Origin of the sequence: Maribacter spongiae (assembly GCF_047345125.1) — a bacterium.
Taxonomy (GTDB): domain Bacteria; phylum Bacteroidota; class Bacteroidia; order Flavobacteriales; family Flavobacteriaceae; genus Maribacter.
On the sequence record NZ_JBLFEQ010000007.1, the window covers coordinates 173,015 to 215,322 of the forward strand.

General features: G+C 40.6%; 43 protein-coding genes, 1 pseudogene and 1 riboswitch (1 of these 45 cut by a window edge). Of the genes and pseudogenes, 19 read left to right on the forward strand and 25 right to left on the reverse strand.

Features of this window, described 5'->3' with window-relative positions:
- Nucleotides 1-945 carry the 5' portion of an RsmB/NOP family class I SAM-dependent RNA methyltransferase gene (locus tag ACKWB9_RS11525; protein WP_414003167.1) on the reverse strand. 267 nt of this gene lie to the left of the window's left edge, so only the first 945 of its 1,212 coding nucleotides appear in the window; it begins with the start codon at nt 943-945; its stop codon lies beyond the left edge, outside the window.
- Nucleotides 946-1,102: 157 nt separating this feature from the next.
- Between ACKWB9_RS11525 and ACKWB9_RS11530 the strand changes: the two genes are divergently transcribed.
- Nucleotides 1,103-2,131 carry a WD40/YVTN/BNR-like repeat-containing protein gene (locus ACKWB9_RS11530; protein WP_414003168.1) on the forward strand — a complete coding sequence of 343 codons (1,029 nt, stop codon included), beginning with the start codon at nt 1,103-1,105 and terminating at the stop codon, nt 2,129-2,131.
- A 73-nt stretch (nt 2,132-2,204) separates the two neighbouring features.
- On the opposite strand, the gene ACKWB9_RS11535 is transcribed toward ACKWB9_RS11530, so the two are convergent.
- The 8 genes from ACKWB9_RS11535 to ACKWB9_RS11570 form a co-directional block, all read right to left on the reverse strand.
- Nucleotides 2,205-2,555, reverse strand: a complete 351-nt coding sequence (locus tag ACKWB9_RS11535; protein WP_414003169.1) for a DUF6515 family protein — start codon at nt 2,553-2,555, stop codon at nt 2,205-2,207.
- A gap of 175 nt (nt 2,556-2,730) precedes the next feature.
- Nucleotides 2,731-3,168, reverse strand: a complete 438-nt coding sequence (locus tag ACKWB9_RS11540; protein WP_414003170.1) for a hypothetical protein — start codon at nt 3,166-3,168, stop codon at nt 2,731-2,733.
- The gene (locus ACKWB9_RS11545) at nt 3,161-3,673 is read right to left on the reverse strand and encodes a hypothetical protein (RefSeq protein ID WP_414003171.1); all 513 of its coding nucleotides are present in this window, start codon (nt 3,671-3,673) and stop codon (nt 3,161-3,163) included. Before ACKWB9_RS11545 ends, ACKWB9_RS11540 begins: the two co-directional genes overlap by 8 nt.
- Before the next feature lie 33 nt (nt 3,674-3,706).
- Nucleotides 3,707-4,249 carry an RNA polymerase sigma factor gene (locus tag ACKWB9_RS11550; RefSeq protein WP_414003172.1) on the reverse strand — a complete coding sequence of 181 codons (543 nt, stop codon included), beginning with the start codon at nt 4,247-4,249 and terminating at the stop codon, nt 3,707-3,709.
- 232 nt (nt 4,250-4,481) lie between these two features.
- Nucleotides 4,482-6,308, reverse strand: a complete 1,827-nt coding sequence (locus tag ACKWB9_RS11555) for an ABC transporter ATP-binding protein (protein ID WP_414003173.1) — start codon at nt 6,306-6,308, stop codon at nt 4,482-4,484.
- Entirely contained in the window at nt 6,308-8,017 is a 1,710-nt protein-coding gene (locus ACKWB9_RS11560) for a phospho-sugar mutase (protein WP_414003174.1), read from the reverse strand. Before ACKWB9_RS11560 ends, ACKWB9_RS11555 begins: the two co-directional genes overlap by 1 nt.
- Nucleotides 8,018-8,045: 28 nt before the next feature.
- Nucleotides 8,046-9,020 (reverse strand): glycosyltransferase family 2 protein, encoded by a 975-nt coding sequence (locus tag ACKWB9_RS11565; RefSeq protein WP_414003175.1) that lies wholly within the window; start codon nt 9,018-9,020, stop codon nt 8,046-8,048.
- Between the two features lie 34 nt (nt 9,021-9,054).
- Nucleotides 9,055-9,579 carry a DUF4199 domain-containing protein gene (locus tag ACKWB9_RS11570; protein WP_414003176.1) on the reverse strand — a complete coding sequence of 175 codons (525 nt, stop codon included), beginning with the start codon at nt 9,577-9,579 and terminating at the stop codon, nt 9,055-9,057.
- 181 nt (nt 9,580-9,760) lie between these two features.
- Here ACKWB9_RS11570 and ACKWB9_RS11575 point away from each other — a divergent pair, with 181 nt between their 5' ends.
- From ACKWB9_RS11575 to mtaB, 3 genes are all read left to right on the forward strand, one after another.
- On the forward strand, nt 9,761-10,036 hold the full coding sequence (locus tag ACKWB9_RS11575; RefSeq protein WP_414003177.1) for a type B 50S ribosomal protein L31: 276 nt from the start codon (nt 9,761-9,763) through the stop codon (nt 10,034-10,036).
- A 141-nt stretch (nt 10,037-10,177) separates the two neighbouring features.
- Nucleotides 10,178-11,353, forward strand: a complete 1,176-nt coding sequence (locus ACKWB9_RS11580; RefSeq protein WP_414003178.1) for a GlmU family protein — start codon at nt 10,178-10,180, stop codon at nt 11,351-11,353.
- Between the two features lie 200 nt (nt 11,354-11,553).
- Nucleotides 11,554-12,924, forward strand: coding sequence for a tRNA (N(6)-L-threonylcarbamoyladenosine(37)-C(2))-methylthiotransferase MtaB (mtaB, locus tag ACKWB9_RS11585; protein ID WP_414003179.1), 1,371 nt, complete (start codon nt 11,554-11,556; stop codon nt 12,922-12,924).
- 33 nt (nt 12,925-12,957) lie between these two features.
- On the opposite strand, the gene ACKWB9_RS11590 is transcribed toward mtaB, so the two are convergent.
- Complete coding sequence (locus ACKWB9_RS11590) at nt 12,958-13,251, reverse strand: GNAT family N-acetyltransferase (protein ID WP_414003180.1); 294 nt, start codon at nt 13,249-13,251, stop codon at nt 12,958-12,960.
- Between the two features lie 206 nt (nt 13,252-13,457).
- Between ACKWB9_RS11590 and ACKWB9_RS11595 the strand changes: the two genes are divergently transcribed.
- Together ACKWB9_RS11595 and ACKWB9_RS11600 are read left to right on the forward strand one after the other, a co-directional pair.
- The gene (locus ACKWB9_RS11595) at nt 13,458-14,090 is read left to right on the forward strand and encodes an alpha/beta hydrolase (RefSeq protein ID WP_414003211.1); all 633 of its coding nucleotides are present in this window, start codon (nt 13,458-13,460) and stop codon (nt 14,088-14,090) included.
- Between the two features lie 44 nt (nt 14,091-14,134).
- Nucleotides 14,135-15,091 (forward strand): lytic transglycosylase domain-containing protein, encoded by a 957-nt coding sequence (locus tag ACKWB9_RS11600; protein ID WP_414003181.1) that lies wholly within the window; start codon nt 14,135-14,137, stop codon nt 15,089-15,091.
- A 79-nt stretch (nt 15,092-15,170) separates the two neighbouring features.
- Here the strand turns inward: ACKWB9_RS11600 and ACKWB9_RS11605 are convergent, their stop codons facing one another.
- Complete coding sequence (locus tag ACKWB9_RS11605) at nt 15,171-15,686, reverse strand: DUF2892 domain-containing protein (RefSeq protein WP_414003182.1); 516 nt, start codon at nt 15,684-15,686, stop codon at nt 15,171-15,173.
- A gap of 255 nt (nt 15,687-15,941) precedes the next feature.
- Here ACKWB9_RS11605 and rpmH point away from each other — a divergent pair, with 255 nt between their 5' ends.
- Nucleotides 15,942-16,103 carry a 50S ribosomal protein L34 gene (gene rpmH / locus ACKWB9_RS11610; RefSeq protein ID WP_084696363.1) on the forward strand — a complete coding sequence of 54 codons (162 nt, stop codon included), beginning with the start codon at nt 15,942-15,944 and terminating at the stop codon, nt 16,101-16,103.
- Nucleotides 16,104-16,192: 89 nt separating this feature from the next.
- On the forward strand, nt 16,193-19,045 hold the full coding sequence (gene carB / locus ACKWB9_RS11615) for a carbamoyl-phosphate synthase large subunit (protein ID WP_414003183.1): 2,853 nt from the start codon (nt 16,193-16,195) through the stop codon (nt 19,043-19,045).
- A gap of 49 nt (nt 19,046-19,094) precedes the next feature.
- On the opposite strand, the gene ACKWB9_RS11620 is transcribed toward carB, so the two are convergent.
- Both ACKWB9_RS11620 and gndA read right to left on the reverse strand, forming a co-directional pair.
- Entirely contained in the window at nt 19,095-19,436 is a 342-nt protein-coding gene (locus ACKWB9_RS11620; protein ID WP_414003184.1) for a ribose-5-phosphate isomerase, read from the reverse strand.
- 37 nt (nt 19,437-19,473) lie between these two features.
- The gene (gndA, locus tag ACKWB9_RS11625) at nt 19,474-20,883 is read right to left on the reverse strand and encodes an NADP-dependent phosphogluconate dehydrogenase (protein WP_414003185.1); all 1,410 of its coding nucleotides are present in this window, start codon (nt 20,881-20,883) and stop codon (nt 19,474-19,476) included.
- A gap of 101 nt (nt 20,884-20,984) precedes the next feature.
- On the opposite strand from gndA, the gene zwf reads away from it, so the two are divergent.
- Both zwf and pgl read left to right on the forward strand, forming a co-directional pair.
- Entirely contained in the window at nt 20,985-22,517 is a 1,533-nt protein-coding gene (zwf, locus tag ACKWB9_RS11630) for a glucose-6-phosphate dehydrogenase (RefSeq protein WP_414003186.1), read from the forward strand.
- A 94-nt stretch (nt 22,518-22,611) separates the two neighbouring features.
- The gene (gene pgl / locus ACKWB9_RS11635) at nt 22,612-23,337 is read left to right on the forward strand and encodes a 6-phosphogluconolactonase (RefSeq protein WP_414003187.1); all 726 of its coding nucleotides are present in this window, start codon (nt 22,612-22,614) and stop codon (nt 23,335-23,337) included.
- On the opposite strand, the gene ACKWB9_RS11640 is transcribed toward pgl, so the two are convergent.
- From ACKWB9_RS11640 to ACKWB9_RS11665, 6 genes are all read right to left on the reverse strand, one after another.
- Nucleotides 23,318-23,863, reverse strand: coding sequence for an acyl-CoA thioesterase (locus ACKWB9_RS11640; RefSeq protein WP_414003188.1), 546 nt, complete (start codon nt 23,861-23,863; stop codon nt 23,318-23,320). The two genes, pgl and ACKWB9_RS11640, sit on opposite strands and share 20 nt — an antisense overlap.
- A 108-nt stretch (nt 23,864-23,971) precedes the next feature.
- A complete protein-coding gene (locus tag ACKWB9_RS11645; RefSeq protein WP_414003189.1) occupies nt 23,972-24,337 on the reverse strand; it encodes a 6-phosphogluconate dehydrogenase in 366 nt (121 codons plus the stop codon).
- A 1-nt stretch (nt 24,338) separates the two neighbouring features.
- The gene (locus ACKWB9_RS11650; RefSeq protein ID WP_414003190.1) at nt 24,339-25,688 is read right to left on the reverse strand and encodes a DNA recombination protein RmuC; all 1,350 of its coding nucleotides are present in this window, start codon (nt 25,686-25,688) and stop codon (nt 24,339-24,341) included.
- A gap of 33 nt (nt 25,689-25,721) precedes the next feature.
- The gene (locus tag ACKWB9_RS11655) at nt 25,722-26,555 is read right to left on the reverse strand and encodes an ABC transporter ATP-binding protein (RefSeq protein ID WP_414003212.1); all 834 of its coding nucleotides are present in this window, start codon (nt 26,553-26,555) and stop codon (nt 25,722-25,724) included.
- The gene (locus ACKWB9_RS11660) at nt 26,549-27,580 is read right to left on the reverse strand and encodes a FecCD family ABC transporter permease (RefSeq protein ID WP_414003191.1); all 1,032 of its coding nucleotides are present in this window, start codon (nt 27,578-27,580) and stop codon (nt 26,549-26,551) included. The genes ACKWB9_RS11655 and ACKWB9_RS11660 overlap by 7 nt, the downstream gene beginning before the upstream one ends.
- A complete protein-coding gene (locus ACKWB9_RS11665; protein WP_414003192.1) occupies nt 27,581-28,726 on the reverse strand; it encodes an ABC transporter substrate-binding protein in 1,146 nt (381 codons plus the stop codon).
- Between the two features lie 74 nt (nt 28,727-28,800).
- Nucleotides 28,801-29,007, forward strand: a riboswitch (cobalamin riboswitch).
- A 71-nt stretch (nt 29,008-29,078) separates the two neighbouring features.
- Here ACKWB9_RS11665 and ACKWB9_RS11670 point away from each other — a divergent pair.
- Together ACKWB9_RS11670 and ACKWB9_RS11675 are read left to right on the forward strand one after the other, a co-directional pair.
- On the forward strand, nt 29,079-30,938 hold the full coding sequence (locus tag ACKWB9_RS11670) for a TonB-dependent receptor plug domain-containing protein (RefSeq protein ID WP_414003193.1): 1,860 nt from the start codon (nt 29,079-29,081) through the stop codon (nt 30,936-30,938).
- A 13-nt stretch (nt 30,939-30,951) separates the two neighbouring features.
- The gene (locus tag ACKWB9_RS11675; protein ID WP_414003194.1) at nt 30,952-31,899 is read left to right on the forward strand and encodes an ABC transporter substrate-binding protein; all 948 of its coding nucleotides are present in this window, start codon (nt 30,952-30,954) and stop codon (nt 31,897-31,899) included.
- A gap of 46 nt (nt 31,900-31,945) precedes the next feature.
- On the opposite strand, the gene ACKWB9_RS11680 is transcribed toward ACKWB9_RS11675, so the two are convergent.
- Nucleotides 31,946-33,418 (reverse strand): S41 family peptidase, encoded by a 1,473-nt coding sequence (locus ACKWB9_RS11680; RefSeq protein ID WP_414003195.1) that lies wholly within the window; start codon nt 33,416-33,418, stop codon nt 31,946-31,948.
- A 30-nt stretch (nt 33,419-33,448) separates the two neighbouring features.
- On the reverse strand, nt 33,449-34,957 hold the full coding sequence (locus tag ACKWB9_RS11685; RefSeq protein ID WP_414003196.1) for a S41 family peptidase: 1,509 nt from the start codon (nt 34,955-34,957) through the stop codon (nt 33,449-33,451).
- Between the two features lie 218 nt (nt 34,958-35,175).
- On the opposite strand from ACKWB9_RS11685, the gene ACKWB9_RS11690 reads away from it, so the two are divergent.
- From ACKWB9_RS11690 to ACKWB9_RS11715, 6 genes are all read left to right on the forward strand, one after another.
- Entirely contained in the window at nt 35,176-35,685 is a 510-nt protein-coding gene (locus ACKWB9_RS11690) for an RNA polymerase sigma factor (protein WP_414003197.1), read from the forward strand.
- Entirely contained in the window at nt 35,672-36,118 is a 447-nt protein-coding gene (locus tag ACKWB9_RS11695; protein WP_414003198.1) for a hypothetical protein, read from the forward strand. Before ACKWB9_RS11690 ends, ACKWB9_RS11695 begins: the two co-directional genes overlap by 14 nt.
- A 10-nt stretch (nt 36,119-36,128) precedes the next feature.
- The gene (locus ACKWB9_RS11700) at nt 36,129-36,674 is read left to right on the forward strand and encodes a DUF4252 domain-containing protein (protein ID WP_414003199.1); all 546 of its coding nucleotides are present in this window, start codon (nt 36,129-36,131) and stop codon (nt 36,672-36,674) included.
- Between the two features lie 79 nt (nt 36,675-36,753).
- Nucleotides 36,754-37,305: a DUF4252 domain-containing protein gene (locus ACKWB9_RS11705; RefSeq protein ID WP_414003200.1), complete on the forward strand. Its 552-nt coding sequence runs from the start codon at nt 36,754-36,756 to the stop codon at nt 37,303-37,305.
- A gap of 97 nt (nt 37,306-37,402) precedes the next feature.
- A complete protein-coding gene (locus tag ACKWB9_RS11710; RefSeq protein ID WP_414003201.1) occupies nt 37,403-37,942 on the forward strand; it encodes a DUF4252 domain-containing protein in 540 nt (179 codons plus the stop codon).
- Nucleotides 37,943-38,126: 184 nt separating this feature from the next.
- On the forward strand, nt 38,127-38,930 hold the full coding sequence (locus ACKWB9_RS11715) for a mechanosensitive ion channel family protein (protein ID WP_414003202.1): 804 nt from the start codon (nt 38,127-38,129) through the stop codon (nt 38,928-38,930).
- 61 nt (nt 38,931-38,991) lie between these two features.
- On the opposite strand, the gene purB is transcribed toward ACKWB9_RS11715, so the two are convergent.
- Both purB and ACKWB9_RS11725 read right to left on the reverse strand, forming a co-directional pair.
- Complete coding sequence (gene purB / locus ACKWB9_RS11720; RefSeq protein ID WP_414003203.1) at nt 38,992-40,335, reverse strand: adenylosuccinate lyase; 1,344 nt, start codon at nt 40,333-40,335, stop codon at nt 38,992-38,994.
- Between the two features lie 76 nt (nt 40,336-40,411).
- Nucleotides 40,412-40,984 carry an adenylosuccinate lyase gene (locus ACKWB9_RS11725; protein ID WP_414003204.1) on the reverse strand — a complete coding sequence of 191 codons (573 nt, stop codon included), beginning with the start codon at nt 40,982-40,984 and terminating at the stop codon, nt 40,412-40,414.
- 35 nt (nt 40,985-41,019) lie between these two features.
- On the opposite strand from ACKWB9_RS11725, the gene ACKWB9_RS11730 reads away from it, so the two are divergent.
- Nucleotides 41,020-41,493 carry a heme-binding domain-containing protein gene (locus ACKWB9_RS11730; RefSeq protein WP_414003205.1) on the forward strand — a complete coding sequence of 158 codons (474 nt, stop codon included), beginning with the start codon at nt 41,020-41,022 and terminating at the stop codon, nt 41,491-41,493.
- Here the strand turns inward: ACKWB9_RS11730 and ACKWB9_RS11735 are convergent.
- Nucleotides 41,456-42,148: an SIR2 family NAD-dependent protein deacylase gene (locus ACKWB9_RS11735; RefSeq protein ID WP_414003206.1), complete on the reverse strand. Its 693-nt coding sequence runs from the start codon at nt 42,146-42,148 to the stop codon at nt 41,456-41,458. The two genes, ACKWB9_RS11730 and ACKWB9_RS11735, sit on opposite strands and share 38 nt — an antisense overlap.
- A 51-nt stretch (nt 42,149-42,199) precedes the next feature.
- Nucleotides 42,200-42,308: pseudogene (locus tag ACKWB9_RS11740) on the reverse strand (IS982 family transposase); the annotation flags it as partial.

Genomic DNA, 42,308 nt, shown 5'->3' on the forward strand with positions numbered 1-42,308 from the left:
ATCCGGATTTCTGCGGATAACACCAAGACCCGTACATGGAGCATCGATCAGTACACGATCTGCACTGCCATATAGTTTTTTTATGATTTTGGTGGAATCTATGACCCGTGGTTCAATATTATGTACCCCATTCCTTCGGGCCCTGCGTTTGAGTTCTTTCAGTTTACTTTCGTAAATGTCCATTGCGATCAATTGCCCCTTATTTTCCATAAGTCCTGCCAAATGGAGGGATTTGCCACCGGCTCCGGCACAGGTATCTACCACACGTTGCCCCGGTTGAACATCCAACAGTTCGGCGACCAATTGGGAGGAGGCGTCCTGTACCTCAAAGAGGCCATTTTTAAAGGCTTGGGTTACGAATACATTGGCACGTTCGGGTAGGCGTAAGGCTAGGGGATACCCTTTTATAGGCTCCGCTACGATACCTTCATCCAATAGGGTTTTTCGTAATTTTTCCTTGGTCGTCTTTAAGGTGTTGGTACGCAAGATAACTTCGGCAGGTTCGTTAAGTTTGGCAATTTCGGCCGTCCAGAGTTTTTCCCCCAAGCTTTTCACGCAAAGTTCATCTATCCAATCCGGTACCGCTTCCCGGTACTTTCGTATTTTGGTAAGTTCATCGAACTTTCCTTTTATGCGTCGCTCCGGTGTGGGTTCTATTTGTTTCCAATCAGGTAACCGTATTCCCTTTAAAACGGCCCAAACGGCCCACATACGGAACAGGTTTGATCGGCTAAAAGGAGCTTTTACATCGGCAATTTCAGTATACAACCTTTTGTACCGTACCATTTCATAGGTAGTCTCGGCAATAAAGCCTCGATCACGTGCTCCCCAACGTTTGTCAAACTTCAATACCTTTTGTACCACCTTGTCCGCATATTCCCCTTCGTTAAAAATAAGGTTCAAGGCATCTATAACGGCAAACACTAAGTTTCTATGTAGTTTCATTCTGGTATGGTTATGGGGTTATTAGCTCGCATATTGTTAAATCCGATTTCCAAGAATTTATACGCCCACATTATTTAATTGCTTATGGCCTTTAAAAAGGGTAGCAAAGGTATTGTTTTAGAAGTGATTTCGTTTATTTTTGAGGAACTTTGTAGCTATGCGATCATTCGTTCTTTTCTTGATGGCCTGCAGTTTGTTTTCCTGTACGGATAAACCTGTACGGAAGCCTTTTACCGCTGTTGAAATCGAGACCATTTATTCAGATTCCGTAAGCATCCGGGCCATTGAATTTTTGGATGGAAATACCCTAGCCTTTGCCGGAAACAAGGGAATCTATGGTACTATTGACCTACCTTCGGGTAAAGTGCGTACCAATACCATGAAATACCATACGGTTATCCCTGAATTCAGGGCCGTGACCCATACGCCGACCGATTTTTTTATGTTATCGGTAGCTAATCCGGCCCTATTGTACAAAACTGGTGACAGGGGTAGAATGGATTTGGTATATATGGAAGAGGACGAGGCCGTTTTTTATGATGCGATGCGTTTTTGGAACGATACGGAAGGTATTGCGATAGGTGATAATGTAAAAGGTTGCCTGAGCATACTAATAACCCGTGATGGTGGAAACACATGGAATAAATCACTGTGTTCCGATATTCCTGAATTTATTGAGGGCGAAGGTGCTTTTGCCGCCAGTAATACCAATATAGAGGTCTATGGTGACCATACATGGATCGCTACCACCAAGAGAATCTTATACTCATCGGATAAAGGCAAGACATGGGAAAGCTTTACAACGCCCGTTAAAACCGAAGAAGCTACCGAAGGTATATATTCCATCGATTTTTATGATACGGATTTGGGCGTAGCCATTGGTGGGGATTATACAAGACCTGATGGCAATGAAGCGAACAAGGCCATTACAAAGGATGGCGGGAAGACCTGGCAATTATTGGCGAATGGTATGGGCCCCGGTTACAAGAGTTGTGTTCAGTTTGTGCCCAATTCCAATGGTACGGGAATCGTAGCCACTGGTTTTACCGGAATTTCCTATTCCCAGGATATGGGCCGGACCTGGAACCAATTGTCCGATGAAGGTTTTTACACGCTTCTGTTTTTGAACGGGAACATTGCTTATGCCGCTGGGAAGAACCGTATTTCAAGGCTTGTTTTTAAGTAATATGTATTTTATGATACATTGAGTGGAATAGGGGTGTTTTTAATACCCTTATTCCACTAAGATGAGTTCTTGGTCAAACGTTGACCACAATATAACCCCGTCCTTTTTTCTTGTACCAAATACCTTTGTATTTGTATAATTTTCTGCCATTGATCACAACAACTTTATTGCCTCTGGGCAATTTTCGTATTTGGATGCCAATGGGTGCGGCACAAACTACATACTTTTTTCCCTTGGGTCTGTACCATATACCATTCGCATAATAATAGTTGTTATTTTTATATACGACTATTTTGGGTTTATGCACGGTAGTTACCAGCGTTCCATGTTTAGGGTATGTCTTTACTACCTTTCGTTGCGCATTGCCTGAAAATAAGGCACCCATTAATACCAGTACGGCCAAAACAATTTTTAAATCTCTCATAGTTTTACAATTTTTTTCCTGAAATTAATTCAGGATATGTTATACTACTTTGACTGGTATGAACGGACAAGGTTTAATGAAAAAAGGAACCTATTGGCTTCTTTTGTATGTAGTACATCGAATATTTTAATCGAAAGCATTTCTCTGGGGTAATCAGCTTTAAGAAATGTTCTATTTATCGAGGGACTCGCCGATTGTTTCTGTATTGTTTAATGAGGCGCCGTTTAAAATCATCTTCGGCTTTCATTAAAAGAATCGTTTTTTTAGAAGAAATGATTTTTTTTATTTCGGCAATAAAAGATTCCAGTTCTTTTTGTTTTTCTTTCTCTAGGGCAATGAACCTGTCCACCAAATCATCCGCCTGTTTATCGCTTAAGGTGGTTATGTTTCTCAAAGGTTCCCTTATCTCCTGTCGTTCCCGCCTAAAGGTTTCCATTTGCTCTTCATGGACATTATAAACGGGCCAGAAGATTTGGGCTTCTTTACTTGTAAGACCAAGTCGCTCCGTAATAAAGGCTACCTTAAGGGATTTTATCTTTTCCCTATAGGGTCTTTCCTGGGCAAAGCTTGCCATGGTAAAAGAAAATAGTATGTAAAATAATATTTTATTCATCTTCTTTAGTATTTAATTCTTCCAAATGGTCAATGGTTTCGTTCAGATATTCAAGTATGTTTTCTTCTTTGATTTGACTTTCCATAATATCCGTTATTTCCATTTCATCCATAGGAAGTACTTCGGCAATTTCGTAGGAAGACAGCCCCAAATCGTTATTTTCAAAGTAGGCTTCTAAATCCGCATTGGCCAAATCTTTAAACCGTATTTCCTTTTCCGTATTCCATGTAGCTACACCAAAAATAACTAAAACCACGGCCGCAATGGCAGCTGCTACCCTATAATGGTTGTGATACGGATTTAACCGAACGACCTTGGGCCTTTCTTGAAGCTTTTTATCGAGTTTACCTTCCAGTGTGTCAAAATAACCTTCCGGAAGTTTAAAACCATCACTTTTAGGAATAACCGGACTTTCTTGGGAAATCCGTTCCTTTAAAGTATCCTCAAAACCATCAAAATAGCCTTCTGGCACTTTAAACGGTTTTTTCTTAGGGTCTGTTTTCATGTTTCAATTTTGATTTTTGATTAGGAATTTGGGTTATGATTCCTTCAAAAGGCTTTCCACCTTTTTTACGGCAAGGTGATAGGATGCTTTTAACCCACCTACCGAAGTTTCCAATATTTCTGAAATTTCTTCATATTTCATCCCATCAAAATATTTCATAGTAAAGACCAACTTTTGTTTTTCCGGAAGCATGGCTATGGCCTTTTGCAATTTCATCTGAATTTCGTCTCCCTCAAAATAGACATCTGCTTCTAAATTAGCTAGCATTCTATCCTGATACTCCCCATCCGAAAGGCCTAATTTTTTTGACCTTTGGCTTAAATAGCTCAAAGCTTCGTTGGTGCCTATACGGTACATCCAGGAATACAGTTTGCTATCGCCCTTAAAACTTTCTATATTCCTGTATACTTTTATAAAGGTATTCTGCAATACATCATCGGCATCGTCATGGTTTAAAACGATCCGACGAATATGCCAATACAAACGTTCCTTATGGGTGCTTACCAACACCTCAAAGGCACGTGATTGCGTATCCTTGGACTTTAATTTCCGAACCAGGGTCTCCTCTGTTAGCAATCCGAATTGAATTTGGTTTACCTTTTGACCATAAAGTTAGAAAAAGGTTTAATTGCCTAAGACGGATTTATAAATTTTAATAGGATTTACACCATCTCTTTACCAGCGGGAAGTATGCGATATTCTCCTGTACCATAAGTTAAGATAGGAGATAATCTCCCATTTTATTTTGCTCAAGTTTATAGGGAAAGGACTTGGACTCTTTTAAGTAATCGATTTTAGATCTTATTTTTTACCCTAAGGACTGCATCGCAACCAATTTTTTGTAGGTGCCTTTCTTGGCCATAAGCTCGGTATGGGAACCTTGCTCAACGATTTCACCTTTTTGCAATACGATAATGTTATCCGCTTTTTGAATGGTTGAAAGACGGTGAGCAATAACAATTGAAGTTCTGTTTTGCATCATTTTCTCAAGAGCATCTTGTACCAAACGTTCACTTTCGGTATCCAAAGCTGATGTAGCCTCGTCCAAAATCATAATAGGAGGGTTTTTAAGTACGGCCCGTGCTATGGAAAGGCGTTGTTTTTGCCCTCCACTGAGCTTGTTTCCACCATCACCGATATTGGTGTCATATCCTTCCGGGAGCTCCATAATAAAATCGTGGGCGTTGGCAATTTTGGCGGCTTCTATGATTTCTTCCTGCGTGGCGTCTTTCTTGCCAAGACCAATATTGTTTTTGACCGTATCATTAAAAAGAATGGAATCTTGTGTAACCAGGCCCATAAGCCCGCGAAGCGATTCTTTTTTAAGGTCTTTGATGTTGGTGCCATCGATTTTAATCTCTCCTTCATTTACATCGTAAAACCGGGTGATCAGGTTGGCAATGGTGCTTTTTCCGCTTCCCGATTGCCCCACCAAGGCTATGGTGTTACCCTTGGGAACCGTTAAATCAAAGTTTTTGAGTACGTATTCGTCCTCATATTTAAAAGAAATGTTTTCTAGGGAAACATGATCTTCAAAAGTATCCTTTTCAACGGGGTCCGCAATTTCCGCAATCGGGTTTTCGGTCTCCAATATTTCCAGAACACGCTCTGCGGCCGCATTTCCCTTTTTAACACCATAGGAAGCCTTGCTTATGGCTTTTGCCGGGGTTAAAATTTGATAAGCCAGCCCCATATAGGTAATAAAGAGTTCCGGTTTCAGTGTTTTTTCTACCAGGACCATTTGACCACCATACCATAAAATGACACCTATAGCAGCTATTCCAAAGAATTCACTCGTGGGAGAAGCTAAATTTTGTCTATTGAGCAAGCTGTTGGAAAAATTATAGAATCGCCTTGTAGATTTTTTAAAAGTATCGTAAAACCGAGATTCGGCATTAAATGCCTTAATAACCCGCAACCCCCCTAAGGTCTCTTCTAAGATGGACAGAAAATATCCCTGTTCTTTTTGGACCTTATCGGATTTTCGTTTTAACGATTTACCGATTAGGGAAATTAAAAACCCTGAAACGGGAAGAAATAAAAAAACGAACAGGGTTAATTTAGGGCTGATGGACAGCATTGCTATAATCGTAAAAAGAATGGTCAAGGGTTCCCTGACCACAAGTTCTAGAATTGACAAAAAGGAATGTTGAATCTCCAGCACATCCGATGTAATACGGGCAATGGTATCTCCTTTTCTTTTTTCTGAATAGAAGGAAATGGGAAGAGTTATGGTCTTATGGTATAATTCATTTCTTAAATCCTTTAAAACACCATTTCGTAAAAACGTAATGAAATACATGGCTAAATAGCCAAATAGGTTTTTTAAAAAGAACATAGAGATTACGATTCCTACCATAAAAAGTAACGTATCCCCCGAACTGCCGGCCTCGCTTTTTTGCGTAACAAAATAGTTTAGGTATTCCATAATATATTCCTTTCCCTGTGCTAAACCTTGCCAAATGGGTTTTTGACAAACCGGTTTGGTCTGCTTAAAAAGGACCGCCAACATTGGAAATAAAGAAATCATAGCCAAAGTGGCAAAAAGGGCGTAGAAAATATTGGATACAATATTAAGAAAAGCATAAACCTTATAAGGCCTTGCAAAGCGAAGGATTTTTTTAAAATATTCCATTACCCTAAATTAAGCTCGCTAACAATGTTCCGTATTTTGGCATTCAGCTGTTCGGTTACCTTTTTATAGTTGTTGGCCGAATCCAAAGAAGTATTGGTGCTGATGTAAAATTTCACCTTTGGTTCCGTACCACTGGGCCTGGCGGCTATTCTGGTGCCATCTTCGGTCTCATAGATCAATACATTGGCTTTTGGAAGATCAATGGCTTTTTCTTCTCCCGTTAATACATTTTTGGCCATGGAGGTGTTGTAATCTTCTATCCATTTTATCTGGGAGCCGGCCACGGACGACACAGGATTTTCCTTAAAATCCTTCAGCATCTGTTTGATTTCCTCGGCTCCACTGATTCCCTTCTTGGTCAGGGAAATCAAATGTTCCTTGTAAAAACCATAATGTACATAACAATCGATCAGATCCTCATAAAAAGAACTGCCATTGGCTTTGGCCTGTGCCGCAATTTCGCATGCCAATAGGGTTGCTGTAACGGCATCTTTATCCCGTACAAAATCACCTACCATATATCCAAAACTTTCTTCACCACCACCAATGAATCGGGACTGGGGAAAATCCTTGATCATTTTTCCGATCCATTTAAAACCGGTCAACGCCGTTTTGAACTCAACACCATAAGCCTCTGCCATGACTTCCATCATGGGCGTGGATACTATGGTTGTGGCAATGAACTCATTTCCCTTAAAACCTTTTTCTTTTTGTTTTTCTAAAAGGAACCGTGTCATAAGGACCATGGCCTGATTTCCGTTTACGATTTCCATTTGCCCGTCCAGATTCCGTACGGCTATACCTAAACGATCGCTATCGGGATCCGTGCCCACCACCATATCGGCATCCAGTTCCTCCGCTTTTTTGATTGCCATGGACAAGGCTTCGGGCTCTTCCGGATTAGGGGATTTTACGGTAGGGAAATTACCGTCCGGTTCTGCCTGTTCGGCTATGACCGTCACATTTTTATAGCCTGCCCGCTTCAATACTTCGGGTATGACCGTAATGGAAGTACCGTGCAGGGATGTAAAAACAATTTTGAAATTGTCCTTCCCGGAGGCATTGAAATTGCCATTTTTCACGGATTCGTTAATAAATGCCTCGTCAACTGCGGAATCTATTAGTTCAATAAGACCGTCATTGACATTGAATTTGATATCCTCAAAGGACAGTGCATCGATTTCTGATATGATTTCCCCATCTTGGGGCGGCACTATTTGGCCACCATCCGTCCAATATACTTTATAACCGTTATATTCCGGTGGGTTATGGGATGCCGTCAACACAATGCCGGCATGACAATTTAGGTGCCTGACGGAAAATGAAAGTTGGGGGGTAGTCCGTAAACTGGAATATAGGTATACTTTTATGTTATTGGCAGATAAAACTTCCGCTACCGTTTTGGCCAACGTATCACTGTTATGCCTACAATCATAGGCGATCACTACTTTAATTTCTTCCCCGGAATAGGTCTTGTTCAGGTAATTGCTCAAGCCCTGGGTGCTTTTTCCCAAGGTATATTTGTTTATTCTATTGGTGCCAACTCCCATAATACCACGCATTCCCCCGGTACCGAACTCCATATTTTTATAGAATCGGTCTTTAAGTTCTTCGGTGTCATTATCGATTAAGGATTGTACTTCTTTTTTTACCTCGGGATCAAAAAAATCGGTTAGCCAGCTTTTAGCACTGTCAAGGACGTTATCCATTCTAAGTTGGTTTTTAGTATAAATTGGTTTATGAAGAATGTAGTTCTTCTTTTTTTTGGTTATTTGTTTGTTCAGAAACTATGTAACGGTTTTCTTCCCTTTTGGAACGGATCAATATTTCGCCCAGGAACCCCGCCAGAAAAAGTTGTGTTCCAATGACCATGGAGATCAAGGCAATATAAAATTGTGGCCTGTCCGTTATTAACCTTCCAAAAGGATGGATAAATAGCTTGTCTACGCCTAAATATAGGGCAAACCCAAAACCTATGATAAACATTAGTACCCCCAAGGCACCGAATAAATGCATGGGCCTTTTGCCGAATTTGGAGACGAACCAAATAGTGATCAAATCTAAAAACCCATTTATAAATCGTTCCATCCCAAATTTTGTTTTACCGTATTTACGTGACTGGTGCTGCACTACTTTTTCCCCAATTTTAGAAAACCCCGCATTTTTTGCCAATACCGGAATGTAACGGTGCATTTCACCGGAGACCTCGATCGTTTTTATTACGACACGGTCATACGCCTTGAGTCCACAATTAAAGTCGTGCAATTTAACACCCGATGTCCTTCTGGCCGCCCAGTTGAATAATTTGGAAGGGAGGTTTTTAAAGATTATGGAATCGTATCTTTTTTTCTTCCATCCGGAGACGAGTTGGTAATTTTCTTGGGCAATCATCTGGTACATCTCGGGGATTTCCTCCGGATTGTCCTGCAAATCGGCATCCATGGTGATGACCACGTTTCCCTTGGCCTTTTTAAAACCTGCATGCAGGGCCTGGGATTTTCCGAAATTCTGGAGAAACCGGATACCGCTAACATTTGGGCTGTTTTGTGAAAGTCTGGAAACAACATCCCAGGAATTGTCCGTGCTGCCATCGTCCACGAACAAGATTTCGTATAAAAAATGATGGGATCGCATTACGGATACGATCCAATCATGAAGCTCCTGTAACGATTCTTCTTCATTAAGTAAGGGAATTACAATGGATAGCTGCATATGTTGCTTCTGGAATTCCCGTCAAAAGTACAAATTAGTTCAGATTTTCTTGCCTTTTCAGGACCAATGCGGGAATTAAAGAAAAGATAAAACCAATGAACAGACTAAAAATGAGTCCAAAAAGAATTTGCATGGTAGGGGTGGAGAATTTTTTCCCCATTTCCAATTGTGCGTCGATTTGATCAGGCGTCAATGCCGTAGTCTGCATTAACTGGTCTTTTTGGTAGGCCAGGGCCTTTGCCATCATTTCCGGATCTATGACATTTGCCATTATCTGATTAAAGAAAATGCCTATGATGCCTCCGATCAAACACACACCAACACCTATTTTTAATCCTTCCGCAAAAGACATATAGCCATTATTGGCTTTTTTGAATTGGACCATAGCGATGATGATGGCCGCCAGGAACAGAATTAGACTTACGATCATTACCGGGATTCCTCTTTGATAGTGTATATCCATAGAAAATAACATGAGCGCAAAGATTACGCTTATCCCTCCTAGTATAAGACCATAGGTGAGTGCAAATTTTCCTGTTTTTGGTTGATTTTCTTCCATTTTCTATTGGTTTATAGGTTGATTCTTAATATGGGTATAAAAGAAGCGGTATTTGTTACATTAAATTTAAGATAAATTTACCATGTTTTTTTGAGTTGTAATTGTACATTCATGGAATTTGACTAAATTTGCAAACTTAAAATAAGTGCCTGTTGGAACGGGCATGTTAAATTTTACTAGAATGCAAAAAGGAATACACCCGGAAAATTATAGATTAGTAGCCTTTAAGGACATGTCCAACGAGGAAGTGTTTATTACAAAATCAACGGCGGATACCAAAGAAACATTAGAAGTGGATGGTGTTGAGTACCCATTGGTGAAGTTGGAGATTTCAAGAACCTCACATCCCTTTTATACAGGTAAGGCCAAATTTTTGGATACCGCTGGCCGTATCGATAAATTTAAGAACAAGTACAAGAAGTTTTCCAAGCCTGCCGCCAAGACGGAGGAGGAATAAGAAGATTTTGTTTTTTCAAATATATGCCCCCGATGTACATCGGGGGCTTTTTTTTTGAGTACACCCAATATTTTTGGGGATTATCTATTTATTGGTTTTAAGAACATATGGTTTATTTAATTTAGTATAAATTGTACACCTATGAACTATATACTTTTTGATGGTCCTGTACGGGATAATTTACTGCCCTTTACCTTTACACGGCCCGTTGCGGAGATACGGGTGGGGATTATGACCATTAAAGAAAAATGGGAAACTCATTTAAAAACGAAAATTTCATACCTCACGGAAGATTATTTGAGCCGAAAATTTCCTTTGGTGGAGGCTTCCAAAAATACCTTGATAAACGCTTCCGTTTTACCGGATGCCACATTGATTTCGGCCATTACCGCTTTGGAATCCAATCAAGTACTCATATCCCGGGACACCGTAATTGCATATCGATCTAATGAGGTCAAGAGAGCCCCTGATTGGGGGGGCTTCCAAAAAATCGATTATGACCAAAGTGTTTTTCAAATTGAGCATACCTGGGATATCTTTTCAAAAAACGCGGAAGCATTGCAAGCCGATTTTGATTTTTTGACAAAAGGCCGTAAAAGCCAACCGATTTCTGCCACCAACAATCTTGTTCATCCGGAACGTATATTTCTGGAGGAAGGTGCCAAAGTGGAGTACAGTATTTTAAACGCTACCGATGGCCCTATATATTTGGGAAAAAATGCCGAAATATGGGAAGGTAGCCTGGTGCGTGGTGGATTGGCCTTATGTGATCATGCCGTTGTGAAGATGGGCGGTAAACTCTATGGAGCCACGACCATTGGGCCACATAGCAAAGTTTGTGGAGAGGTGAGCAATGCCGTAATCTTCGGATATTCCAGTAAGGGGCACGAAGGTTATTTGGGAAATGCCGTTTTGGGGGAATGGTGCAATATTGGGGCGGATTCCAATAATTCCAACCTAAAAAATAATTATGCTAAAGTAAGGTTGTGGAACTACGCTACGGAGAAGTTTGAGCAGACCGGCCTACAGTTTTGCGGACTTATGATGGGGGACCATAGCAAAACGGCCATTAATACCATGTTCAATACGGGGACCGTAATCGGCGTGAATTCAAATATTTATGTACCGGGATTTCCCCGGAATTTTATTCCTAGCTTTAGTTGGGGAGGGGCTTCGGGCTTTTCCGCGTATATGCCAAAAAAAGCATTTGAAGCGGCCAGGGTAATGATGGCACGGAGAGGCGTGGAATTTAATGAGACAGAAGCGGATATTTTGAATCATGTGTTTGAATTGACTAAAAAGTGGAGGAATTATTAGTTTCAGTAAACAGTTAGCAGTGAACAATTAGCAGTGGGCAATGAACAGTTTTGTGAAAATTAATGTGCTGTTCGCTTATCCTATTTTTCCTGATAGATTTCTTTTTCCTCTATAAAATATTGTGTAACACCATATATGAATCGCCCCATGGCTTTTGTATATCTTTGTAGCCTCAATTTCGGAAATCAGAATCAGTTGTAATGCAAATTACTGAATTAAATAAAGGCCAAAACAAGCCCGGCACAAGGAAGAAAGTCGCTTTTTATACCTTGGGTTGCAAACTTAATTTTTCAGAAACTTCTACCATAGCCCGTGGCTTTATAAAAGAAGGCTTCGATCGGGTTGATTTTTCCGAAAAAGCCGATATGTATGTTATCAATACCTGTTCCGTAACCGAGAATGCGGACAAGAAATTCAAGACTATTGTAAAACAGGCCCAAAAATCCAATCCAGGGGCTTTTGTGGCCGCCGTAGGGTGTTATGCCCAATTAAAACCAGAGGAACTAGCCGCCGTTGACGGTGTAGATTTGGTATTGGGGGCGACGGAGAAGTTCAAGATTACGGATTATGTTGATGACCTTACTAAAAACGATTATGGGGAAGTGCATTCCTGCGAGATAGAAGAAGCGGATTTTTATGTGGGAAGTTATGCTGTTGGAGACCGAACAAGGGCTTTTTTAAAGGTTCAGGACGGCTGTGACTATAAATGCACCTATTGCACCATCCCCTTGGCCAGAGGGATTTCAAGAAGTGATACCCTTTCCAATGTGCTTAAAAATGCCGAGGAGATTTCTGCACAGGGCATTAAGGAAATTGTGCTTACCGGAGTAAATATCGGGGATTATGGTAAGGGGGAATTTGGAAATAAAAAGCACCAACATACATTTTTGGATCTGGTCAGGGCCCTGGATGAAGTAAAAGGGATTCACCGTCTGCGTATTTCGTCCATAGAGCCCAATCTTTTAAAGAATGAAACCATAGATTTTGTGGCCCAAAGTAAAACCTTTGTTCCGCATTTTCACATTCCATTGCAAAGTGGAAGTGATGATTTATTGAAATTAATGAAGCGTAGGTATCTCACGGATTTATACCGGGAGCGTGTCCGGAAAATCAAGCAAGTAATCCCGCACTGTTGTATAGGAGTGGACGTTATCGTAGGGTTCCCCGGGGAGACCGATGAACATTTTTTAGAAACCTATCATTTTTTGAATGAATTGGATATTTCGTACCTGCATGTTTTCACCTATTCCGAAAGGGATAATACCGAAGCTGCCGTTATGAAAGCCGTTGTTCCTAAGGAAATAAGGAACAAACGTAGTAGGATGCTACGGGGATTGTCCGTAAAAAAAAGGAGGGCCTTTTATGAGGGGCAGTTAGGAGCGGAGCGGAACATTCTTTTGGAAGGAGAGAATAAAGAGGGCTATATCCATGGATTTACCGAAAATTACATTAAGGTAAAGACACCCTGGAACCCGAAATTGGTGAATACGCTCCATAAGGCAAAACTCAAAGAGATTGCCGAAGACGGATCGGTCCGGTTTGATTTTGTAAAAACAGAAATTGAAATATGAAAAAACCTCTCGAGTGGAGAGGTTTTTCGAAATCTAGATTCTAATGCCTACGGGCAACATTTCTTTGTATTGTCTGTTTTTCCTTAGGAATCCTGCAATTTGAGGGCTTGTAGGAACAACACGTTGGTTTTGCTCTTGAATATGGTGAAGAACGGATTTGATAAAACCTTCCTTAAAACCTTCTTTGGTAATTTCTTCGGGAACCACGAGTTTGGTCAAGAAGACTTTCCTTTCTTGGGAAGAGTATTCGATTTTAGCCAAATGACCGTCTACTCTTGTTTCAAATTGACGCAAGAAAGCGTTGTCCTTGATAATTACATCGTTCATATAGTTGATTTTAGTGTTGATTTAAGACAAAAAAATTACGATGTTCTCAAATCGTAATTTCACAATACTAGAATCTGAAAGGGTCAAAATTGGATTTCTCCTAAAAATTTCCAAACAGAATACAAAATTAATAAAAAATTAGTTAATTTCCTAGTTTACTGTAGCCTGCCTTAGTGAAAACCAATGTCAAAACACCTGTCTATTTTATGCCCGGAATGGCTGCCGGTAAGGCTATATTCGACTATATAGAACTTTCCGGGGATGTTTTTGATATGTATTATTTGGAATGGAAGATGCCTGTGAACGGTAGTGGCCTAAAACAGTATGCCCGGGAAATGTGCAAGGAAATAATACATGAAGATTCTGTCCTGATCGGAGTTTCATTTGGTGGGATATTGGTCCAGGAAATGGCAAAATGCATAAATGTTCGTAAAGTAATCATTATTTCCAGTGTAAAGAGCAGATTTGAACTGCCAAAAAAAATGTTGTTTGCCCGCTACACCAAAGTTCATAAATTATTGCCCACGGGTTTGGTAAATAATGTGGAACTATTGGCAAAATACGCTTTTGGGGAGACCGTGACCAAACGACTGGAACTGTATGAGAAATACCTTTTCGTTAGGGATAAGGATTATATAGATTGGTGTATTGATCAAATGGTAAATTGGAAACAAAAAGAACCCTTAGGGAATCTAGTGCATATCCAAGGAGAGAAAGATGCGGTTTTTCCTTTGGAAAATATAGAAAACTGTAAAATTGTCAAGAATGGGACGCATACTATGATTATTCACAGGGCCAAATGGTTTAATGAACACCTTCCCGCAATTATTTTGGAATAAGAAAGTTCTATTGATACCTTTGATATTATCGCAAAACGATCAAAATGAAATTACTTAAGAATATATTGATGCTTTTGGGCATATTTTTTGTTATCGGCACCTTGATTTTTGGGATTCAAAGAAATAATTCTGTCCCGGAGGTAAAAAATGGAGTTGCCCTGGACAGTGTTGAGAAGCATGTGGCCAAGGAATACAATATATCGTCCATAGACATCCCAAAAAACTTGAATTTTGCGGGAGAGACGGTTCCGCAGAAAGACCCTGAGATCATGGAGCGTGTGGACAGGGAGTTTTTGGTGAATACCTATTGGCAGTCCAATGCCCTATTGCTGATGAAAAGGGCGCACAAATATTTTCCGGTGATCGAACCCATTCTTGCCAAAAATGGAATACCGGATGATTTTAAATATTTAGCGGTAGCGGAGAGCGGTCTTACTAATGTGGTCTCACATGCCGGTGCTACCGGATTTTGGCAAATAATGAAGGGAACGGGAAGAGAATATGGATTGGAGATAAATTCCAACGTCGATGAACGGTATCATCTGGAAAAATCCACCGAAGTAGCCTGTAGGTATTTGAATAAATGGAAAGACCGCTATGGGAGCTGGACCTTGACCGCTGCAGCGTATAATGCCGGACCCGGAGCTATCAATAAATTTATGGGAATCCAACAGGTAGATGATTATTACGACCTGTTATTGGGCGAGGAAACAGGTAGGTACGTTTTTAGGATCATGGCGATCAAAGAAATTTTGTCAAACCCTGAAAAATATGGATTTTATATAGAGAAAGAAGATTTGTACCAGGCGGTTCCCACCTTTAACGTAGAAATTGATGGGCCCATATCCAGTTTTGCGGATTTTGCCCAGGAATATGAAATCAACTATAAGATATTAAAACGTCATAATCCCTGGTTGCGGGAACCCCATTTGAACAATGCCTCAAGAAAAAAATATACGATCGAGATTCCCAATAAAGGATATTATAAGGAAGCGGGATAGTATAATGAAACTGTTTTCTGATGAAGGGGTGGGCCTAAATCAGGATTATCCGGTATGCTGAATACTGCGTTACAGTCGGCTATATTTTTTTCATCTGCTGTTGCATCATACGGATTTGTTCCGTAAGCATATTGTTCTTGTCCAATTTTTTAGCTTCCTGAAGTAGGGTAGTGGCTTCTCTTTTACGTCTTTTTTGCATGGCAATACCTGCTAGGCTTAATTTGGCCATGGCCACATCATAATCCATGGTAAGGCCAAGTTTAAGGGCCTTTTTAAAATACTTTTCCGCCGTGGTAAGGTTGGTCTGGGAAAAGATGATACCGTGTAGATAGTTGTAATAACCTTGTTGTTTCGTTGTTAAGGATGCTTCCGGATTTTTAATTTTGGACAACCATTTTTGGGTTCCCTCCATATCCTGTTTTCGCATTCTTAAAAAAGCAAGTAAAATAATTTCGTTTCTAAAATAAAGGAATATAAAAATAGAGGAGAGCAACAGTAAAGAAATGCCGTTTCCAATATACCCTTCAATGAATTGATATACGGCATAAGCAATAATTAAACCAGCTATGACAAGTTTTAGATTTTTATTGAACATGAATTGTTTTTGTTTGGATGATTCTTACTATCTCGAACAGGTATTGGGCAAAATAACGATAACTCCCTAAATTTGCCATGAAAATTAATGCTGGCAAAATTAGCGAAAAGCTGGGTTTTGAAACGAACCGATTATTAAAAATATTTTTTTAATTGGGCTTGTCAAAGAAAAAACTCTTTGTATATTTGCGCCCAGTTTTACCTCCCCTTAAAAAGGTAATCCCAAAACAATATAAAGAAGATAAAAATCTAGGCGATGAGCAAGAGGACATTCCAACCATCAAAGAGAAAGAGAAAGAACAAGCACGGTTTTCGTGAGCGCATGGCATCCGTTAATGGAAGAAAGGTCCTTGCCCGGAGAAGAGCAAAAGGAAGAAAGAAATTAACCGTATCCTCCGAGCCAAGACATAAAAAATAAATGATTCGATTTTTTTAAAATATTGAGGTGTTACTTTTTTTAAAGTAGCACCTTTTTTTTGTCCAATTACTTCAATACAATCAAAGAAAATGCCGAAAAGAAAAGATTTAAATTCGATTTTGATTATTGGTTCAGGCCCTATAATTATTGGTCAGGCCTGTGAATTCGATTATGCCGGTTCACAATCTTTACGTTCACTTCGTGAGGATGGGATAGAGACTATTTTGATCAATAGCAATCCCGCTACGATCATGACGGACCCCTCTATGGCAGATCATGTGTACCTGAAACCGTTAACGACAAAATCTATAGTGGAAATCTTAAAGAACCACCCTCAAATAGATGCCGTTTTACCTACAATGGGAGGGCAGACCGCACTGAATTTGTGTATTGAAGCGGATAAAAAGGGAATTTGGGAAGACTTTGGCGTTGAACTGATCGGAGTGGACATAGATGCTATAAATATTACCGAAGACCGGGAACAGTTCCGTGAACTGATGTTAAAGATTGGTGTAGGCATGGCACCACAGGCCACGGCTACTTCCTTTCTTAAAGGAAAAGAGATTGCCCAGGAATTTGGTTTTCCCTTGGTCATTAGAGCTTCATATACCCTTGGAGGGGCCGGAGCGTCCATTGTGTATAAACCAGAGGATTTTGATGCATTATTGAGCCATGGACTCGAAATTTCCCCCATCCATGAAGTAATGATCGATAAAGCCCTAATGGGTTGGAAAGAATATGAATTGGAGTTATTGCGGGATAAAAATGACAATGTCGTTATTATCTGTACCATAGAGAATATGGATCCCATGGGAATTCACACCGGGGATTCCATTACCGTAGCACCGGCGATGACCCTATCTGACCGTACATTCCAGAAAATGCGGGACATGGCCATAAAAATGATGCGGAGTATCGGTGATTTTGAAGGGGGATGTAACGTACAGTTTGCTGTAAGCCCGGATGAGAAAGAGGATATCATTGCCATAGAGATCAACCCAAGGGTTTCAAGATCTTCGGCCCTGGCATCAAAAGCAACGGGATACCCTATTGCCAAGGTCGCTACAAAGTTGGCCATTGGCTATTCTTTGGACGAACTGGAAAATCAGATTACCAAATCCACATCGGCCTTATTTGAACCTACCCTTGATTATGTCATCGTAAAAATACCACGCTGGAACTTTGATAAGTTTGAAGGATCCGATCGTACCTTGGGATTACAGATGAAATCGGTAGGAGAGGTCATGGGCATAGGGCGTTCCTTTCAGGAAGCACTGCACAAGGCAACACAGTCCTTGGAAATCAAAAGAAACGGTCTTGGGGCAGATGGCAAGGGCTATAGGAACTACGATCAAATTATAAGTAAACTGACCGTTCCCAGTTGGGACCGTGTGTTCGTAATTTATGATGCGATACAAATGGGGATTCCGTTGAGCAGAATCCATGAAATTACAAAAATAGATATGTGGTTCTTAAAACAATATGAGGAACTGCACCAATTGGAAAAGGAAATATCCGAATATACAATCGCCAGCCTTTCCAAGGACCTGTTGTTGGAGGCCAAGCAAAAAGGGTTTGCCGATAGGCAAATTGCCCATATGTTGGACTGCTATGAAAGCGAAGTCTATAACAAACGTACGGAACTTAATATCAATAGGGTATATAAGTTGGTGGATACCTGTGCGGCGGAATTTAAGGCCATGACCCCTTATTATTATTCTACTTTTGAGGCCGATATCGAAAAACCGGACGGTACACGATATGTTGAGAACGACAGCATTGTTACGGATAAGAAAAAAATTGTAGTACTGGGTTCCGGGCCCAACCGGATCGGTCAGGGAATCGAGTTTGATTATTGTTGCGTGCATGGAGTTTTGGCCGCGGCCGAGTGCGGTTATGAAACGATCATGATCAATTGTAATCCGGAAACGGTCTCCACGGATTTTGATACTGCGGACAAACTCTATTTTGAACCTGTTTTTTGGGAACACATCTATGACATAATCCGCCATGAAAAACCAGAAGGCGTTATTGTTCAATTAGGTGGGCAGACCGCTTTAAAATTGGCCGAAAAACTCTCCAAATATGGGATAAATATCATAGGGACCAGTTATGAGTCGCTGGATTTGGCAGAAGACCGTGGAAGCTTCTCTACCTTATTGCAAGAAAACAATATTCCCTATCCACAATTCGGAACTGCGGAAACCGCTGATGAGGCCCTTCAATTGGCGGATGAACTTAATTTTCCGTTATTGGTAAGACCTTCTTATGTATTGGGCGGCCAGGGAATGAAAATTGTGATCAATAAGGAAGAATTGGAGGAACACGTGGTGGACCTGCTCAGGAAAATCCCCAATAACAAACTCCTATTGGACCATTATTTAGATGGGGCCATAGAAGCCGAGGCAGATGCCATTTGCGACGGAAAAGACGTGTACATCATAGGAATCATGGAGCATATAGAGCCCTGTGGTATCCACTCCGGGGACTCCAATGCAACGCTCCCGCCATTTAATTTAGGCGAGTTTGTGATGCAACAAATAAAGGACCATACCAAAAAAATCGCTTTGGCCTTAAATACCGTCGGGTTGATCAATATTCAGTTTGCGATCAAGGACGATATGGTCTATATCATCGAGGCCAACCCAAGGGCTTCACGTACCGTACCTTTTATTGCCAAGGCCTATAAAGAACCGTATGTGAATTACGCTACCAAGGTAATGCTGGGAGAAAAGAAGGTCAAGGATTTTGATTTTAAACCAGAACTGGAAGGCTTTGCCATTAAGCAGCCTGTCTTTTCCTTCAATAAATTCCCTAATGTGAACAAAAACCTTGGGCCGGAAATGAAAAGTACGGGAGAAAGTATCCTATTCATTGACAGTTTAAAGGATGATGAATTCTATAACCTGTACGCAAGAAGGAAGATGTATCTTTCCAAATAAAGTTTAAGTTGTCCCTTTCGGCTTTTAAAAGCCGAAAGGGACAACCTATTTAATTGAACCAAACGGCATAACGTTTCCTGCGTAATTCCAAGGCCAGGGTTTCTTCCATTTTTAATGCTTCCGCTCGTGTGTGCAAAGGTTTTATATGATTGTACAGACTGGGTCTCAAATATGAACCATATTTTTTAACGATCTTGGAGGAAAGCGGATGTCCCTTTTTATTTACGGCCCCTGTTTTATGCTGGATAAATCGTTCTTTAGGGGTTTTGCCGGTCATACCCACGTAAAGGCATTCCAAAACCCCGTTAAACTGTGGGTTGGCTTCCCGGAATCGCCTGTTTTCCGTAAACACTCTTTTTGAGAGTTCTATAACATAGACCTGATAGGGCATATATTGTAAAAATAAGAGGCTATTTTTTTCAGGATCGTTATGCTTCCCATTCCGTATGGAAAATACCTTCCCTGTCCGATCGTTCATACGTATGTGAACCAAAATAATCGCGCTGTGCCTGTATCAGGTTCAAGGGTAGTCTTGTCGCCGTATAGGCATCAAAATATGTAAGGGAATTGGAAAGCCCGGGCAGTGGAATACCATTTTTAACGCCATAGGCCACCAACTCACGGGCCGCATCTACCGTTCCCTGTACTTTTTCTACAAAAGTAGGGGAGAGCAGCAAATTGGGCAATGAGCGATCGGCTTTAAAAGCTTCGGTAATATCCGCCAAAAGCCCTGCTCGAATGATACAGCCTGCCCGCCATATTTTTGCAATTTCGGATATGTTCAAGTCATAATCGTATTCTTTGGAGGCATCCCCTAACTGGTGTAGCCCTTGTGCATAGGTAATGATAAAGGAAAAATACAGTGCTTCTTCGGATAGTTTCCCAAGCTTTTTCTTATCCATCTTTTCAACTTTAGGCCGATCGTACAGGGCATCCGCCATAATACGTTCCCCTTTAAGGGCGGATATTTCCCGCATACTTACCGCAATATCTATGGAAGGTACGGGAATGCCCAGGTCCATTGCATTTTGGCTCGTCCATTTTCCGGTACCCTTCTGTTTGGCCTTGTCCAGGATCTTGTCTACCAGTTGTCCACCGGCTAAATCATCCTTTTGTTCAAAAATTTCGGAAGTAATTTCAACCAGAAAAGATTGTAACCTACCTGAATTCCATGTAGAAAAGATAGTATGTAATTCAGTATTGGAAAAATCACCGCCTTTTTTGAGGACGTCATAAATTTCGGATGTGAGCTGCATCAATCCGTATTCAATACCGTTATGGACCATTTTTACATAGTTTCCTGCCGATTTTGGACCCAAATAGGCCACACAGGGTTCTCCTTTATATTTTGCGCTTACAGCCTCAAAAATAGGTTTTACATGCTGGTAGGCCTCCCTATTTCCCCCGGGCATTATACTCGGCCCTAAACGGGCACCTTTGGCACCACCCGAAACCCCGGCCCCAAAAAAATTGATGCCCTTGCCGGCCAGGTAAGCCTCGCGCCTGTCCGTATCCGTAAAAAAAGAATTTCCCCCGTCTATGATAATATCGCCCTCTTCCAGTAGCGGTAATAAACTTTCGATTACAGCATCAACAATTTTCCCTGCGGGCACCAACAACATAATTTTTCTGGGCGTACTTAACCCATTTACAAAGGTCGCCGCATCCGTAGTGGCATTTACCTTATCCATATCACCCCCTTCTTCAATAAGGGCATTTACTTTTTCTTCATCCAAATCATTGCCATAGGCCGCAAAGCCATTATCCGCGACATTAAGGATAAAGTTGCGTCCCATTACCCCTAAACCTATCAATCCAAAATCGTATGTATTTGTCATTTTCAAATTATTGTTAAGATATCGCCAAGGAAAATTTTGCCTTAGCCGAACCTAAAATAAACGTTATATTCGTGACTCTCAAATAAACGATACAGCTTTCTATGAAGATGACAGAAAATCAAATGCTGGTAATATTCGGGGCTTCCGGGGATTTAACCGCCAGAAAACTCGTTCCGGCATTGTTTAACCTATTTACCGCCAAACAATTACCTGAAAACTTTGTAGTACTTGGTGCCAGCAGAAGTAATATGTCCGACGATGATTTTCGTAAAAAAGTTGTTTTGGAAAGTAATTACCTAAAAGAAAAATTCGAGGACAGATCACAAAAAGACATCGATGATTTTGCCGCTAAGTTCTTTTATGAGGATCTGGGCGAAAAATATGATGGGGAATATGGCGATTTAAAGAAGCGGGTGGTTGAATTGAACAAAGTGCATAAAACGGGCGGGAATATCATGTATTACCTCTCCACTCCGCCTACGTTGTACGAATCTATCGCCAAAAGTTTGGCCGATGCCGGTTTGAGCACACAAAATAATGGATGGAAACGTTTGATCGTGGAAAAACCTTTTGGTTATAGCCTAAAGACCGCCCAGACCTTGAATAAGGGAATACAACAATATTTTGAAGAACACCAGATTTATAGGATCGATCACTATTTAGGCAAGGAGACCGTTCAGAACCTTCTGGTCACCCGTTTTGCGAACAGCATTTTTGAGCCGCTGTGGAACAGGAATTACATACATCATGTGGAAATTACCAATGCGGAAAGCGTTGGCGTTGAAAAAAGAGGGGGATATTATGATAAATCCGGGGCGTTACGGGATATGTTTCAAAACCACTTGCTCCAAATAGTTTCCCTTATTGTTATGGAACCCCCCATTGGCGATAGTCCGGAAGAGATACGGAATGAAAAAGTGAAGGCCCTGAAATCGCTCCGTATCATGAAAGACCATAAAACCTTGTATGACAATACTATTAAAGGACAATATATTGCCTCTGAAATTGATGGGGAGAAAATAAATGGATATCGGGAAGAAGATGGGGTCGATCCCAATTCCACTACCGAGACTTATGCGGCCATAAAGTTTTTTGTGGACAATTGGCGATGGGCGGATGTGCCTTTTTATGTACGCACGGCCAAACGTATGCCCACTAAGGTGACCGAAGTGGTCATCCATTTTAAAACACCGCACCATCAGATTTTTAAGGACTCGGGAATAAATAATAAGGACAACAAATTGATCATCCGCATCCAACCGGATGAAGGGATTCTGGTTAAATTTGGTGTAAAGGTTCCGGGGCAAGGTTTTAAAGTGGAACGCGCCAATTTGGATTTTTACTATTCCAGCTTGACGGAAAACCGTGTAATGGATGCCTATGAACGGTTATTGCTGGATGCCATGCAGGGCGATGCGACCCTTTATGCACGGGCCGATGAAGTAGAGGCCGCCTGGGAATTTGTAGACCCTATTTTAGAATATTGGAAAAAAGGAAAGGATGTACGTATGTACGGGTATGCCGCCGGGGTATGGGGCCCAGAAAATGCAGATGATTTAATTGAAGGTGTGGGTATGTGGCGAAATCCCGGGGAGAATTTAGCGGACGATCCGGGTTTTTGTGTACTCTGTTAGATGCCAAGTATCCTGAATATTGCTACTGAGCACTGAATACTGCCACCGGATAGCCGTTCGTTCGGATGTCATGGAGAACTAATTTAATAGAACGATGAAACTAAAAATATACAGCGATAAACATGAAGTAGCCAGAGAATTTTCCAAGTATCTGGCCGATTTTATTTTGGAACGAAAAGAGGTGCATATTGCACTTTCCGGCGGAAGTACGCCTAAAATAGTTTTTGATGAGTTGGCCTTGTCCTATGCCGATAAAATTGACTGGCGGAAAGTACATTTTTATTGGGGAGATGAGCGTTGTGTTCCCCCTATGGATGACCAAAGCAATTATAAAATGACGGTGGAACATCTATTTTCTAAGATAGGGATTCCGGAGAATAATATACACCGTATTCTAGGCGAAAAAGAACCGTTCGGAGAAGCCGTTCGGTATGCCGACTTGCTGGAAGTTAATTTGGACAGGGTGGAGCATATACCCCAATTTGATTTGGTAATCCTTGGGATGGGGGACGATGGCCATACCGCTTCCATTTTTCCCCATGAGATTCACTTATGGGATGCCCATGATCATTGTGTTGTGGCCACACATCCTGAATCCGGACAAAAGCGTGTATCTATCAATGGCAAAGTTATTAATAACGCAAAAACAGTTGCCTTTTTAGTGACCGGGGAAAGCAAAGCCGAAAAGGTATCGGAAATTATCGATAAAAAAGGAAATTTTACTGATTATCCCGCTAGTTTGGTGGCTCCAAGATTAGGAGAATTGTTATGGTTTATGGATAAAGCGGCGGCTGTGGGACTTACTCCAGGTCCAGTTTAACGTTTTCACCCTCCAGGGCATCCAGGAATTCACCGGTATTAAAATTGCTGGAATCAAACTTTGTATCTCTTTGGAAAGCGGATTCTTTTCTGAACTTGCTCCGGCTGAAACGGCGCACTCCTTGCCTATCCGTAATTAAAAGCCCGGGGATTTGAGTACTTTTTCCGTTTTCATCCTTGGCCACCATGGTAAAATAAGAGGAGTTACAATGCTTTTTTTTACCCGTGGTTATATTTTCGGACTCTACCCGAACACCGACCACCATTGAAGTCCTGCCCGTATAGTTGATAGACGCACAAAGCGTCACCAGTTCGCCCACTTCAATAGGGTTTAGAAAATCCACCCGGTTTACAGAAGCCGTTACACAGTACCGTTGCGAATGTTTGGAGGCACAGGCAAAAGCAATCTGATCCATAAGATTAAGAATGTGCCCACCATGTACTTTGCCACCAAAATTAGAGTGGGAGGGAAGCATCAATTCCGTAATGGACACCTGGGACTCTTTTACGTTTTTATAGTTTTCCATGTTTTAGTGATCAGATTATAGAAAAATTAAGGTATTGCATATTGAATGCATGGTAGTCATAACATCAAACATCAATAACTAAACGATATAGTCGTTCAATAACCCATTTCATTTCCCAAAATGGGGAGATTTTTCGGGTGCGACCTTGGTAATAAAATATTTGGTATCGCCCAACCAAAAGAAAGTGGTGTAGCGTTCCGTATAGTCCAGTTTGACGTATTTTCCCTGGTATTCCTTTAATTTTTCAATGACTTCCTTGTCCTTGTCCAAAACCGAAAAAGCAAATATTCGGGCTCCGGAAATACCTTGGCTTATTTCTCCTTCCCAAGTCTTTGCAATAATACCTTTACGGCTAATTTTTATAAGTTCTCCGGAACGAACCCCTTCGCTATAAGGAACATAATAGACAAAAGCGTAATAGAGGGCCAGAAATAGAATAACACCACTAATAAAAAGAAACAGGATTTTTTTCATGTTACAGTTTTAATTTAGGCTCTTCATCGGCAAAATCATCTTCCTGTGCCCGTTTTAGAATAGGTTCGGGGATAGCCTTTTTCGCCTTGGCCCCCATTTTTTTAAGCCTTTCTATACTTGTGACAATATTGCCTCGGCCTTCCACCAATTTGTTCATGGCTCCTTTGTATTCGGATTTTGCCTCGTCCATTTTCTTGCCCACTTTGGTCAAATCATTGACAAAGCCTTCAAACTTGTCATAAAGGGCACCGGCCTGGCGTGCAATTTCTATAGCGTTCCGTTGTTGTTTTTCATTGGTCCACATACTATCTATAGTGCGCAGGGTCGCCAATAAGGTAGATGGGGTAACAATAACGATGTTCTGCTCAAAGGCTTTGCTATAGAGTGAATTATCACTATTTACGGCTATGGCGAATGCCGGTTCTATGGGAACGAACATTAATACAAAGTCGGGACTCTCCATTTCGTACAGGTCCTCGTATTTTTTTGCGGATAATTGATCTACGTGCCTTCTTAGGGAATTGATATGGGCTTTCAGGAATTTTTCCTGCACATCGTTTCCCGCATTTATATAACGTTCATAGTCCGTGAGGGAAACCTTGGAATCCACGATCATTTTTTTGCCATCGGGCAGGTTAATGATGACATCGGGCAATACCCGCGCACCGTCTTCCCGGATAAAGCTTTGTTGCACGGAATACTCCCTGTCTTTCTCCAAACCGGATTTTTCCAGGACACGTTCCAATACCAGTTCCCCCCAATTCCCCTGCATTTTGCTATCGCCCTTTAGGGCCTTCGTCAGGTTTTCGGCTTCTTGGGTTATTTTAAGGTTTTGTGTCTGGAGGTTCAATAATTGCTCTTTCAAGGCGGAGTGGATACTAATATTCTCCTTTTGACTTTCTTCTACCTTTTTCTCGAACAATCGGATTTTTTCATTCAGGGGCGTTAAAATATTCTTGATGTTCTTTTCATTACGTTCCGTAAATTTTAGGCTCTTTTCCTCTAAAATCTTATTAGCCAGATTTTCAAATTCCTTGGTGAATTTTTCCTGTAGTTTTTCTACTTCGTCTTTATGTTCCCTGTTCTTTGCCTGAAGGTTTTCCAGATCGGCCTGATAGCGAACAATTTGATGACTTAACCGCTCTTTATCTTCCCGTAGGTTTGTTTTATGCGTTTCCGAGTCCTGTAAACGTTGCTCCAATGCGGACAAATTTCCCTGCAATTGCCGTTCACGTTCCTCCAAGGCACTCTGGCCGGACCTTGTTTTTATTTTTTGTATGTAAATGCCTAAAAAATAGCCTATTGCCAGAAAAATAAGGCCAATGATAAGGTATGTAAAAGTTTCGTTCATTCTCGATCAATATGTTTCAAGTAAAGATACTGGTTACTTCTGAATACGAAAAGAACCTGTCTCCGGATCAAAAGTTACCGCATCCGAAGGAAAAAGACTTTCAAAAGCCCTGTTCTTGATCAACTCACAAGGTGCATCAAACGGGTTTTGAGTACCGTCCAATATCAAAATTTTATCACAGAGCTGAATGGCCATTTCTATTTCATGACTTGTAAATAAAATGGTTTTTTGGGTTTCATGGGCTATGGACTTCAATAGTTTTAAGATCTGTATTTTATGGTATAGGTCCAAATGGGTGGTAGGTTCGTCCAACAGAATAATATCGGTATCCTGGGCCAGGGCCCTGGCGATCATGGCCCGTTGCAATTGTCCATCGCTTAATTCATAGCATTTTCTGTTTTGTAAATCGTCCAGTTCCAATAGTTGAAGCGACGTATTGATCTTTGAAATATCCGTTGGAGATAGATTTCCGATCCAATTGGTGTAAGGCTGTCTGCCCAATGCCACCAATTCCTGTACTGTCATATTTTTAGAGGCTATAGGCTCTGTAAGTACCACACTGATTTTGGAAGCCAATTCAAGTGGATCATAGTTATTTGTTTCTTTCCCGTCAATTTGGATATTGCCGGATAACTTCGATTGAAAGTTTCCCAGTGTTCGTAACAATGTTGATTTACCGATACCGTTTATACCCACGATTGCCGAAAGCTCACCTACGGAAAGGTGAAAGTTAATCCCGTTGCATACTGTTTTAGATTTATAGCCTATGGATAAATCATTTATTTTTAGTGAGATATGTTTTGATCGTGGACTTATTGGTTTAAGAGGTTTATGGGTTCTACTATTTGTTTTTACTATTCTTAAAATACCATTTTCTTTTTCCGTACCAAAAGCCAAATGACCACCGGGGCACCTAATATGCTGGTGATGGCATTGATAGGTAAGATATGTGCCGAACCGGGCAATTGTGCAACGGTGTCACAAAGTAACATTAAAATAGCACCATAGATCAGTACGGCGGGCATTAAAATTTTATGGTCTGTGGTATTAAAAAGCTGTCGGGCCAAATGGGGAACCGCCAATCCGATAAACGCAATAGGTCCCGCAAAAGCGGTAACACCGCCTGCCAAAAGCCCGGTAGCCATAATGATGATGTAACGTGATTTTTTAAGATTAATGCCCAAGCTTTGTGCATAGTTTTCACCGAGTAAGTATCCGTTCAAGGGTTTTATGGAAAAAATGCTCAAAACGACTCCAATGGCTATACTGATGAACAATATAAGCAATTGATTCCAGGAAAGGTTTCCGACACTCCCAAAGGACCAATAAATAAATTGCTGTAATTCTTCGGCATCGGCAAAATAGGAAAGCAGACTAACGACGGCTGCGGTAATACTACCGAACATCAGACCAATGATCAATAGGGCCATGGTATCCTTAACCTTAATGGCAATACCTAGAACGGCCAGAAGCACTAAAAAACTGCCCATGCTGGAGGCAATGACCAAGGCGATATCATTGATGAACCCAAAAGCCATAACGCCCGAAAACAAGGATGCTCCCATAATAAGTAAGGCTGCTCCTAAACTGGCCCCGGAACTTATGCCCAATACAAATGGCCCTGCCAGAGGGTTTCTAAAAAGGGTCTGCATCAATAATCCGCTCAATGCCAATCCGCCACCTGTTAAAATGGCCGTTACGGCTTTTGGAATACGATAACTCCGTATAATATATTCCAAGGAAGTATCTTCCAGTTTTCCTCCAAAAATGGCTCGTAACGTATCCAAAAAAGGAATGTTTATAGACCCCAGACTAAGGTTAAGGATAAAACAGACCCCTAATGAGAAGAGCAATATGAGAAAGGGGTTAAGATATGTGCTGGGTTTTTCCAATTACTTCAATGGCTTAAAAAAGAAAAGTTTATGTTTTGGCAAAAGTTCCGGGTGAAATATATGAATGAGGTCCTTTAAAACCAAATCCGGGCGTTGGGGGGCCAATTCATAATAGATCAATCCGCCTGTTGCCCCTTTGGAAATGCAATTGGAAAAGACCGTTTTGTTTTTAAAGGCATGAAACTGTTTATAGTGACGATTGGCCTCGAGCATCTCGGAATACGAAGTATGTAGTGAAGGGTTGAACCAAAAATCGGCATTTTGTGCTTTATGGATAACCGCTTCTACACTTAGGGGGATCCCTCCGGTCCTTTTATTGCCGGACCAAAGATAATCTGCCTGCGCATCTTTAAGAAATTGGGCCATCCAACTTTTGCCCCCCGCTACATGCCATACGTCTTTATATAAACCCCCGGTCAAAACCGTTGGTTTGTTTTTTGCATTTAAGGCCAATTTTTTGGCATCGCGGTATTCCTTTTTGATTTTGGTGAAAATACTATCGGCCATTTTCTCTTTTCCAAAAAAAGGAGCAAAGAATTTTATCCACTCCGCTTTTCCCAGCGGGGTTTCCTCTATCCATTCCCCGTTATAGACCAAGGGCACACCGGCACGTTTTATGGTCTCGTATGCCTTATTTTCATTATTGATGCCAAAACCAACAAGAACATCCGGCCGTGAGGCAATTACATATTCCGTATTTAAGTTTTCATTGATTGCCAGATCCCGTACATACCCCTCCTGAATCCGTTTTCGGGTTTTTTCCGAAGAAATTAAATCGGTATTGGGAAAACCCACCAGTTTATCTTCCACTCCCAGGGCATCTAAAGCCGAGATATGTGTAGTAGAGGTGACTATGATACGTTCTACAGGTACGGCAACAATGGCATCATAGGCATCTTTGTTCAATGTGATCATGGCCATTTTCTCTTTGGGGACCAAGGCATATTTAAACGCGGTTTCGGCACCGGGCCAGGGAGATGTGATGTTGATTATGGTAATGCCCGTATCCGATTTTTGAACGGTAAAACCGTTGGCATAATCCATATTGATCATGTTTCCCGTGGTTTTATGGGAAAGGGTTTCTTTTTGGACCTGTTTACATCCAAAAAAAACAAATAAACAAGATAGGAGTAGAATTTGTTTCAAAAAAAGATAGTTAGATAGACGGCCCAAAAGTAGTATTATTTCACCTTTGAATAGAAAGATTGAACAAAATGTTTATTTTCGCACCGAATTTTGGTTTTCATCGTTTTTTAGAATGATGAAATTAAAAGGGAATCTGGTGAAAATCCAGAACTGTTCCCGCAACTGTAAGTTTTGCCGATGCATCGGTACTTGCTACAAACTTCATAACCACTGGTTTTTTTGACCGGGAAGGTACGTAACAAGATACAAGTCAGGAGACCTGCCAAATTCAAACAACTATTGTTAAACTTTCGGGATAAAGGTTTACGTATGGTGACAGACATACTATTCACTCGAACTAGAGAATTTAAAAATGAACAAAAAAATTATTGGTTTTTGTGCGGCTACTTTGGCATGCGCAAATGTTGTTGCACAACAAGAAAAGGATTCCGTAACGCTCCAACGATTGGATGAAGTTGTGGTAAGTGATTCACGCTTTGCATTAAAACGTGAAAATTCCGGAAAAACGGTCATCAAGATTTCCGCTGAGGAACTGGAACGGAACCAAGGAAAAACCATTTCACAAATTATCAATACCAAAAGTGGTATTGAAATCAATGGCAGTAGAGGAAGGAATGGAGCTGTCTTAGGGGTCTATGCTCGTGGTGGTAGGGGAAAACAGGTATTGGTGCTTATAGATGGCATACGGGTTTCCGATCCTTCCTCTTTTTCGCCCCAATACGATCTACGCCTGCTCTCCACCGGAAATATTGAATCCATTGAAATTATAAAAGGAGCCGCAAGTACGCTCTATGGGACCAATGCGGCTACGGCGGTCATCAATATTACGACCAAGAAAAGCGCGAAGGACAAAATTGCCGGGAATTTTCAATCGTCCGTCGGAACCAATCAGACTTCGGAAGATCAAAATTACAATTTGTCCAATTTTTCAAATAGTGCATCCGTAAGCGGCACCTTGAGTAAATTTACCTACAGTACCGCTTTTTCCAACAGGTATTCAGACGGACTTTCCGCTGCCGTTACCCCGGAAAACGAAGAGGATGCTTTCTCATTGTACAGCGTGGATGTCAGATTGGGATATCAATTTTCGGATAGTTTCAATATAGCCGTTTTTGGGAACAAAACCGATTATAATACGGAGTTTGATGATGCTCTGGCCGAAGCCCCCAATCGTTTTAAACAAGATCAGGAAAGGGTAGGGCTTGCATCTACATTTAATTACGGCAATGGTTCCTTACAATTGAACACCTCTTATACGGATTATACTTCAGATTCAAAAAGTTCCTCTGGGGAAAGCATTACAAATGGAAGAAACCTCTTTTTGGAGCTATTCCATAAATATCGTATTGCCGAAAAATGGCACACGATATTAGGAGTGAGCTATATTAAGGACAAGGCCATCTTTAGCAAAGAAGTGGATTTTACCATTCTGGATCCCTACGCCAATGTTGTATTTGTGTCCGGAACCGGGCTTAATGTAAATATGGGGGCCAGATTAAATACACACTCGGAATACGGGAACCATTTTGTATATAACCTTAACCCCTCCTATGCATTTTCTACCGATAACGGATATGTGAAAATCTTGGGATCCTACGCTACCTCATACATTACACCGGCATTGACACAGTTGTTCGGGGATTTTGGGGCTAATCCAAATTTGGAACCGGAAGAGAACAGGACGGTAGAGGGCGGCCTGGAATACGCTATAGACAATCAACTGAGGTTAAGTGCCGTTTACTTTGACCGCAATGAAAAAAATATAATCGGATTTGACCAGAATTTCAGAAGCATCAACATTACCGATGAAATCGATGCAAAGGGTGTAGAGGCCGAAATCTCATGGAGACCAAATAGTACCGTGAATTTAAATATTAATTATACGTTTACGGAGCGTAAGGGCGATAATGCCATACGGATTCCAAAGCACAAAGTAAACGCTTCTTTTGATTATTCATTTTCTAAAAGAACAAGTGCTTCTTTAACCTATGCCTATACAGGAAATAGGACGGATACTGATTTTACTGTGTTTCAGGGCGTTGATTTGGAGGCATTTTCTTTGGTAGGCCTATATGCCGAACATGAATTAATGCCCAATAAATTAAAGGTATTTATAAATGCGAATAATCTCTTTAACGAAGAATTTGTAGAGGTTCTGGGCTTTACGGCAAGGGGAAGAAATATAAATGCAGGATTTAACCTAAAACTTTAAGTATATTTAAAGGATGTTAAAAGTCTGTTCTTTTTTACCGGCGGTAACCCAAATGTTGTATGACATGGGATTGGATGACCATTTATACGGGATTACATTTGAGTGTCCGGAACTCGCCTTAAAGGAAAAAGAACCTGTAGTGCGATGCGTGTTGGAAGGAAAAGACCTTTCCAGTAAGGAAATCGATGCGTTGTTCTCGGCGAGTAAACATCAGGGGAAAGACCTGTATTATGTGGATCAACCGCTTTTGGAGAGTATAGCACCGGATATTATTTTTACACAGGATATGTGCGATGTTTGCCAGATAGATATGGCCTGTACTTCCGCTGCGGTGGCACATCTTGAAAAGCAGCCCCAACTTTTTTCAATAAGCCCGGCATCGTTGAACGATGTTTTTGGGAATGCGGTCACTATTGCGAGAGCATTGGGGAAAGAGGAAGTGGCTTATACCTACCTTGCCGGATTGCATGATCGGATAGATATGGTCATAGATGCGCTTAGGAAGGCAAAGGCTTTGCCCAAACGTGTACTTTTGATGGAATGGTTGGAACCTATTTTTAATTGTGGCCATTGGATTCCTCATCAAATAGGCTATGCAGGTGGTATAGACATGCTTTCAAACCCTTCCGGGGACAGTATTGTTACACCATGGGAAAAGATTTTAAAGTACGATCCCGAAATTTTGGTCATAGCCCCTTGTGGATTTACCATAGACCGTACTTTGGAGGAAATGCATCTTCTGACCCAAAAAGAAGGTTGGCGTACCTTAAAGGCCGTAAAAGAGGGTAATGTTTTTATTGCCGATTATGATATGTTCACGCAATCATCCGCCAGTACGTTGGTGGATGGTATTGAACTGTTGGCCGGAATCTTTCATCCGGATATTCTGGAAGTTCCTGAAAGGATACGCTTTAAATATAGAAAAATAGATATCCCTAAAAGAGCATTATCGTTAATATAAAACAAAAAGAGCGGCCGATCGGCCGCTCTTTTTCTTGTGATATTATTTACTCCAACTCTAAATTATAATGGGTATCGTCTATCATTTTATCCCCGATCGGGGAAAACATTTTGGAACTGGTCATAACATCAATGGGGCTTTTAACGGTAAAATCACGTTTGCCCGAAACCCCGGTAATCTCTTCAATGGCTCTGGCCAAAAGCGGTTCGTTCTGATCTCCAAGAACTCCTAAATTATCCAAATCCTCTTTTAACTGAACATCTGGAACCAGACCACTCGTATAATCGGAAAAACCATCGGCATTTTCATTGCGTCCCAATAAGGGCTGTAGGGCCCATTGTACCTCGGGATTAATTTTATCTACCCGTGTAGGCGTGTATAGGTATGAATTTTCCCTGTCGTCCACTAAAGTGGTGGAAAACTCGTTCTTTCCTCTTGTAACATCACCAATTTGGACGACATCTATATAGGGTTCCAGGCTATTGATCAACAGCTCACTGGCAGATGCAGAGCTGGCACTCGTCAATACATATAGTTTGTTTAACCCCAAACTGTTTATGGTCCTGCTTCCTACCTTATCGGCAAAATAGACTTCCAATTGACTTTGTGAGAGCTGTTCCTGGATTTTGTCGTTATAGCGTTTTTTCAAGAACAGGTTGGCGGTATTGGTATCATAGATCATACTGGCCAACAATCTGGTCGTATTTACGGAACCTCCAGGGTTATACCTAAGATCGATTATCAAATTGGTAATCCCCGATGAATTCAGCGTCGTTATAGCGTCATATAGGTCATCATCATATTCATTGGTAAACTGATTGTACATAAGGTACCCGATTTTTTCACCGTTGATTTCAAAGGATTTTGAGATAAAGACGGGGTTTTCCGCAAAGGCCTCTTGTTTGGTCAGGGAGATTTCCTCATTGTTGGGTACAATTTCACCATTAACAAAATCTGCCATATTTAAGGTGTAGTCATTATTTTCTCCAAATAACAGTCCTATATAATTGCTCAATGTTAGGGTTTCTCCGTCTACCCCGGTAAAAAGATCCCCTCGTTTTATATCTTTTCCCGCAGCATCCGAATTGGGAAGGATATAGCGTACATATCCAAAAAGTTCTTCGCTGTCAGCGATTCTTACCAGACCGAATTCCATACCGTTACTTCTGGAAATACCGGCAAGGGAATTGGTCAACACCCGATAATCGGCATTATAAAAGCTAAAACGATCTTGGATAAAGACCAATTTGTTGTCAAAGAATTCCGCTGGAGAATTTTCAGAATTTAAAAAATCCGTGTACGCCTTACTGCCTTCGGTCGTATTGGGAAACCTGTCATCGGCTAAGTCCGATACTTCCGACTGCCAGAAATACCAGAAATTCATGGCTTTCCACATAAAATCCTGTACCTGTACATTGGCCAATGGATCTGGGTTTACGGTTCCCGGAATAGTAAGCTCATCATCTTTTGAGCAAGATATAAGCGCAATAATGGTAAGGAAAATAAAATATTTATTCATGACAATTAGATAAAACTAAATTTGGAACGGTTATTTTAATGCCCCCAAGGGGTTTTTAGAAGTATTCTTTATGTTATCTAAAATCAGGACGCTTCTTCTATCATCGAACAATTTGGAACTGGATATCAAATTGCCGGGTATTTGCACATTAAAACTTCTTTTGGCACTCACACCGGTGATTTCCTGAATGGCCCTTGCCAATAAAGGTTCGTTCTCGTTCCCAAGCATACCTAGATTGGCTACATCCTCAACTAATTCTATATCGGGAATCAACCCGTCCGCATAATCTGAAAAACCTGCTCCATTTTCTACTCTACTGATAATGGGTTGCAGTGCCCATTGATTATCGGGGTTTATTTGATCTTCTCTTTCCCGGCTATAAATATTTCCATTGTCGGGGTCATCCACAAAAGTCAAGGAACCTTCATTTTTCCCCGTAGTAGTAGAGCCGATGTGAACTACATCGATATAGGGTTCTAGACCCACCATGACCAGTTCACTGGCAGATGCAGAGGCATCAGTGGCCAAGATATATACTTTGTTCAGGTTTAAGGAGTTAAGCGTAGCACCTGTATTTCCGTCATTGGTTCCGGTAGTGCTTACAAAATTATTATTCGCATCCTCACCAAACAACTCCTGAAGTTTTGCATTGTAGCGTGTTTTAAAAAACAGCTCCTCAGTATTGGGCGCATAGATCAGGCTTGCCAATATGGTGGCCGTTGTTCCCCTTCCGCCTGAATTATAGCGCAAATCCAAAACCAGATCCGAAATATTTTGATTTTTAAAAGTTCCAAAAATTTGGTTCAATTCTTCGCCGGACCCCGCCTGAAATTGGTTGTACATTAGATAACCTATTTTTTTATCGCCAATGGTCAGGACTTTATTTACTAGAATAGGGTCTTCTTGTAAACCTTCTTCTTTGGTCAAGGTAACTTCTGCATTAATGGGACTTATGATATTATTCTCAATAGTGGCCATGTTTAAGGTATAGGTGTCATTATCCCCAAAAAGGAGGTCCCTAAAATTATTTAGGGTCAACCTTGTTCCGTCCACTCCTATAAATACATCCCCTCTTTCAATATCCTTGGTCGCGGCATTTGAGTTTTTGATAATATATTCCACATAACCGAAGACATCATCCGTATCCCCGATACGGGAAAGGCCAAATTCAAGGCCATTGCTTTTGGCGATACCGGAAATGAAATTTGTAAGTTCCTTATAATCATTACTATAGAAAGTAAAGCGGTCTTCGGAAAAGAGAAGCTCATCGGTCAAAAAAGTTTCGGGATCAGGATTATCCATGAGATAATCTTCATATTCGGATTGTGTTGCAAAACGATCATCAGCTAAATCGGGAACATCCTCCTGCCAGAAATAATAGGCATTCAATGTTTGCCACATAAAATTTTGGACTACTATATTTACCTCTTCCGGAGTCTCTTCTACCTTTTCTTCTTCAACTATGGGACCGTCATCGTCTTTTTTACAGGAACCAAAACATAATCCAATGATAAGTAGGAGGAGAAAATACTTTTTCATAGCTCTTTAACTTTCTAGCGATAGCTCTCAATAATCGTTCCAATTCTACTCAGAAACCTTAGTTTAGCCATCGATAATCATACTTACGATAATTAAGTAGTATAAGGATGTTAAATTTACTTACATATACAGGAAAAAAAAATTATTTGTAACAAAACTCGTTGAACGTCGTCTTCCTTTTGTAGACTGATAAAGGGTTTGCGAAGAACAACCAACACATGAAACAAACGGAATTTTTAAATGTGGTCATGCCCTTTAAGGATAAGTTGTACCGGCTGGCAAAACGTCTGTTGGTATCTACCGAAGAGGCAGAGGACGCAACACAGGAGATTCTTTTAAAATTATGGGCCAAAAAGAAAATGATAGGGAGTTATAATAATGTAGAGGCCTTTGCCATGACGATGACCAAGAATTTTTGTTTGGATAGGTTGAAATCAAAGCAAGCGGGAAATCTAAAATTGGTCCATAATAATTATGGGGATGAAAACACCTCGCTCCAAAAAGAGGTAGAAGCAAAGGATAGTGTAGATTGGGTTCAAAAAATCCTGGAGGAATTGCCCGAGCAACAAAAAATGGTATTGCAGTTGCGGGATGTAGAGCAATATGAGTATGAAGAAATAGAGGCTTTATTGAATATGAAACCTACGGCCATTAGAGTGGCCCTGTCCAGGGCAAGAAAAACGGTTAGGGAAAAATTAATGCAAAAACACAACTATGGAATCGCATAACATAGAGGAATTATTGGAAAAATATTTTGAGGCCACTGCTACGGTAGAAGAAGAGCAGATCTTGAGGGATTATTTTTCAAAAGGAAAAATAGCCCCCCATCTAGAACAATATGCCCCTATGTTCCAATATTTTTCCAGGGCCAAAGAAGAACGTTTTACCGGGCAAGTGTCCTTAAAACATGGAAAGGCGTATTATAAATGGGCCGCTATTGCGGCTGTGGCTGTTTTTGCTTTTGGTGCTTATTTTGGGTCAGGTAGCTACCGGGATTATCGGGAGAAACAATTGGAGGATCAAGAAAAGGCATTGGCGGCCTACCATGAGACAAAAAAGGCTTTTGCACTTTTGGCGGAAAATTTTAGTAAAGGCACCCAAAAAATGACTTATTTAAACGAGTTTGAAGTAACAAAACAAAAAATTTATAATCACAATTAAAATATAACAAATGAAAAAGATAATAGTAACGGTGATAACGGCATTAGTTTGCCATATAGGGTTTTCACAGTCCATTTTTGATAAGTACGAGGATTTGGACAATGTAAGTGCCGTGGTGGTCAACCAGAGTATGTTCCGGCTTTTGGCGAATATAGATGTAGAGGTAGATGAACCGGAAGCTAAGGACTTTATGGATATTGCCAAGAGCTTAAAAAACCTTAAGGTTTTTATTACGGAGGATAAAGACATATCCATGGATATGATGAAAACCGTGGATAAATATCTTAAAAACAACTCTTTGGAAGAACTTATGAGGGTAAAGGATAAAGATGCCAATGTTAAATTCTATATTAAAGAAGGAAGGGATGCCGATCATGTGAGTGAACTTTTAATGTTCATAACGGGAGTAAAGAACGTGGGTGTGGACGTTAATGGAAGAAAGTTTGAAACCGTTTTATTGTCCTTAACGGGAAATATAGACCTTAACAAAATAGGTTCCCTTACCAATAAAATGAACTTGCCCCAGGAATTGAACAAAGCAGGGAAAAAGCAATAGTCGTTTTGTAGAGCACAATTAAAATAAATCATCATCAATCACAAACCCTGAAACTCGTTCAGGACAAAAAACAACAGTCATGAAAACTTTAAAAAAAATCACAGTAGTAACAGCAATCGCATTTTTACCATTATTGGGTCTCTCTCAATCCATATTTGATAAATATGAGCGGATGGACAATGTTGGGGCCGTCATCGTGAACAAGGGTATGATAGACCTTTTCACCAAAATAGGTGACATGTCGAACGATAAGGAAGCCAAAGAGTTCATTGATGTGGCAAAGGATCTAAAAGGAGTAAAGGTTTTCATAACCGAGGATAAAAAAGTGTCAATGGATATGGACAACACGGTTCATAAATATCTGAAATCGTCCAAGCTAGAAGAATTAATGCGTGTAAAGGATAAAGATGTAAACGTGAAGTTCTATATCAGGAACGGGAAAAAGAAAGATCATGTTTCGGAGCTTTTAATGTTCGTCTCAGGAATGAAAGACTTGGATGTTGATCTGCATGGAAGAAAATTTGAAACCGTATTAGTAAGCCTTACGGGCGATATCGATTTGAAAAAGATAGGTGCATTAACAGAAAGAATGAACCTTCCCAAGGAGTTGAACAAAGCAGGAAGAAAATAGTAAATTCAATTATCAATTATCAATTATCAATTATCAGTGATCGGTCATTATTGTTGACTATTTGCTGATGCGAAACACAAATAAAAACCGAATAAAGGTGAAAAAAGTAATTATAAATATGTTGATGGCAATAACGCTGTTCCTGGCCTCATGTTCGTCATCACAGAGTTTACAGGAATATTATGTAAACAATTCCGAAAACCCCAATTTTCTTTCTTTTAATGTTCCGGCCAGTATATTGAACCTGAAGGAGGCCGACTTGACCGCAACCCAAAAAATGGCCGTAAAGGCACTAAGAAAGCTTAATATCCTAGCCTTTAAGAAGACGGCCGAAAACACAACGGATTATGAGACGGAAAAAACGAAGGTGAAGGACATTTTAGGAAAGGAAGTTTATACGGAGTTAATGAAAATGAATACGAAATATGGTAAGGCTACCATAAAATATATGGGAGAAGAGAACGCTATTGATGAGGTGATTATTTATGGTGACAATAGCGATAAAGGGTTTGCCATAATAAGAGTTCTAGGAGATGATATGAACCCTGCCCATTTTGTACAATTGTTGCAGGCCATCCAGAAATCCGACTATAAGGGCGAAGGCCTGGAGGGAATAGAGGATTTGTTTAGAAATTGAATATATGAAATTGAATTGAAAATCCCGTTACGGTCTATCGTAACGGGATTTTTTTGTTTTTGAACTTTAGGTCGGAATGGAGATATTTGATTTCATTTTAAAATTCGAGTTGTGTGACCTTCTTTCTATATTGGGGTCTTAACTTTTGAAACGTATTACTAACTATAAAAACGGAACAATTATTATGGAAAACTTATCGATGGAAACAATTTTAGGGTATGTAGAAGCCTATGGAATCCCCTTGATTAAGGCTATTATAATATACATTATAGGTTCTTGGATCATTAAAAAAATTGTGAAAGCGGTCAAAAAAGTTATGTCAAAAGGCACTTATGATATCTCCCTACAAAAATTTTTGACAGATCTTATTTCATGGGGACTTAGGATATTTTTGATCATTACGGTGATTTCCACGCTTGGGGTGGAGACGACCAGTTTGGCGGCCGTAATAGCGGCAGCCGGCCTTGCGGTAGGTCTTGCGTTGCAAGGCTCGCTGTCCAATTTTGCGGGCGGGGTATTGCTCATGATCTTTAAACCGTATAAGATCGGGGATTTAATAGAAGCACAGGGCGTTTTGGGTTCCGTGAAGGAAATAGAGATATTCACCACCAAGTTAATAACCCCTCAAAACAAATTGGCCATAGTTCCCAATGGGGCCATGGCCAATGGAAATATAATCAATTATACCGCGGAAGGTAAGATGCGCGTAGATACTTCTGTTGGAGTGGATTATGGATCGGACATTAAAAAAACAAAAGAAGTATTGTTGGCCATGTTAAAAGCGAACCCTAAAGTACTTGCTGATCCCGCACCATCCGTAAACGTTGAAGAATTGGCGGACAGTTCTGTAAACCTGGCCGTGAGGCCTTATTGTAGACCAGAGGACTATTGGGATGTCTATTTTGCCACCATAGAGGGTAGTAAGGCCGCCTTGGATATGGCCGGTATCGAGATTCCATACCCGCACGAAGTCCAGATTAACAAGTAAATTTTTTCCTTACTGAGAAAAAGGCCGTTTTAAACGGCCTTTTTTTATAAGCATAGTGTATTTAAATCCCCGTATATGTACTGGGGGTAATGCGTTTTAGTTCCTGTTTTATTGCTTCGGAAACATCCAAAGTATCTATAAACGCGGCAATGGATTCCTGATTTATTTTTTCATTGGTACGGGTGAGTCCCTTTAGGGCCTCATACGGGTTTGGATATCCTTCCCTTCTTAATATCGTCTGTATGGCTTCGGCCACAACGGGCCAGTTATGCTCCAAATCCTGTTCAAACTTTTCCTTGTTCAATAATAACTTGTTCAATCCTTTCAGCGTAGATTGAAAAGCAATTAAGGTATGGGCGAACGGTACACCAACATTCCTGAGCACGGTACTGTCCGTTAAATCCCTTTGTAATCTGGAAACCGGAAGTTTTGCGGACAAATGTTCAAAGAGCGCATTTGCGATTCCCAGGTTCCCTTCCGAGTTTTCAAAATCTATGGGATTTACTTTGTGCGGCATGGCAGAGGAACCTACTTCGCCCTTTTTTATCTTTTGCTTGAAATAATCCATGGAAACATAGGTCCAAAAATCCCTGTCCAAGTCTAAAATTATGGTATTGATCCGTTTTAAAGTATCGAAAAGAGCGGCCATATGATCATAATGCTCAATTTGTGTAGTGGGAAAAGAATGATACAATCCCAGCTTTTCCTGAACAAATTTTTGTCCAAAAACTTTCCAATCTATATTTGGATAAGCGATTTGATGGGCATTATAATTGCCCGTTGCCCCACCAAATTTGGCGGCACTCGGAATATCGTTCAATAAATTGAACTGTTCCTTTAAACGTTCCACGAACACATCAATTTCCTTGCCTAACCGGGTAGGGGATGCGGGCTGCCCGTGGGTACGTGCCAGCATAGGGATATTGGACCATTCTTTGGACAATTCCCTGAGTTTTTCCGAAACTTCAAAATATAAGGGGACGTAGACCTCGTTCATCGCTTCCTTAATGGAAAGGGGAACCGCGGTATTGTTAATATCCTGAGAGGTAAGTCCAAAATGTATAAATTCCTTGAACGTTCCTAAACCCAAGCTGTCAAAAGCATTTTTAATGAAATATTCGACAGCCTTTACATCATGATTGGTGGTTTTCTCTATCTCTTTTATAGCCTCGGCATCGGTCCCGTCAAAATTGGCATAGATCTCCCGTAAAGGCCCGAATTTGGAACGATCAAAACCTGAAAGTTGTGGTAGCGGTATTTCACAAAGGGCAATAAAGTATTCGATCTCTACCCTCACCCTGTACTTGATCAAGGCTTCTTCGGAAAAATAGGCCGCCAAACCCCCGGTCTTATTTCTGTAACGCCCATCGATTGGCGAAATGGCATTTAATGTGTTTACGGACATATTTGTTGATAGGTTATGAAAAGCGCAAAGATACCCATAAGCACCAAAGTTTAAAAGTTTTGTTGGCATTCAAAGGTTACAGGCCTTTCTTTCTCAGTTTTGATAAAATCATTCTTGCCCTCGCTTTGTAGGCAGCACTTCCTAAAGCATAATTTTGTTCCAATACCATCTTTAATTCCGGGTTGATCCAATCGAATTTTGACCCCAACAATACCAGACTGGTCATAGAATAAGCCTTTGCGGCAACTTTGTAATCACCTATCAACCAATCAAAACAAGCCGTTGCCATTTTTTCCAAATGGCTTTCTGAAAGATTTTTTTGTGTTCGTGGGTTTTTATCCTTGAAATAGGATATGGCCAGGTATTCACAAATTTTGGCAAAGGGCCTTATAGAAGATTCTAATCGCACCGCAGGAAGGCTGTCCATAAATAAATCCATAAAAGGAAAAAGACAAGAAAGATCTTGCTTTGCGGTAAACTCCAAGACCCAACAGGCTTTTGAAGATATGGGGTCGTCCGTTTGAAGTGCTATACATAACAAAGGCTCTATCATACGAGGGTTGTTGGATACCATATGAGCCATTTCCAAACGCTTTTCCCTGGAATGATCTACATAATTTAGGATATCGTAAAGTTCCGTTGCGGTCATAAAAATTGTAATTTTACCAGACTAAGGTTTTTCAAATGAAAATACTCAAAAAAATTCTTTTAGTTCTATTGATTTTAGGTATTGCGATACAATTTTACCGTCCTGAAAAGAATCTTGCCCAAGGTGAACACACGCTGCCATTTTTAACAGAGACCAATCCGCCGAACGAGGTAAGAACCTTGTTAAAAACGGCATGTTATGATTGCCATAGCAATCATACGAATTACCCATGGTATAACAATATCGCCCCAATTTCTTTTTGGTTGCAAGACCATATTAAAGAGGGGAAAGAGGAATTGAATTTTTCTGATTGGGCACAGTATTCCAACAAACGAAAAGACCATAAATTGGAGGAACTGATCGAGGAAGTTTCTGAGAATGAAATGCCTTTAGCGGAATACACTTGGACCCATAAGGAGGCCGTTTTAGACCGAGAGCAAATAGACGCTATTGTCCGGTGGGCAAAGAAAACTAGGGTTTTGTACCAATTAGGGAAGCAACCAAATTAGGAACGCCCTCTACCGCTGTTTTGGGGAGTATTGTCAGATTATCCCTAAAGGTCTCGGAAATCGATGGTTTGGGATCTATAAAATAAATGGGAGTGTTCCTACTTACAAAATCGATAAGGCTTGCGGCGGGATAAACCTGCATAGATGTTCCTATAATAATTAATATGTCCGCTTTTTCGGTAATTTCAATGGCTTTCTCCAATAATGGAACGGCCTCTCCAAACCAAACGATATGCGGCCTTAATTGATGTCCTTGTCTACATAGATCTCCAATTTTAATATCTTTTTCCCATTCGAGGATATCCATTGCATTCCCGGTACTACGAGCTTTTAACAGCTCACCATGCAAGTGAAGTATATTGTTGCTTCCCGCCCTTTCATGAAGGTCGTCTACATTTTGAGTGATAATGGCAACATTATAAAAAGCCTCTAACTCGGTTAGGGAACAATGTGCCTTATTGGGGTGCACTTCTAAAAGTTGTTGCCTTCTTTGATTATAAAAATCCAAAACCAATTCAGGATCATTTTGGAACCCTTGTGGTGAAGCTACTTCCATAACATTGTGTCCTTCCCATAACCCGTTGGAATCCCTGAACGTTTTTAAACCGCTTTCCGCACTTATACCTGCACCGGTCAATATCACAATATTTTTCATGATTGACATATTTACGCTAAAAATATACTTTTTATTAACCCATTGTGCATTTTAAACAATGCTGATTTTAATGTTGTTTATATTTCTATCAAAGACGAACCTGTTAACGAACTGAACCATTGTCAAGGCAGTGATTTTGGACAGCACCCTTGTCTTGAAC

Bases quoted from the DNA above. Each gene is read 5' to 3' on its own strand.
- ACKWB9_RS11530 (WP_414003168.1), top strand. From the start codon at position 1,103: ATGCGATCATTCGTTCTTTTCTTGATGGCCTGCAGTTTGTTTTCCTGT.
- ACKWB9_RS11535 (WP_414003169.1), bottom strand. From the start codon at position 2,555: ATGAGAGATTTAAAAATTGTTTTGGCCGTACTGGTATTAATGGGTGCC.
- ACKWB9_RS11540 (WP_414003170.1), bottom strand. From the start codon at position 3,168: ATGAATAAAATATTATTTTACATACTATTTTCTTTTACCATGGCAAGC.
- ACKWB9_RS11545 (WP_414003171.1), bottom strand. From the start codon at position 3,673: ATGAAAACAGACCCTAAGAAAAAACCGTTTAAAGTGCCAGAAGGCTAT.
- ACKWB9_RS11555 (WP_414003173.1), bottom strand. From the start codon at position 6,308: ATGGAATATTTTAAAAAAATCCTTCGCTTTGCAAGGCCTTATAAGGTT.
- ACKWB9_RS11560 (WP_414003174.1), bottom strand. From the start codon at position 8,017: ATGGATAACGTCCTTGACAGTGCTAAAAGCTGGCTAACCGATTTTTTT.
- ACKWB9_RS11565 (WP_414003175.1), bottom strand. From the start codon at position 9,020: ATGCAGCTATCCATTGTAATTCCCTTACTTAATGAAGAAGAATCGTTA.
- ACKWB9_RS11570 (WP_414003176.1), bottom strand. From the start codon at position 9,579: ATGGAAGAAAATCAACCAAAAACAGGAAAATTTGCACTCACCTATGGT.
- ACKWB9_RS11575 (WP_414003177.1), top strand. From the start codon at position 9,761: ATGCAAAAAGGAATACACCCGGAAAATTATAGATTAGTAGCCTTTAAG.
- ACKWB9_RS11580 (WP_414003178.1), top strand. From the start codon at position 10,178: ATGAACTATATACTTTTTGATGGTCCTGTACGGGATAATTTACTGCCC.
- mtaB (WP_414003179.1), top strand. From the start codon at position 11,554: ATGCAAATTACTGAATTAAATAAAGGCCAAAACAAGCCCGGCACAAGG.
- ACKWB9_RS11590 (WP_414003180.1), bottom strand. From the start codon at position 13,251: ATGAACGATGTAATTATCAAGGACAACGCTTTCTTGCGTCAATTTGAA.
- ACKWB9_RS11595 (WP_414003211.1), top strand. From the start codon at position 13,458: ATGCCCGGAATGGCTGCCGGTAAGGCTATATTCGACTATATAGAACTT.
- ACKWB9_RS11600 (WP_414003181.1), top strand. From the start codon at position 14,135: ATGAAATTACTTAAGAATATATTGATGCTTTTGGGCATATTTTTTGTT.
- ACKWB9_RS11605 (WP_414003182.1), bottom strand. From the start codon at position 15,686: ATGTTCAATAAAAATCTAAAACTTGTCATAGCTGGTTTAATTATTGCT.
- rpmH (WP_084696363.1), top strand. From the start codon at position 15,942: ATGAGCAAGAGGACATTCCAACCATCAAAGAGAAAGAGAAAGAACAAG.
- carB (WP_414003183.1), top strand. From the start codon at position 16,193: ATGCCGAAAAGAAAAGATTTAAATTCGATTTTGATTATTGGTTCAGGC.
- ACKWB9_RS11620 (WP_414003184.1), bottom strand. From the start codon at position 19,436: ATGCCCTATCAGGTCTATGTTATAGAACTCTCAAAAAGAGTGTTTACG.
- gndA (WP_414003185.1), bottom strand. From the start codon at position 20,883: ATGACAAATACATACGATTTTGGATTGATAGGTTTAGGGGTAATGGGA.
- zwf (WP_414003186.1), top strand. From the start codon at position 20,985: ATGAAGATGACAGAAAATCAAATGCTGGTAATATTCGGGGCTTCCGGG.
- pgl (WP_414003187.1), top strand. From the start codon at position 22,612: ATGAAACTAAAAATATACAGCGATAAACATGAAGTAGCCAGAGAATTT.
- ACKWB9_RS11640 (WP_414003188.1), bottom strand. From the start codon at position 23,863: ATGGAAAACTATAAAAACGTAAAAGAGTCCCAGGTGTCCATTACGGAA.
- ACKWB9_RS11645 (WP_414003189.1), bottom strand. From the start codon at position 24,337: ATGAAAAAAATCCTGTTTCTTTTTATTAGTGGTGTTATTCTATTTCTG.
- ACKWB9_RS11650 (WP_414003190.1), bottom strand. From the start codon at position 25,688: ATGAACGAAACTTTTACATACCTTATCATTGGCCTTATTTTTCTGGCA.
- ACKWB9_RS11670 (WP_414003193.1), top strand. From the start codon at position 29,079: ATGAACAAAAAAATTATTGGTTTTTGTGCGGCTACTTTGGCATGCGCA.
- ACKWB9_RS11675 (WP_414003194.1), top strand. From the start codon at position 30,952: ATGTTAAAAGTCTGTTCTTTTTTACCGGCGGTAACCCAAATGTTGTAT.
- ACKWB9_RS11680 (WP_414003195.1), bottom strand. From the start codon at position 33,418: ATGAATAAATATTTTATTTTCCTTACCATTATTGCGCTTATATCTTGC.
- ACKWB9_RS11685 (WP_414003196.1), bottom strand. From the start codon at position 34,957: ATGAAAAAGTATTTTCTCCTCCTACTTATCATTGGATTATGTTTTGGT.
- ACKWB9_RS11690 (WP_414003197.1), top strand. From the start codon at position 35,176: ATGAAACAAACGGAATTTTTAAATGTGGTCATGCCCTTTAAGGATAAG.
- ACKWB9_RS11695 (WP_414003198.1), top strand. From the start codon at position 35,672: ATGGAATCGCATAACATAGAGGAATTATTGGAAAAATATTTTGAGGCC.
- ACKWB9_RS11700 (WP_414003199.1), top strand. From the start codon at position 36,129: ATGAAAAAGATAATAGTAACGGTGATAACGGCATTAGTTTGCCATATA.
- ACKWB9_RS11705 (WP_414003200.1), top strand. From the start codon at position 36,754: ATGAAAACTTTAAAAAAAATCACAGTAGTAACAGCAATCGCATTTTTA.
- ACKWB9_RS11715 (WP_414003202.1), top strand. From the start codon at position 38,127: ATGGAAAACTTATCGATGGAAACAATTTTAGGGTATGTAGAAGCCTAT.
- purB (WP_414003203.1), bottom strand. From the start codon at position 40,335: ATGTCCGTAAACACATTAAATGCCATTTCGCCAATCGATGGGCGTTAC.
- ACKWB9_RS11725 (WP_414003204.1), bottom strand. From the start codon at position 40,984: ATGACCGCAACGGAACTTTACGATATCCTAAATTATGTAGATCATTCC.
- ACKWB9_RS11730 (WP_414003205.1), top strand. From the start codon at position 41,020: ATGAAAATACTCAAAAAAATTCTTTTAGTTCTATTGATTTTAGGTATT.
- ACKWB9_RS11735 (WP_414003206.1), bottom strand. From the start codon at position 42,148: ATGAAAAATATTGTGATATTGACCGGTGCAGGTATAAGTGCGGAAAGC.